The sequence below is a fragment of the Geobacillus sp. FSL W8-0026 genome, from assembly GCF_037966255.1.
Classification (GTDB): Bacteria; Bacillota; Bacilli; order Bacillales; family Anoxybacillaceae; genus Geobacillus; species Geobacillus icigianus.
Map to the genome: position 1 here is coordinate 3,353,882 of NZ_CP150194.1, position 57,671 is coordinate 3,411,552.

General features: G+C 48.8%; 43 protein-coding genes, 3 pseudogenes and 1 riboswitch (2 of these 47 running past the window's edge). Of the genes and pseudogenes, 12 read left to right on the forward strand and 34 right to left on the reverse strand.

All coding sequences use genetic code 11. The annotated features are described in order from the left end of the window. The 4 genes and pseudogenes from NST29_RS16825 to NST29_RS16840 form a co-directional block, all read right to left on the reverse strand. Positions 1–150 (reverse strand): annotated as a pseudogene (locus tag NST29_RS16825) (ArsR family transcriptional regulator); it reaches 152 nt to the left of the window's first position. A gap of 210 nt (positions 151–360) precedes the next feature. Beyond that, positions 361–744, reverse strand: coding sequence for a DUF1360 domain-containing protein (locus NST29_RS16830; protein ID WP_033023320.1), 384 nt, complete (start codon positions 742–744; stop codon positions 361–363). 302 nt (positions 745–1,046) lie between these two features. Then, positions 1,047–1,439, reverse strand: a complete 393-nt coding sequence (locus tag NST29_RS16835; RefSeq protein WP_235207660.1) for a DUF692 family multinuclear iron-containing protein — start codon at positions 1,437–1,439, stop codon at positions 1,047–1,049. After that, the gene (locus NST29_RS16840; RefSeq protein WP_339232474.1) at positions 1,436–2,251 is read right to left on the reverse strand and encodes a hypothetical protein; all 816 of its coding nucleotides are present in this window, start codon (positions 2,249–2,251) and stop codon (positions 1,436–1,438) included. Before NST29_RS16840 ends, NST29_RS16835 begins: the two co-directional genes overlap by 4 nt. A 183-nt stretch (positions 2,252–2,434) precedes the next feature. Between NST29_RS16840 and NST29_RS16845 the strand changes: the two genes are divergently transcribed. Further along, a complete protein-coding gene (locus tag NST29_RS16845; RefSeq protein ID WP_339232476.1) occupies positions 2,435–3,580 on the forward strand; it encodes an IS701 family transposase in 1,146 nt (381 codons plus the stop codon). A gap of 171 nt (positions 3,581–3,751) precedes the next feature. Here the strand turns inward: NST29_RS16845 and NST29_RS16850 are convergent, their stop codons facing one another. After that, positions 3,752–4,630 carry an IS982-like element ISGsp1 family transposase gene (locus tag NST29_RS16850; protein ID WP_011232378.1) on the reverse strand — a complete coding sequence of 293 codons (879 nt, stop codon included), beginning with the start codon at positions 4,628–4,630 and terminating at the stop codon, positions 3,752–3,754. Between the two features lie 1,523 nt (positions 4,631–6,153). After that, the gene (locus NST29_RS16855) at positions 6,154–6,372 is read right to left on the reverse strand and encodes a cytochrome P450 (protein ID WP_108209736.1); all 219 of its coding nucleotides are present in this window, start codon (positions 6,370–6,372) and stop codon (positions 6,154–6,156) included. Between the two features lie 181 nt (positions 6,373–6,553). On the opposite strand from NST29_RS16855, the gene NST29_RS16860 reads away from it, so the two are divergent. Beyond that, on the forward strand, positions 6,554–7,021 hold the full coding sequence (locus tag NST29_RS16860) for a MarR family transcriptional regulator (protein ID WP_033842937.1): 468 nt from the start codon (positions 6,554–6,556) through the stop codon (positions 7,019–7,021). A 12-nt stretch (positions 7,022–7,033) separates the two neighbouring features. Then, the gene (locus tag NST29_RS16865; protein WP_033842936.1) at positions 7,034–8,206 is read left to right on the forward strand and encodes an MFS transporter; all 1,173 of its coding nucleotides are present in this window, start codon (positions 7,034–7,036) and stop codon (positions 8,204–8,206) included. A gap of 86 nt (positions 8,207–8,292) precedes the next feature. On the opposite strand, the gene NST29_RS16870 is transcribed toward NST29_RS16865, so the two are convergent. Then, positions 8,293–8,706: a PAS domain-containing protein gene (locus NST29_RS16870; protein ID WP_033022489.1), complete on the reverse strand. Its 414-nt coding sequence runs from the start codon at positions 8,704–8,706 to the stop codon at positions 8,293–8,295. Positions 8,707–8,857: 151 nt separating this feature from the next. Then, positions 8,858–9,442, reverse strand: a complete 585-nt coding sequence (locus tag NST29_RS16875; protein WP_033022492.1) for a TetR/AcrR family transcriptional regulator — start codon at positions 9,440–9,442, stop codon at positions 8,858–8,860. A 214-nt stretch (positions 9,443–9,656) separates the two neighbouring features. On the opposite strand from NST29_RS16875, the gene kynU reads away from it, so the two are divergent. The 4 genes from kynU to kynB are packed head-to-tail and all read left to right on the forward strand — an operon-like array spanning position 9,657 to position 13,937. Beyond that, on the forward strand, positions 9,657–10,943 hold the full coding sequence (gene kynU, locus NST29_RS16880; RefSeq protein WP_339232479.1) for a kynureninase: 1,287 nt from the start codon (positions 9,657–9,659) through the stop codon (positions 10,941–10,943). A 20-nt stretch (positions 10,944–10,963) separates the two neighbouring features. Next, positions 10,964–12,403 (forward strand): amino acid permease, encoded by a 1,440-nt coding sequence (locus NST29_RS16885; protein WP_033021795.1) that lies wholly within the window; start codon positions 10,964–10,966, stop codon positions 12,401–12,403. Between the two features lie 40 nt (positions 12,404–12,443). Beyond that, positions 12,444–13,286, forward strand: a complete 843-nt coding sequence (gene kynA / locus NST29_RS16890) for a tryptophan 2,3-dioxygenase (protein WP_033021792.1) — start codon at positions 12,444–12,446, stop codon at positions 13,284–13,286. Between the two features lie 24 nt (positions 13,287–13,310). After that, positions 13,311–13,937, forward strand: coding sequence for an arylformamidase (gene kynB, locus NST29_RS16895; RefSeq protein ID WP_033021791.1), 627 nt, complete (start codon positions 13,311–13,313; stop codon positions 13,935–13,937). A 417-nt stretch (positions 13,938–14,354) separates the two neighbouring features. On the opposite strand, the pseudogene NST29_RS16900 reads toward kynB, so the two are convergent. Both NST29_RS16900 and NST29_RS16905 read right to left on the reverse strand, forming a co-directional pair. Beyond that, a pseudogene (locus NST29_RS16900) lies at positions 14,355–14,939 on the reverse strand (hypothetical protein); the annotation flags it as partial. A 129-nt stretch (positions 14,940–15,068) separates the two neighbouring features. Beyond that, on the reverse strand, positions 15,069–16,736 hold the full coding sequence (locus NST29_RS16905; RefSeq protein ID WP_172418722.1) for an IS1634 family transposase: 1,668 nt from the start codon (positions 16,734–16,736) through the stop codon (positions 15,069–15,071). A gap of 816 nt (positions 16,737–17,552) precedes the next feature. Between NST29_RS16905 and NST29_RS16910 the strand changes: the two genes are divergently transcribed. Then, positions 17,553–19,196 (forward strand): APC family permease, encoded by a 1,644-nt coding sequence (locus NST29_RS16910; protein WP_051962787.1) that lies wholly within the window; start codon positions 17,553–17,555, stop codon positions 19,194–19,196. Between the two features lie 261 nt (positions 19,197–19,457). Then, positions 19,458–19,727 (forward strand): hypothetical protein, encoded by a 270-nt coding sequence (locus tag NST29_RS16915; protein WP_033021788.1) that lies wholly within the window; start codon positions 19,458–19,460, stop codon positions 19,725–19,727. 176 nt (positions 19,728–19,903) lie between these two features. Here the strand turns inward: NST29_RS16915 and rbsB are convergent, their stop codons facing one another. The 19 genes from rbsB to NST29_RS17010 all read right to left on the reverse strand — a co-directional run bounded on the left by rbsB (position 19,904) and on the right by NST29_RS17010 (position 45,330). Next, positions 19,904–20,839 (reverse strand): ribose ABC transporter substrate-binding protein RbsB, encoded by a 936-nt coding sequence (gene rbsB, locus NST29_RS16920; RefSeq protein WP_033021787.1) that lies wholly within the window; start codon positions 20,837–20,839, stop codon positions 19,904–19,906. A gap of 32 nt (positions 20,840–20,871) precedes the next feature. Further along, on the reverse strand, positions 20,872–21,816 hold the full coding sequence (gene rbsC, locus NST29_RS16925; protein WP_033021786.1) for a ribose ABC transporter permease: 945 nt from the start codon (positions 21,814–21,816) through the stop codon (positions 20,872–20,874). Beyond that, on the reverse strand, positions 21,813–23,306 hold the full coding sequence (locus tag NST29_RS16930) for a sugar ABC transporter ATP-binding protein (protein WP_033021784.1): 1,494 nt from the start codon (positions 23,304–23,306) through the stop codon (positions 21,813–21,815). The genes rbsC and NST29_RS16930 overlap by 4 nt, the downstream gene beginning before the upstream one ends. Positions 23,307–23,339: 33 nt before the next feature. Then, positions 23,340–23,738 (reverse strand): D-ribose pyranase, encoded by a 399-nt coding sequence (gene rbsD, locus NST29_RS16935; RefSeq protein WP_033021781.1) that lies wholly within the window; start codon positions 23,736–23,738, stop codon positions 23,340–23,342. Further along, entirely contained in the window at positions 23,735–24,631 is an 897-nt protein-coding gene (gene rbsK / locus NST29_RS16940; RefSeq protein ID WP_033021779.1) for a ribokinase, read from the reverse strand. Before rbsK ends, rbsD begins: the two co-directional genes overlap by 4 nt. Next, entirely contained in the window at positions 24,628–25,617 is a 990-nt protein-coding gene (locus tag NST29_RS16945; protein ID WP_033021776.1) for a LacI family DNA-binding transcriptional regulator, read from the reverse strand. Before NST29_RS16945 ends, rbsK begins: the two co-directional genes overlap by 4 nt. Before the next feature lie 524 nt (positions 25,618–26,141). Then, positions 26,142–27,266: a KdpD-like non-kinase potassium sensor gene (gene kdpDN, locus NST29_RS16950; protein WP_033021774.1), complete on the reverse strand. Its 1,125-nt coding sequence runs from the start codon at positions 27,264–27,266 to the stop codon at positions 26,142–26,144. Beyond that, positions 27,256–27,834 (reverse strand): potassium-transporting ATPase subunit KdpC, encoded by a 579-nt coding sequence (kdpC, locus tag NST29_RS16955; RefSeq protein WP_033021772.1) that lies wholly within the window; start codon positions 27,832–27,834, stop codon positions 27,256–27,258. Before kdpC ends, kdpDN begins: the two co-directional genes overlap by 11 nt. A gap of 21 nt (positions 27,835–27,855) precedes the next feature. Then, a complete protein-coding gene (gene kdpB, locus NST29_RS16960; RefSeq protein WP_339232485.1) occupies positions 27,856–29,889 on the reverse strand; it encodes a potassium-transporting ATPase subunit KdpB in 2,034 nt (677 codons plus the stop codon). A gap of 15 nt (positions 29,890–29,904) precedes the next feature. After that, on the reverse strand, positions 29,905–31,587 hold the full coding sequence (gene kdpA, locus NST29_RS16965; protein ID WP_051962588.1) for a potassium-transporting ATPase subunit KdpA: 1,683 nt from the start codon (positions 31,585–31,587) through the stop codon (positions 29,905–29,907). A gap of 522 nt (positions 31,588–32,109) precedes the next feature. After that, a riboswitch (cyclic di-AMP (ydaO/yuaA leader) is annotated at positions 32,110–32,276 on the reverse strand. Positions 32,277–32,585: 309 nt separating this feature from the next. Then, on the reverse strand, positions 32,586–34,058 hold the full coding sequence (locus NST29_RS16970; RefSeq protein ID WP_033021766.1) for a sodium:solute symporter: 1,473 nt from the start codon (positions 34,056–34,058) through the stop codon (positions 32,586–32,588). Next, on the reverse strand, positions 34,055–34,255 hold the full coding sequence (locus tag NST29_RS16975) for a DUF3311 domain-containing protein (protein WP_033021764.1): 201 nt from the start codon (positions 34,253–34,255) through the stop codon (positions 34,055–34,057). Before NST29_RS16975 ends, NST29_RS16970 begins: the two co-directional genes overlap by 4 nt. Before the next feature lie 34 nt (positions 34,256–34,289). Further along, positions 34,290–35,474, reverse strand: a complete 1,185-nt coding sequence (locus tag NST29_RS16980; protein WP_033021762.1) for a M20 family metallopeptidase — start codon at positions 35,472–35,474, stop codon at positions 34,290–34,292. Positions 35,475–35,622: 148 nt separating this feature from the next. Further along, complete coding sequence (locus tag NST29_RS16985) at positions 35,623–36,852, reverse strand: hydantoinase/carbamoylase family amidase (protein ID WP_061912542.1); 1,230 nt, start codon at positions 36,850–36,852, stop codon at positions 35,623–35,625. Between the two features lie 259 nt (positions 36,853–37,111). After that, positions 37,112–38,419 carry a hypothetical protein gene (locus tag NST29_RS16990; protein WP_033018188.1) on the reverse strand — a complete coding sequence of 436 codons (1,308 nt, stop codon included), beginning with the start codon at positions 38,417–38,419 and terminating at the stop codon, positions 37,112–37,114. A gap of 480 nt (positions 38,420–38,899) precedes the next feature. Beyond that, a complete protein-coding gene (locus NST29_RS16995; protein ID WP_033018189.1) occupies positions 38,900–40,261 on the reverse strand; it encodes a UDP-glucose/GDP-mannose dehydrogenase family protein in 1,362 nt (453 codons plus the stop codon). A gap of 144 nt (positions 40,262–40,405) precedes the next feature. Further along, the gene (gene brnQ, locus NST29_RS17000) at positions 40,406–41,716 is read right to left on the reverse strand and encodes a branched-chain amino acid transport system II carrier protein (protein WP_033018190.1); all 1,311 of its coding nucleotides are present in this window, start codon (positions 41,714–41,716) and stop codon (positions 40,406–40,408) included. 567 nt (positions 41,717–42,283) lie between these two features. Beyond that, a complete protein-coding gene (locus NST29_RS17005; RefSeq protein WP_033018192.1) occupies positions 42,284–43,627 on the reverse strand; it encodes an N-acetylmuramoyl-L-alanine amidase in 1,344 nt (447 codons plus the stop codon). A 407-nt stretch (positions 43,628–44,034) separates the two neighbouring features. Continuing rightward, positions 44,035–45,330 (reverse strand): SEC-C domain-containing protein, encoded by a 1,296-nt coding sequence (locus NST29_RS17010; RefSeq protein WP_033018193.1) that lies wholly within the window; start codon positions 45,328–45,330, stop codon positions 44,035–44,037. A gap of 562 nt (positions 45,331–45,892) precedes the next feature. On the opposite strand from NST29_RS17010, the gene NST29_RS17015 reads away from it, so the two are divergent. Then, complete coding sequence (locus tag NST29_RS17015) at positions 45,893–46,609, forward strand: plasmid pRiA4b ORF-3 family protein (protein ID WP_033018194.1); 717 nt, start codon at positions 45,893–45,895, stop codon at positions 46,607–46,609. Positions 46,610–46,714: 105 nt separating this feature from the next. Here NST29_RS17015 and NST29_RS17020 read toward each other — a convergent pair whose 3' ends face one another. Then, positions 46,715–47,260, reverse strand: coding sequence for a hypothetical protein (locus NST29_RS17020; RefSeq protein WP_033018195.1), 546 nt, complete (start codon positions 47,258–47,260; stop codon positions 46,715–46,717). Positions 47,261–47,610: 350 nt separating this feature from the next. Between NST29_RS17020 and NST29_RS17025 the strand changes: the two genes are divergently transcribed. Together NST29_RS17025 and NST29_RS17030 are read left to right on the forward strand one after the other, a co-directional pair. Further along, positions 47,611–49,254, forward strand: a complete 1,644-nt coding sequence (locus tag NST29_RS17025; RefSeq protein WP_033018196.1) for a hypothetical protein — start codon at positions 47,611–47,613, stop codon at positions 49,252–49,254. Further along, positions 49,251–52,013: a DEAD/DEAH box helicase gene (locus tag NST29_RS17030; protein WP_339232495.1), complete on the forward strand. Its 2,763-nt coding sequence runs from the start codon at positions 49,251–49,253 to the stop codon at positions 52,011–52,013. The genes NST29_RS17025 and NST29_RS17030 overlap by 4 nt, the downstream gene beginning before the upstream one ends. A gap of 285 nt (positions 52,014–52,298) precedes the next feature. Here NST29_RS17030 and NST29_RS17035 read toward each other — a convergent pair whose 3' ends face one another. The 4 genes and pseudogenes from NST29_RS17035 to NST29_RS17050 form a co-directional block, all read right to left on the reverse strand. Then, positions 52,299–52,862, reverse strand: a complete 564-nt coding sequence (locus NST29_RS17035; protein ID WP_033842915.1) for a Uma2 family endonuclease — start codon at positions 52,860–52,862, stop codon at positions 52,299–52,301. 76 nt (positions 52,863–52,938) lie between these two features. Further along, positions 52,939–54,826: pseudogene (locus NST29_RS17040) on the reverse strand (PTS fructose transporter subunit IIABC). A gap of 136 nt (positions 54,827–54,962) precedes the next feature. After that, positions 54,963–56,906 (reverse strand): BglG family transcription antiterminator, encoded by a 1,944-nt coding sequence (locus NST29_RS17045; protein WP_033842912.1) that lies wholly within the window; start codon positions 56,904–56,906, stop codon positions 54,963–54,965. A 220-nt stretch (positions 56,907–57,126) separates the two neighbouring features. Then, positions 57,127–57,671, reverse strand: partial view of a DUF1861 family protein gene (locus tag NST29_RS17050; protein WP_033018263.1) — the 3' portion only. It continues 427 nt past the right edge of the window; only the last 545 of its 972 coding nucleotides appear in the window; its start codon lies beyond the right edge, outside the window — the gene reads right to left on this strand; its stop codon occupies positions 57,127–57,129.

Sequence of the window (57,671 nt, forward strand, 5' to 3'; positions counted from 1 at the left end):
AGCAGCCAACTTACGCGAATGCCAGCTAGTCGAAAATACCACCAGCCGCTCGTACACACAGCACTCCCGCTTATGCAAAATCGCCAAAATCGTCAGTCGTGTCGGGTCGCCGAGCAGCTTCAATACCCGGGCTGTCGCTTCCATCTCCATCGCGAGTTGCGATGTATAAACGATTGACTTATTGAAAAACGAACATCCCTCATTGAAACGGTCACGCCAACCAACGATTGCTTCTGTCAATGAACATATAATTACGTGCTTATATAAGTCAATAGCGATATACCGACAAAAGCAAGAAAAGCGGGCGTGCCGCTCCCAGCATGCCCGCAAATGTTCCCCGCCCTCTGCCGCCAACACACCTTAGTCCATCCGCTTTTTCGCCGCCGACAGAAGGTCGATCGCCTTCGTTCCGACTCCGACAAACGTCTCCAAAATCGCCTGTGCCCCGGCAATCGAAAAAATGAAAATCAGCGGCATAGCGATAGCCGGAATGAAAAAATAGCCAAGCGCGATCAATATCGCGCTCCACACCCCCGCGCACCAATAACAATTCAACAAGTAGCCAAATTTGGAGGTCGGCACTTTCTTGATTTCCGTATGCCCGTCCTCACTTTTGACTTTTTCTTTCTTCATAAACGGATTGCGCAGAAACTCGGTAATTTTGTCAAACACAATCAAATGGGTAAACCGATAGCTGGCCAAAATGATCATGATGTACGTCATCCAGTCGAGTTCACGAAGCATGGCGAGTCCCTTTCTTTTGCGAGCTTTTCCTTTAGTATGAACCAAGAAGCGCTTCGTTATGAACCTATATATAGATGCAACGAAGAAGTCTAACACATCCTTGACGGAAAAGCGGTTTGTCCATTTTCGACTGTCGAAGGCAAGCCACAGGCTTGCTTCCGTCACACCAAGGCGTGACGGAAGACCGAACAACCGCCTGTTTCACAGACCTATATATGGGTCTGGAAGCGGCGTTGTTCGATCGCCCGACAGTCGATCAAATACTCGGTAAAAGCTGCAAATGGTAAAGCTTCAAATTGCATCTATATAGAAAAAAAGCTTGATGTAATTTCCAGATTCCTTCTCATTATCTGTACATTTTCCACAGTATACTCTATCGGAAAAACCTTCGATAAATAAATGCCATGTATATGGGAATAGGCGACATGATCTGAATAATATTTTGCATTTACATAATCACTGTAGAAAGCATACTGTTCAATTGCCGGTCTGTATATTCCTTCTTTTGAACCCAAGGAGGATCGTAAACAATGTATACCTATATCAACATTATTTTCCTCACATAGTTTCAATAACCTTTTAGTCTCCTTATATCCAGTTATATCGGGCATGAGTTCGAGAAAATCTACGTATTTAATTAATTCATCAATAAATTGCTCGTGAATAGAATCTCTGTAACATAATCCTATTTTCATTCATCTTCTCCCCTTATTCGCGCAAAAAATACAAAAATAAACAAACTTAACGTAGCGTTTATTAATAACATCAGATGAACAGTAAGGGAAATGTACATGGCGAAAAAACTAAATAATAAAGTAGAGACGGATGTAACAACATTAATTAATTGCATTAGCTCCCTCTTGTCCCTTGTTTTATTTTTCTGAAGAAAAATCGTATTTATATAAACATTTATGCTCACACCTAGAGTGATAATAGTACTCAGTACTATAACTTGAAAAATAAGGGAGACATCAACATAATATATCACCATGAAAAACACAGTTAATATAAAGTAAAAGAGAGGAATATACTTACTCCAAATCCTATCCTTCAGATATCTCAGAAATAAAATGTTCATTGTTCCTGGTAATACAAATGGAATAAAAGATAACTTGATCATGCCTGCCTCATTAAATCTTTCTACTAAAGATGGTATCCATAGAATGGGAATGGATGATATAAGCCCAACAAATAGTAACAAAAATAAACTATTTACTTTCTTTTTACCGGCAATAGAAGTCTTGCTATATGAAAAACCGTGTTCAACATTTACACTTGCCATGACTAAAAACAAAATGAATGATAAGAAAATGTATATACTTAAAGGAATACTGAAAATGATAGCCCCTACTCCAAAGCCTATAAGTTTCGCTAAATTCCCAACTATACTAATTTTCACCATACCACCAAATAAGCGTTTCTCCTCTTCGAATATTTTTCTTTCCAAACTTCTTCCGACATACGAAGAAGAGAAAACTGAAATGGCGTATACAGCTAATAAGATCATTCCTTGATCTTTTAGAATAAATGACTGTAGATGAGCAAATTTGCTAACATAAATTGACAGCTAAACAAAAAAGGAGACATGAACCCAGCTCCTTGAGTAAAATAGATGTGCTCAAACTACCCGCAAGGAGGTTCATGTCTCATGAATCGATGAGCACATCATCAAGGAATCCACAAGTTTTTCATGACGCTGGGATTGGCGCTTGATTTCTCGAAACCGGTCATCAAGCATCTCGTTCATATTGTGGATGCCTTGACTACCAAGGGATTTTCGGGAACATTGACCGATGTCCATCACTGGAGTTTTCATCCCAATCATCGAACCACGCTCAGCCATTTTTTCACGAAAAGCCCTTGGGATGAAGAGACGTTGCTTCGCAAACTCCAGCAATGGATCCTTCATCGCATCCAGCGAATCGCCAAACAGGAGAATCAACCCCTTTTTGTTTCGATTGATGATACGATTTGCCAAAAAACGAAGCCTTCGTCACGGGCTGCCCGCGCCATTCAAGGGTGTGATTGGCACTACTCGCACAAAGATCATCAATCCGTTTGGGGGCATTCGCTCGTTTGGCGGATGGTGCATACTTTCTCGCAAGCGTTCCCGTTCGCCTTTCGTCTGTATGACAAGACGGCGGGAAGAAGCAAGATCGACCTAGCGATCGAGATGCTTTCCTCGCTCAAGGGGAAACGGGCTCAGCCGGTGTATGTGCTCATGGATTCGTGGTATCCGTCCCAAGCGCTCATCGAAGCCTGCCTGAAACAAGGATTCCATGTCATCGCCATGCTCAAGACGAACCGGATTCTCTATCCGAAAGGTATCGCCATCCAAGCGAAGAAGTTCGCCCGCTATATCGAGCCCAACGACACCCGCCTCGTCACGGTGGGGAAGGAGCGTTACCGCGTGTATCGCTACGAGGGAGCGATCCATGGCCTCGATGACGCGGTGGTGCTGCTGGCTTGGAAGGCGGATGAACCGATGACGCCAGATCATCTCCATGTCGTCTTGAGCACCGACCGGGAGCTAGGCGATGAAGAGATCTTGCGTTATTATGCCCAGCGCTGGACGATCGAATGCTTTTTCCGGCAGGCCAAAGACCAGCTGAAGCTCGATGGGTACCGTGTTCGTCACATTCGGGCGGTGAAACGGTATTGGGCCGTGGTGCTCTTAGCCTGCGTATACAGCATCGCCGAATCTCAGCAAGACCTCTCTTCCGGCCTGGAGCTTCTTCGGTCTCGGAAAGGGCACAGCGTCGTCGAGTTCATCTACGATGCCGCGAAGCAAGATATTCCCATTGATGTGATCAAAAAACAGCTCCATGTCGCCTAAGGGGTCCCCTGTTTGTCTCTTAGGGCATGGAAATTATTGTAATGAAAAATGCTCATCTACAGTAAATGACAAAAAAAATAGTATCAATAAAAGAAAGCTTGTCACTGCACTAATAAGCCGAGAATGTAAAGTTGAAATTTTCTTTATATAACCCGTGGTGCTAGTTGAGCGTCAGCGCTCAACCAGCCCTAGTGTGACCAAGGAATAAGCCAACAAGATGCCATCGAGTGCCACTTCAAACCCGGCAATGGAATTCGCTCGAATGTCGGTGATCCGGTATTGGTCTACGAGAATCGAAAACACCGTCTCGATGACTTTGCGTTTTTTCCTGATCCATTCTTCCCATGCCTTGGATGGGCCGTGCTTTTGATTGTGTCGAGACGGTGTCCAGAACGCGGCTTGGTGTTCTTCGTACAGCTTTTCTCGAAGAGCGTGGCTGATGTACCCTTTGTCCCCAAAGTTGTAGGGATGAGGGATTTGAGTCATCACCGTTTCAGCGGCTTTGACGTCGTGGCAGGACGCTTCCGTCACGACATAGCCCATGGCCAGCCCTTGATTGGTCACTTGAAGATGCAGCTTGAAACCGTAGTACCATTGCTTTTTGGAAGCACAATACCCCATATCCGCGATCCCTCGAAATCGCTTGACGCGCTGCATTCTCACGGGATGGCACAACGGAAGAGGCAAGCTGTCGACGACCGCATAAGCATGGTGTTGGCCACGTTTCGCCAGCTCATGACGGATCCATTTGATGGCGAAACCAAGCGCTCGGCAGCGGCGGTTGTATCGGGAGCGTTCAAGAAACGAGCCGTTTGTGAACAAATTTCCCGTGACAAAACGATGCCAGGCTCGTTCGGAAGAAAAGCCCAGCAGCTTCCCCAAAAGGTGAACCGCCATGACCACTTCGTCTTCTTGCTTGACCAAGTGACGGTTGCGGCGATGAAGATACATTTGAATCAACGACAGTTGGGCAGAAACAAAACAGAAAATAGCGGCATATTGTTTTTGAAGTTTGGCTGGATCTGTAGTAAAATGAAAGTGCTCTTGCATGGGGGATCTCTCCTTTCGAATGTTGGGTGACACTTTCATTCTACTGGAGATCCGCCAGCAAGGGCTATTTTTATGCTTGTCTGAGTTTTATCTAGCACCACGGGTTTTATATAAGAAAAGTCAATAAAAATGAACATGCTAATAATTGAGTTTGTAATTATAACCCAAAAAGGGGGGATATGGGAAATAGATACAATTCTAGTTATCGTGTAGGAATAAAGAATACCAGATAACAAAATTAAAAATAAGTATAGTAAAGCAATAAATTGAATTTCCTTAACATATCTCATAATACACTCTTTCCACTTCTTGTGTTTTTTTGAATTCTTCGTACTCTAGTATGTGACTGAAAAAAAGACAGATGCGTCCTCCCCATCTTCCGAAACATATAGCTCATAACCATCCTTGAATTTTACTAATATTCCATAATTAAAATCTCTAAAGTAACTAACCATTGTTTCTAAAGTAGCCATGGAGGTTTAACTTACCAGTCATAACAAGTTGCTTTAGCTGGTTTTTTCCTAGACTTCTTGATCACTTTTACTCGCATGTCCCCCCCTTTTCTACTAAAAATCGTATACATTACCAATTATATATATATATATTATATATTGTCAATATAAAATTTTTTTAAAAATAATACTATACATACAACACATCCTGCACACCGTAGGCGTTGCGGCACTTCCGGCAAAGATCCTGTGGGCTCAATCTGCAAGCCGAGCTATGGGAGAAAAATTAGCTGCGGAAGGCTTCACGTGAAAAGAATCAACCCTATGCACAGCCCCTGAACACGCTCATGAAATGGCTTTTTTCATGGCTAGAGCCAAATCGCCCACAACATAGTACATGCGAATGTTTCTCTATTGTAAATTAGCACATTATTTCAGAATCCCTTTTTCAAATTATTTCAGGCGGATTCGGAAATAATGTGCAAAATTTTTGCGGATTGTTCCGGATTTTGCACATTCTTTCGGAACGTTTGCACGCTCTTTCAGATGAAGATTTCCAGCGCGCCTGGTGGACCGATGGAAAAGAGAAAGCACAAAAGAGGCCGATTCGGCCCCTTTCGTGCTAATACCCCCATAGCCATCAAGTGAAGCCTTGGAGCGAGTAGCTCCAAGGCTTCACTCTATATCTTTGGAGGCTGTGACCGTGGGAATATGAAAAGATAGGCATGCCAAATACACCTTCCCTATAGAAGGTTTTTTTCATGGTATGAGACGGGAATTCCTTACGACAACGGCATGATGACCAAACTCTCGATCATGTCTAAAGCGCTCTTTTTTGTATAACGCCTTGATTTTTTTCCGTGTTGAGCGATTATGTTACAGAGTTTAGAAGAATCTTAGCTCGATCTGCAGGAAAATGAAAGTGCTCTTGCACGGGGATTCTCCTTTCGAATGGTAGGTTGCACTTTCATTCTACAGGAGATCCGCCAGGCAAGGGCTATTTTTTGCTTGATCAAGTTCATCTAGCACCACGGGTTGATATATTTAAATCTCAGAAAAGTCTCGAGTTCACTATGTAGTAAACTTTAAAACTAAAGAAACTGGACCTCTAGTATATAATCCTTTTTCTCCATACGAAAAAGACTCGTCCAGCTCAATGTTTTTAAAACTGTCTAAAATAATATTTGCTACAAGTTCTAATTGCATAAGCGCTAAGGAAGCCCCTACACAAGTATGTGTTCCATACCCAAATGCTAGATTTTGTGAGTGACTAGTGAAAGCTTTCCTCAATTATAATTAACTAGTTAATATTAACAGATTAATATTAACTGGTTAACGATAATATAGCACACCCAAAAAATATTGTCAAACATTATCGAATTGAACAAATTATTATTCGCTCCCCTTGACAACACATAAAAATTCCCTTACCATTATTGTTAACCGGTTAACTATAGTGAGGAGGATGAGAATGGAAATCACTAAAAAGAAAGTTCTAAAAGCATTACAAGAATTCATCACAACTAGGGAATCGCTCAGAAGAACCGAATCGAGCAATAATAAGAACGTATTGTTCGGTGTTTCATGGACATTGACACAATTTCACATTGTTGCGCTTCTGAAAGAAAATGAATTAATGAATAATACGACTTTAGCTAAAGAACTTAACATATCGAAACCAGCGGTAACGAAAGCAACCAAAAAGTTACTGGAGAAAGGGATTATTCGAGAAAAACAAAATGAAGGAAATAAAAAAGAAATTTTCTATGTTTTAACTGAAAAAGGGGAAACAATGGCCGCAATTCATGAGAAGCTGCATAAGGAGGCTGAAGAAAAATATTTATCACTTTTAGATAACTTCAATAAGGAACAACTTGAAACAATCATATTATTTTTAAATACGCTTACTAATCATTTGAAAAATGAAAATATGAAGTAGGAGGGAAAATCTTTGGATAAAGCCTTTCAACAAAAAAGCAAAGTTCTGGTTCTTCTCTTAAGTATTTCAGCTTTTTTTGCGTCATTAAATCAAAATATTTATTCCCCTTTGATTCCTCTTATTCGAGATACTTTTGACACAACAATTTTTTGGGTGGATTTAACAGTTAGTGGTTTTATCTTTATTATTTCTATCATGCAAGTAATATTAGGAACATTTATTGATTCTGCGAATCAAAAAAAGTTAATGATCACTAGTCTTTTCATTACAAGTATCTCAACTTTATTTTGTGCATTTACAACAAATTTTATGGTATTTTTTGTTGCACGAATGTTTCAAGCCATTGGTACAGGAATGATTCCGTTGATTGCGGTGAATGTCATTGCATATTTATTTGAAGGGGCAGAACGGGGCGATGCAATGGGAACATATCAAATCTTATTGACATTAGCCCCCGCACTTGCGCCGATCTTGGGAGGATTCATTGGACAATACTACAATTATTCAGGTGTATTTTTATTTCTATTTGTCATTTCAATGACATTGTTGATTTTTTTAGGATACAAACTTCCGACATTAAATAGTAAACAATTATCAGATAATAAAAATAAATATAAAACACTTCATAAATATCAAATTTTATGGGCAGATAAAAAAGGCATGAGTGTTATCGGAATTGGTTTTTTCGTCTTCCTAGTATATTTTTCAATATTGACATACTTACCTGTTTTATTGCACGATCACTATCAAATATCTTTACAGATTATCGGATTATTATATTTGCCTTTGACAATTAGTATGATTATAGGTAGTACTTTATTTAAAAAGTTACAAAGAAGATTTGATTTAGAAAAGTTATACCGTACAATTTTATACTTAATGCCGTTTTTCATTATATTATTTGGTTTAATGATGGAAAAGAACATGATCATATTAAGTATTATTTTATTCATTTATGGTGTTTTACTAGGATTTTCTCCACCATTATTTTCAACAATCATTAGTAGTCAATATACAAATGAAAAAGGATTGGCATTAGGAATATTTAATTTTGTACGATATTGTGGAATGGCAATAGGAGCAGGAATTGTCGGAATTAGCTTTCTGAGTTCCTCTTCCTTATTTCTTATTCTAGGAATCGTGTTTTTAGTGGTTTCGTTCATGATTAATCAAATTTTAAAATAAAAAGTGGATTTGCCACCCTTTATTTTCAATAAACACCAAAGGCGGATTAATCCGCCTTTTTCTTGTAGAAAAGAATCAGAGGATGTCTAAGATTCACTCAGATTCACTCTTCGTTTATATACATTTCGTAAAACCGGCTTGGTAAAAAACAAAATAGCTCCTTCCACATGTTTATCTACGAGCAACGGATGCAATCGGCACGAAAACTCCACACAGTCCCCTTTCACATTCCTCATGCAGACAGCCAGACTAGCTACAGGCCTTCCCTGCTTAATATGCTGAGAAAGTGATGTAGATTGGACAAATTCTGTGATGTGTTTACCGATCACAACGATTTGGGGACGTTCCAGTATTTGCTCTGCGGCAGAATTTGTATGAGCGATATATCCTTGTGCATCGACAACGAAGACCGGGTCCCTGATAAATGACAAAAGTCCCTCAACCTCCCTAAGCAGTTTCAAGCGTTCTTTTCTTGCTTCCTCCCAAACCCTCCCGTCCATGTTGATTCCTTCCCTCCTAATCAAGTTTTACGATACCCTATTACAGGCTTGTTATAGTTGACGGTAAATCATGAATATATTCAAACTGTCATGTTTTTATGGAAGAGAGTGTAACGTTATTTGTTCCTAGCATAAAAAAGCCAACAAGCATTCATCGGTAAAGTCCCTCCATATACACCACCGTGATCGTCCAAGCAATTTCCTCTATTGAACATTTACGATGATGACCACGCACAATGTCCCATAAGTACATTTCATTCGTAAAAAACCAACCACGCGCCACTACCTCAGGATTTAATTCTGTCCTAGCGAGTCCTTTACGTTGGGAATAAGAAATATCTTGAGAAATTCGTTGGATAAATCGCTCGCGGATTTCTGCCCATTTCGAAGACGCGGCTTGGGAAACACCGATCGCTTGCTCGAATACCTGTAACATGTCGCGTTCCGCTTCCGCCATTTTTAAGAAGGAATACGCTTGACTTTGAATCATTCGTTGTGCTTCCTCCTTTGATGTAGGAAAAAAGGAAAGCTCAGCGATTTGATAAAATTGCCCCATCACATCTTCCATCAGCGTGATCAGAATATCATCTTTCCCTTTAAAGTAAACATAGGCTGTACCATACCCTACACCCGCTTTCTTGATAATTTGGGTAACAGTAGTATCATGGAACCCTTCACGGATAAACACTTCCCGTGCTGCTTGCAATATTTTTTGGCGCGTGGCCACAGAACGCATATGGCGGCGATCGATCGTTTTTTTGCGATCCACTGTATCCCTCCTTAACGATACTCCCTTGCTTCTTAGCATAAGGGGTATAAGACCAAAATAAAAGAAGATGACAAAGCTGAAACATAAAAAAAAATATTTAGAACATTTAGTAATTGACATCATGTCAAATTCTTTTGTAAAATCTTTTTAGCATGCATCGAATGAAATAGGAGGTAGATTCATGAACGTCACAAACTTGGAACCTACATTAGAATTTGCCCAAAAGCTTGATCAAGAAGACCCATTACGTCATTTCCGCGATGAATTTTACTTACCGCCAAATTCCATTTATATGGATGGCAACTCACTAGGACTTCTTTCCAAAAGAGCGGAAAAAACACTGTTCACCGTATTACAAGATTGGAGAATATTAGGAATAGACGGTTGGACAAAAGGAACTCATCCATGGTTTGACCTATCAGAGAAGGTGGGCGCCATGTTGGCGCCATTAGTCGGCGCTTCACCGGAAGAAGTGATTGCTACAGGCTCTACCACTGTTAATTTGCATCAGTTAGTTTCTACCTTTTATCATCCAGAAGGAAAGAGGACAAAGATCTTAGCTGATGAATTAACCTTTCCATCAGACATTTATGCGTTGCAGAGTCAGCTTCGTATTCACGGTTATGACCCCAGCACCCATCTGATTCGAGTAAAAAGTCGTGATGGGCGTTTTTTGGAAGAAGAAGATATTATTTCAGCCATGTCTGAAGACGTTGCCTTAGTTATTTTGCCTACTGTTTTGTATCGCAGTGGTCAAATTTTGGACATCAAGCTGCTGACTCATGAAGCACATAAACGTGGCATCTTGATCGGATTCGATGCTTGCCACTCCATTGGAGCCATTCCGCACTCATTTAGTGAGTGGGGGGTTGATTTCGCTTTTTGGTGCAACTACAAGTATATAAACGGAGGGCCTGGCTGTGTCGCAGGACTCTATGTCCATCGTAAACATTTCGGTTCCGCACCTAGCCTAGCTGGATGGTTTGGATCGAAAAAAGACAAACAATTTGATATGGAACATACATTCAGTCCTTCTTTGACAGCTGGAGCTTATCAAATTGGAACACCGCATCTTTTGAGTCTAGCTCCTTTGATTGGATCCTTAGAAATCTTCATGGAAGCAGGAATCGAACGGATTCGTCAAAAGTCTTTGCAACTGACGAGTTACTTGATGTACTTAATTGAACATGAACTTTCTTCTTTCGGCTTTATCATCGGCAATCCAAAGGACAATGCACGCCGTGGGGGACATATTAGCTTAGAACACGAGGAAGCGGCCCGCATTTGCAAATCATTAAAAGAAAATGGCGTCATTCCAGACTTCCGAGCACCAAATATTATTCGCTTAGCCCCGATTGCTTTGTACACATCTTATGAAGAGGTATGGAACGTTGTACAAATTCTTAAGAAAATCATGCAAGAGAAACAGTATAAGAAGTTTTCAAACGAGCGTGAAGTAGTCGCCTAAATAGTAAGGAGGGAGTCACAATGACCAAGCCAAATCACTATACGCATGAATCGCAAGAAAAAGACACTGGATTACATCGTAAATTAAAAACGAACCAATTAACTATGATCGCTATGGGATGTGCCATTGGCACCGGGTTGTTTCTCGGAAGTGGCCTTGCCATTCAAACAGCCGGGCCTAGTGTTTTGCTTAGTTATGCCATTGGTGCTTTTATCGTATTGTTGTTGATGGGTTGTTTAGCTGAAATGACTGTCGCTCATCCAACATCAGGTTCTTTTGGAACCATTGCTGATCGGTACATCCACCCCTATGCAGGTTTTATCGTCCGCTATTCGTATTGGATCGCTAATGTCCTCGCTGTAGGGGTGGAAGTGAGTGCCATTGCCGTTTATATGAGATACTGGTTCCCTCATACACCAGGGATCCTATGGATTCTACTATTTGGAGGCATTCTTATTTACGTTAATGCCACTAACGTTCATACGTTTGCTACTTTTGAGTACTGGTTCTCGATGATCAAAGTGAGTGCAGTAGTCCTTTTTATTCTCCTTGGAACCTATGTTATATTCGGGGGATCGGAACAATCTGGAATTGGACCCTCCAATTTCGTTAATGATGGCGGATTTCTCCCATTTGGCTGGTGGGGGATGTGGGTGGCTATCTTTATTTCTCTGTTTAGCTTCTTAGGAACAGAAATGATAGCGGTTACATCAGGTGAAGCAAAAGAACCCGAAATTGCCGTTCCCAAAGCATTAAAAGCAACCGTTTTTCGTTTATCGACTTTTTATGTACTCACGATCGCCATCATGTTGATGATCGTCCCATGGAAAGCAGCGGGAATTGACAAAAGTCCTTTTGTGAAAGTAATGGAAATCCTAAACATCCCTAGTGCTTCCGGGATGGTGAACTTCATTGTTCTCACTGCGGCACTATCGGCGATGAATAGCCAATTATATGCGTCAACGAGAATGATGTTTGCATTGGCACAAGAAAGATATGCTCCCTCTTTCTTTGCTGGGGTGAGCAAAAAAGGGGTTCCGATCAAGTCATTACTCGTTTCTACCGCCGGAATTGCCATTTCAGCCATCGTTTCAGCCCTTCTTCCTGAGACATCGTATACGGTCATGATGGGCATTTCCATGTTTGGAGCCATTTTTACTTGGTTGATGATTTTTGTTTCTCATCTTTTTTTCCGAAACAAGTGGAATCAAACGAATGGTCGCCCATTGACGATCAAAATGATTGGATTTCCTTACTTAACCATCCTAGGCGGCGTACTATTACTCTGTTTAATGATTACAACTTGGTTTACACCATTTAAACCGATGTTACAGTTTGGGATTCCTTGGCTATTATTGCTAACCATTGCGTATGTTCTTTGGAAAAAGCGCAATGCCACATACCATAACGCAACTTCTTCTACATCATCCGATGAAACGGTCGCGAGCACAAATCAATAATCGTATCCAGCCGATCATTCTACGAAAAGGGTGGGAACATATGCAAAAGAAACAAAATTCATTCGAACTGGAGAAAGGCATTCATACAGATTTCCAAGAAGAGATGTCGTACACAAGCTATCTTCAGCTTGATAAAATTTTATCGAGTCAACGGCGGTTATCTAACCATCATGATGAGATGCTATTTATCATTATTCACCAAACAAGTGAACTTTGGATGAAACTCATTTTACATGAAATGGAATCTGCTATTCAATGTATTTTAGATGACGATTTAGAACCATCCTTTAAAATGTTTGCCCGCATCTCAAGAATCCAACAACAACTCATTCAATCATGGGGTGTTCTTTCAACACTGACTCCATCAGAGTACATGGAATTTCGTGAATGTTTAGGCCATGCTTCCGGATTCCAGTCTTATCAAAACCGTTTAATTGAATTTGCCCTTGGACAAAAAAATATACACGTTTTGCCTGTCTTCCAACACGATCAGCATATTTACGAACAGTTGGTGAGGGCACTACACGCTCCAAGTGTCTATGACGCAGCGATCAAAGCATTGGCCGTTCGCGGGTTATCTATTGATCAGGAGGTCCTTCAGCGCGATTACTCGCAAAACTACCAGCCAAATGCTAGCGTGGAGAAAGCATGGTTGACGGTATATCGAAATGTCGATCGATATTGGGATTTATATGAGCTCGCGGAAAAGCTAGTAGATATAGGTAGCCAACAGCAAATATGGCGTTATATGCACATGACTACGGTTGAACGAATTATTGGCTACAAAAAAGGAACCGGAGGATCATCAGGTGTCTCCTACTTGAAAAAAGCACTCGATCGGCCGTTCTTTCCTGAACTATGGACATTAAGAACCAAATTATAAAAGACAACAGCAGGAGGCGGAACGATGAGTGCATGGATCGACATCTCCCAACGACTTGATGAACATACTCCGGTATGGCCGGGCGATACTCCTTTTTCCTATCGCATTCGCTGGCACAAAGAGGACAGTGGGTCAGTAAATGTCGGCCAAATCACCATGAGCACACATACAGGCACACACATTGATGCTCCCTTTCACTTTGATAACAAAGGAAAAAAAGTCATCGATCTTGATGTAAATATCTATATCGGACCGGCCCGGGTTATCCATCTTTCAAATCCAAAAAAAATTGGAATCGACGAATTACAACAGATTGACTTAAACGGAGTGACACGCTTATTAATCTACACGGGGGCATGGACAAATCGGAATACATTTCCGGAAACCATCCCCTATATTGATCCGCCATTGGCGCCATACTTAAGAAAATACGGAATTCGTTTGATCGGGGTGGATTTGCCTTCCGTTGACCCGTTGACAAGCAAACGATTGCCTGCCCATCACGAATTGCACCGCTGTGGAATTCATATTTTGGAGGGGCTCGTATTAGACCATGTTCCTCCTGGGGACTATGAGCTAGCAGCCCTTCCTCTTCCCTTAGTAAATGGCGATGGGAGCCCTGTACGGGCGGTATTACGGAAAATGAAATAAAACCATTCAGAGGCATTGGTTTCGTTTGCTTTGGCGGCAATCAAACATCAATGAGGCTTGTTCACCCAAAAACCATCTGTCTTCAAAAATGGCAGGGCGTACTCAATGTTCAAAACAGAGAGATCACATCAAAGGCTGCTATCCTCTAGGAGGCCGGTGAAAAACCGCTGATCCCCTTCATCAATGGGAGAATGATTGAAAAACAGGCCCGATAAAACAAGGTTTTTCTAATTGAGAAATAACATTGTAAATCCGTATCCACGAGTAAATCACCAGTGTTCTAGAAGACTGGTGAAAAACAACAAACGGGCTCGATTGGGGAGAAGTCACAAGGAATGAAATGATGACGTTGCAACGTTTTTTGGTTTGGGAACACTGTCGGAGAGCAGTGTTTCTCCTTAAATCACCGGCCTCCTAGGTTGGAATTTCTTCCATCTCCTTGCGGCGCAGCGACACGAGCGGCGTGATGCCTTGAACGAAGAGCGCTTTCGAGAGCGCTTTCAAATCCTCCGTGGTGCCATGCGCTTTGTCTGCGGGCAAGGTTCGAATCGTGATCGACGGGTAGCGAAACCGAATGGAAGCTCGCTGCTCCCAACTCGTCTCCCGCTCCGCCGTTCCAGTGGCAAGGCTGGCCCGTCTGGACAAAATCACGCGCGACTGGACGTCGATGACGTCGTGCACCAGATACCGAGGATACGCTTCCTGTCCTTTGCCTTTCTTGTACAACTAGGCATCCGGATCCGTCACGCCCCGCTCGGAGTGATCAAACAAATACGATAGCAACATCAGGCGAAGCAGCCGTTCCGGATCCGCCGCTGGACGACCCGTTTTTTCCGTGTACAGGGGAGCCACCCCATCGTGAATGACGGAAACGTCAACCGCTTCATTGATTTGGCGTAGGAGATGATGTGGGGGAACCCGTTCCTCCATGTCGATGACTGGAAACAGACGAGGCTGAGTCGAAGGATGATTGGAGGCTTTCATGATCCGCTCACGCTCCATTTAAAGATTCTTCTTCCGTTTTCAACATACCCCCCTACCCGAGTTCGACAGTGACTAGGCAAACAAAATGCCTCTCATCCCTTGATACCAAAGGGACGAGAGGCATTTGGGCATACGTTGGGCGTGTATCTAGGTGCGAGGATGGATGCCTAGAATCTTCGGAGGAGGCTCCAGCCCTAGAGCCGCAAAGAATTGAGCCTGTTTGGCCGTCAGTTCGGTTCGTTGATCAAGGTCACCGTTTTTTGAAGAAAAATGTCCAAGCATGAGACGTTCGCATTCGTCCCTTACGTTCGGCCACGATTCATGGGTTCGGATCTCGACGATCCGAACTAACAAGAGAGCAAGCCAACTGAGCAGCACATGCGCCCGAATGCGGTCTTCCAAGCGATGATACATAGGCCGCAATTCCAATGTGGACTTCAATGTTCGGAAGGCCTGCTCAATATCCACCAGCTGCTTATACCCGATGGCGACATCTTCGGCAGACAAGGTGTCATCGGATGTCCGGATGAGATATTTGCCGTCGTACTTTTCCGCGTCACGAACCGCTTGCTTGTCGATGCGAAGGGTTCCGTCCTTCAACTGGCGCAAGTATTTTCCGTAGGACGGATGGGAACGCAACCGGCAGGTCGCCTTATGATGGGCTTCGTTTGGGAGTTGGCGAAGCCCTTCTAACTCCTCTTTCAGCGATTCGAGCAGCGTTTCTCGCTCCTTGCGTTGGCGTTCGGCTTCGCTGGGATTGTACACGAGAACATAGCGCTGACGCGCTTCTCCGTCGCCGACGATGATTTCTTTGATGTGCAAATTCTCGTCCACTTCATGATAACGTCCGCGACGGCTTAAGGCCTCTTCGACGGCGGCTTTGCCGGATCGCATTTTTTCGCCGACAATGTAGTGTCCGCCGGCCTGTTGCAAGATTCGCAAATTCTCTTCAGAGGAAAAGCCGCGGTCCATGACGCTGATCACACGTCCAAGCTTCCAGCCAATCAAGTCTTGTTTCACCTGTTTGATGACCGTCATGTCCATCGTATTGCCAGGCCATACCCAAGCGCGAATCGGGATTCCTTCCCGGGTGACAGCCAGCCCAATGACGATTTGAACCAAGTCTGGGCGTTTGTCTTTCGAGAATCCTTGTTTTCGAAGCGATTCTCCTTCCGGTGTTTCAGAGGGATCCACTTCGAAGTACGACGAAGTCGTATCGAAGTAAATCAAGTCGACTTCCAAATTCAATAAATCGGCCACAGCATGGAACACTTGACGTTCCAATTCCGGCTGCACGGCCAGCAGTTCATCCATCGCCCGGTACAACTGGTGGCTGGCGGCTTGAGGAAGGTGAGGGATATACACATCTTTCTCCACCCACTCCTCCATCGCCAACTTGCTTGACGGATGAAGGGCGCGATTCGCCACCATGGCAAAAATCAGCCGTTCCAGCGAAATCTGGTGATGTCGGGAGGTAAACAAGGAGTGGAGAATCTCTCCCAACCCCAGTTGTCTCCAGAGCTGATCCAAGAGCCAGACGCCGCCGAGGTGTTTGCATGACTGGAATTGAAAGTCATCGGAAGCTTCTCCTGTCAACGTTTCGACTTCCCAAGCCTGCTCAGGAGAAAGGAATCGCGAAATGCTTTTGGCCAGACGTTCCAAGACGGCGCGATCCACTTCATCTTCGCGCCCGAATGAATAAATCACCTTCGCTTTCGCATATTTGGCCTTTGGATCCCATTCATTGTGAGCAAGCTGGAGATAAGCAACGGTTGTTCCATCCTTATTTTTGCGTGTGACTCGTCGTATGTACATGCCTATATTATAACGTATAAACCTTATTTTTAAAAGGAAAAATTAATAAATCGTGTGCCTATGAAATTCGGCGTTTTTTCCTAGGATCCGCATTACGAAACCCTTGATATAACAGCATTTTGGTCATTTCCATTTGCCTAAAATGACCTCAAAACTGTCGAACTCGGGCCCTACATTCCTGCCTTGGTGTGTACTTTTTCACCGGCCTCTTATATATTGAGAGAGGGTGTCCCAGTCCTGTTGCGATCCCTGATTCCCTTGCAATCCCCTTTCCAGCTCCAAAACAAGAAATGGAAGCAGATGACTTTTGAATTCTTTTGCATCTGTAGTAAAATAAAAATGCTCTAGCCTTGGATTCCCCCTTGCGCGCGATCGTTTCTAGAGGGGCGGTGAAAAACCTCTGTCGCACACGAATCGGCGGCATTTTCATTCAGAAAAGAAAGCTGATTCTGCTAGGTTTCTCTAATTGAGAAACAGATGGAATCAACAGTATTTTACATTAAATCACCAGCCCTCTAGGTCTTTGAATGCTGCCGAGCGCCTGATCGCCAAACAGTGGTTCAGAGATTGGGAGCAAAGCGCATCTGTACACATGAAAAAGCTCGATTCAAGAGAGGACAAGCTTTTGATCAATGGCCCTCAAAGCGAGGATAGACCGACACAAGGGCTCAAAACATGGCCATCTTGAATTCAGAAGAAAAAGCGCCGCTTCAAACGATCAATATGAAAAGACGTCTCAACGGGGAAGAATCATTGTTGGCACCGATTGCTTGTTTCGCTCGCCGGCCATCTCAAAATCTTGAAGGAGTTGATGATATGCAACGGAAGATGGGAACATTTTCGTTAATGATGACTGGTTTAGGATCGATTATCGGATCGGGTTGGTTATTTGGGGCTTGGAAGGCAGCGCAAATCGCTGGTCCTGCTGCTGTTTTCTCATGGCTGATCGGCATGCTCGTGATTTTAACCATTGCATTGTCTTACAGCGAGCTTGGCACAATGTTTCCCGAAGCTGGCGGAATGGTCAAGTATACTCAATACTCTCATGGCTCTTTTGCTGGATTCCTTGCCGGCTGGGCGAACTGGATTGCCATCGTTTCAGTGATTCCCGTCGAGGCGATCGCCTCAGTTCAATACATGAGTTCTTGGCCTTGGAAGTGGGCTTCTTGGACTCATGATCTTGTCCATGAAGGACAGTTGACCGGAGAAGGGTTATTTTTTGCCTCGCTGTTGATTTTGGTTTATTTTTTTCTCAATTACTGGACCGTCAGTTTATTCGCCAAAGCCAATTCTATGATTACGGTATTTAAATTTATTGTTCCGACCGCCACCATTGTTGCGCTTTTAGCTTTTGGGTTTCAAAGTGGAAATTTTACCGATCATCCTTCGTTTACGCCCTACGGTTGGTCAAGCGTGCTAACGGCTGTCGCCACATCAGGAATTGTATTCGCTTTCAATGGTTTCCAAAGCCCTATTAATATGGCTGGGGAAGCAAAAAAACCCAACTTTTCTATTCCGATTTCTGTCGTCGGTTCAGTGTTGATCGCCACCATGTTGTACGTTTGCTTGCAGATTGCCTTTGTTGGAGCGATCGATCCCGCACTCGTTCAGCATGGGTGGCATCAACTGAGTTTTAATTCCCCATTTGCTGATTTAGCGATTGCTCTCGGGGTGAATTGGCTCGTTATTTTGCTTTATGTAGATGCGTTCGTCTCCCCATCCGGTACGGGAACAACCTATACGGCGACGACAGCGCGCATGATTTATGGGATGCAGAAAAACGGCTATTTTCCTTCCGTGTTTGGGACATTGCATCCTATTTATGGAGTTCCGCGAGCAGCGATGTTCTTTAACTTAGCAGTATCGTTCGCATTTCTCTTTTTATTCCGTGGATGGGGATCGTTAGCTGAAATTATTTCCGTCGCTACACTGATTTCTTACATTACCGGACCCGTCACAGCGGCTGTATTGCGCCGAACTGGCGCCCATTTGTATCGCCCGTTTCGCCTTAAAGGACTGCCGATCATCGCTCCTTGCGGTTTTGTGTTTGCTTCTTTAACTTTCTATTGGGCTCGTTGGCCGTTGACAGGACAGGTGTTGTTTATCATTTTCATCGGCTTGCCTATTTATTTTTATTATCAAAGCCGAAACGGCTGGCGCCAATTCGCTCAAGAGCTGAAAGCAGGAATCTGGATGTTGGTATATTTGCTTAGCATGGCATTGGTGTCGTGCTTAGGAAGCAAACAATTTGGAGGAAGGGACATCATTCCCTACGGATGGGATATGGGCCTCGTTGCCCTCCTCGCTCTCGCCTTCTATTTCTGGGGCGTGCGCAGTGGAGTGGTCACGAAACATTTGCAGGAAGCCGAGCAACTGAACAATGAATTGAAACGTCGCACCCAGATGGTGGAGGAAGCCGCTCTTCCGTCCGCCCGAACGATCTCTAGTCAGTCAAAATAAATCATGGTGTGTGGCTATTACGTGGCTCGGGCCCACTACCTAGAGACGTTCTTTTTCATATCTAAATAAATCGTGGTGTGTGCTATACTAGCTCCTTCCCACCTACTCCGCGCCGTTTCTGCAAACGGCGCGCTTGTTTTAATAGGCTTGAACGACGCCTGGCTGACGATCGGTTACAGAACCTTCTCCTTTATTCATTGGCGCTCAGCATAAACATAAGCAAGCGGATCTGTCGCCCCGATCAAAGCAAATCGCATACTTATGGCAGCGATCGAATCACCTATGAACACCGCGGGCAAACGATTGTTGTTGCTAAGGGACGTGCAACGCGACCGCCTGTTCATGCTAAAGGTACACTCCGTGAGCATAGATGCTTTCCGTAAAAATGCCGCACGGACGCAAGATTTTCATCCCCGGGTGGAGGGCAAATCACGCTGCCCATGGATCTTTTCCGTGAAAGGAAGAAGATCTTTCTGCTTCATAGAGAAAGAGAAGCTGTTTCTCATCTCAATGGGAGAATCCAACCAATAAAGCAGCATGAGCCTTCTTGCATCTTCTGCCTTTAAGTCTTACTGCTGATTGCATGGAAGACAGCGTCTCGGTAATGGTTTTTGCTTTTTCATTCAACAGCTCCATCAAGAACAAAAACAAGCAGCGGTGCTAGCCGAGCCTTGATGCTCAACCAACACCGCAGATCCAATGGCATGTTATTGCCGGTGAACTAATTCAAGCGGAACCGGGATGAATGGTTCCACTTTCTCCCCTTTGTGAACGCGAATGGCGGCTTCCACAGCTTTTTCGCCAATTAATGCCGGTTTTTGCGCGACCGTGGCTGCCATTTTGCCTTCTTTCACCGCTTTGACCGCATCATCCGTGGCGTCGAATCCAACCACCATCACGTTGTTCATTCCATGGGCTTGCAACGCTTCCAATGCCCCTAAGGCCATCTCGTCATTATGGGCAAAGACCGCTTGAATGTCTTTATGGCTTTGCAAAATGTTTTCCATGACCGACAGTCCTTTCGCCCGGTCAAAATCTGCCGCCTGTTTGGCGACGACCTTCATATTGGCCGCTTTGTCGATGACTTGGTGAAATCCTTCTCCACGTTCACGAGCCGCCGAAGAACCAGGAATCCCTTCTAATTCCACTATGTTTCCACCGTTTTTCAAGTGATCGACAAGAAATTGGGCTGCCATTTTCCCTCCAGCCACATTGTCGGAGGCGATATGGGTGACCACTTTCCCGCCATCCGCGCTGCGGTCAACGGTAATCACTGGAATGTTGGCGCTGTTCGCCGATTCAATCGCCGAAACCACGGCGCTAGCGTCCGTCGAGTTGACCAAAAGCACATCGACCTTCTGCTGGATCAAGTCTTCAATATCGTTGATTTGTTTCGCCGAATCATTTTGGGCATCAACCACAATCAGTTCTGCCCCTTTGTCCTTGGCGGCTTTTTCAGCCCCTTCTTTTAATGTGACAAAGAACGGGTTGTTCAAGGTGGAAATGGACAAACCGATTTTGACTTCTCCGTCCTGTTTCGTTTTCCCTTGGCCGCTCGATGCGTTGTTCTGTTCGAGCGAACATCCACCCAACACGCCTCCCGCAAGCAACAATGCTGCCAATAACCCCACTGCTTTTCTCATTTTGATTCCCCCTTGTTTTTTGATCAAATCTATCATGCTTCTTTGCGGCGATCGAGCAAGACCGCAAGAAGAATGACCGCTCCTTTAATGACCTGTTGATAAAAGGAAGATACATTGAGTAAATTTAAACCATTGTTTAACACACCGATCATGAGTGCTCCCACCAATGTGCCAAAAATCCATCCTTTTCCTCCCGATAAGCTGGTACCGCCTAAGACAACCGCGGCAATGGCATCCAACTCGTACGCTGTTCCTGCCGTCGGCTGCGCTGAATTCAAACGGGAAGTTAAAATGAGCCCCGCCAAAGCAGATAACGCCCCTGTTAGCGCATACACATACATTTTCAGCCGGTCCACGCGAAGTCCTGATAGACGGCTCGCTTCTTCGTTCCCGCCAATCGCGTACGTATGGCGGCCAAACGTTGTCTTTTTCAATGCGATATACAAAACGAGATAGACGACGAGCATCAAGATGATCGGCACGGGGATGCCGAAGAAATAACCGCGGCCCATCATCTGAAACAGGATGTCACTAGATGCAAACCCTGTAACGGGACGTCCGTCCGTGTAAACGAGAGTCAAGCCGCGAAACGCCGTCATGGTCGCCAACGTAGCGATAAACGGAGCGACCTTACCTTTGGTGATCAGCACTCCATTCAAGACGCCCATGGCCGTGCCAGCTAACAAGCCGACGAATATGGCGACAAATCCATTGATCCCTTGCGCCATCATTCCCGCTGTTATGGCGCTTGATAGCGCTAACACAGAACCCACCGATAAATCGATGCCTCCCGTTAAAATGACAAACGTCATGCCAAAGGCAATGAGCGCGTTAATCGATACTTGCCGCAACAGATTGAGCCAGTTGTCCATCGTCAAAAAGTCATCACTCAATACGGAAAGCACCATGCATAGCAGAACCAATCCGATCAAAGGCCCTAGTTTTTTCACATCCCATTTCCGCTTTGCTTCCATCATCGATTCCCCCCTGTCGCCGCCCGCATGATCGTTTCTTGATCCAGCCCATCGTTCTCCAAGACCGCCTGAACGTTTCCTTCATGAATCACCATAACACGGTCACTCATGCCTAATACTTCTGGCAATTCGGAAGAGACCATCACGATCGCGACACCTTGAGCAGCCAGTTCATTGATGATTTCGTAAATCTCTTTCTTTGCCCCCACATCCACGCCGCGAGTAGGTTCATCCAAAATGAGGATGCGGGGGTTCATCGCCAGCCACTTTCCGAAAACAACTTTTTGTTGATTTCCACCGCTCAATGCTTTTACCGCTAAATCAGGCGAAGAAGTTTTAATATTCAGCAGATGGATGAATGACAACACCACGTCCCGTTCTTTCGATGACTGGATGAATCCTGCTGTCGCCAATTGTTCCAATTTCGGCAACGTCAAATTCTCATGAACACTCATCTCGAGAACGAGCCCTTTTTGCTTTCGGTCTTCGGTAATCATGGCGATGCCATGTTCTACAGCTTGACGCGGAGAGCGGATGCGCACAGGGCGTCCGTCGATATAAATGTCTCCTTCATCGAATGGTCTGGCGCCGAAAATGGCTTCCATGATCTCTGTTCGCCCTGATCCCATCAATCCTGCAACACCAAGCACTTCACCAGCCCGCACGGAAAACGATACGTTTTCAAACACTCCGATTTTCGTGAGTCGTTCCACACGCAATCGCTCTTCTCCGATGGTGACACGCCGCTTTGGAAAGCGCTCCCCGATTTGCCGGCCGACCATCATTTGCACAATTTCATCAACGTTCGTTTCCTTGACTCGTTTTGTGCCGATGAACTGGCCATCACGCAAAACGGAAATCCGATCGCAAATCGTAAAAATTTCTTCCATCCGATGAGAAATGTACACAATCGCGATCCCTTGCTCCTTCAAGGTTTGAATGACGGAAAACAAGGCCTGAATTTCCCGTTCCGTGAGCGCCGCTGTCGGTTCATCCATAATGAGGCACTTGGCGTTCGTCGAAATCGCCCTAGCAATCTCGATCATCTGCTGTTTCCCGACCGATAACCGGCCGGCGAGCTCTCTCGGGTTCAGGTCCATTCCTAATCTCCGTAAATGGGCAGCGGCCTGTTGTTCCATTTCTTTATAACGAATGACACCCGTTCGCCCGATTTTCGGCTCGCGCCCAAGGAAAATATTTTCCGCCACCGTCAACGTTGGAATGATGTTCAACTCTTGATGAATCACGACAATCCCGTCGCGTTCCGCCTCTTTCGGATGGCGGTAATGCACGTCCCGCCCGTTGACAACAATCGTTCCCCCATCCCGATCATAAATGCCGGTCAGCACTTTAATCAGCGTCGATTTCCCCGCACCATTTTCCCCCATCAACGCATGCACTTCTCCAGGGAGCACTTCAAAATCAACGCCATTCAAAACGATATTGGTGCCAAACGACTTTTGGATCGATCGCATGTCAATTAAGGGCCTCATAGTTTCTGCCCTCCTTTTCTTTCAGACATTTTCCTATGAAAAGTTCACACCAGAACGAAGAATGATATTGGCATAAGGAGTGGCTTCCCCTGTACGAATGACTGCCTTCGCTTCCTTCGTCATGACCTTGAATTCTTCATGAGGGACAAATTGAATCGGCACCTCTCTCATTCTAGCTTTAATGCTTTCGTACATGTCTGGATTTTGGGTTTTGATTTCCTCCGCTAATACGATTCTTTCCACGACCAACTCATCGATGACCGCATCCAAGACGGACAAAAAAGGTGGAACCCCTTTGACAACAGCTAAGTCAATGCGCGCCTCTTCGTTTGGAATCGGCAGCCCGCAATCAGCAATCACGATCGTATCGGTGTGTCCTAGCGAGGCAAGCAATGTGCTCAGCTGTTTATTTAAAATCCCTTGTTTTTTCATGACTGACTCCCTTCCTGTTTGGCCAACAATGATTCGACATCCTCCCGTGTCGGCATCCCGGCCTGCGCACCGAGCTTGGTGACCGATAGCGCTGCGGCCGCATTGGCAAACCGGCACGCTTCCGCGAGCGGCTTTCCTTCCGCCAGCGCAACGGCGAGCGCGCCGTTAAACGTATCGCCTGCCCCAGTCGTATCGACAACCGGCACGCGGAAACCCGGGATGAGCTGTTCCTGCCCATCTTGCCAAATGCGCACTCCTTTCGCCCCTTCAGTGACGATCAGTTTATTGACCAACGTGCGCTCGTCCATGCCGGCAAACAACCATGTGCGCTCATGTTCGTTTGGCGTTAGGAAATCGACCTGCTCAAGCACGGACGGCGGCAGCGGCTGCGCCGGAGCGGGGTTGACAATGACCCGCACACCACGGCGATGGGCGAGCGAAACCGCCCGCTCGATGACCGGAATCGGGATTTCCAGCTGCAACAGGCAAACATCGCTTTGCGCAATGACCGATTCGTACTTGTCGAGGTCCTCTGGAGGTAAGGCGTGATTCGCTCCGGGCACAACGATAATGCGGTTATCTTGTTCGGAAATGGTAATCGACGCAATGCCGGTATGTTGATGTGTAACCGGTTTCACACCGTCGACAGAAATCCCTTCGCTTTGCAGGGAGCGAAGGAGCTCCCTGCCGAATGCGTCCTCACCAACCGCACCAATCATTCGCACGTCGGCGCCAAGACGGGCGGCCGCCACCGCCTGGTTCGCTCCCTTGCCTCCGGGAGTGGTGAGAAACCGCTCGCCCAAGATGGTCTCCCCTTGGTTTGGAAACCGTGTCGCCACGGTGACTAAGTCCATGTTGATACTACCAATCACAGTAATGACAGGCTTGTTCACGTTTGTTCCCTCCTTGACGTCGATTGCCGCACCATTAATTGAACCGGAAGCTGATAATGAATTTTTTCCAGTGGCTTTCCTTCGATTTGTTTGATTAAAATTCTGGCCGCGATGGCCCCCATTTCATAAATGGGCTGAGACACCGTCGACAGCTCAGGGGTGGTCATTTCCGTCAACGGGATGCCGTCGTAACCGATAATCGCAATATCATCAGGGACTGTCAATCCGCACTGCTGAACCGCTTTCAACGCACCGACCGCCATCGCGTCATTGCCGGCAAAAATGCCATCGATCTCATGATCGGTCAAAGCAGCCATCACCGCTTCTTTGGCCTGCTTGAGCTGGTAGTTCCCCTGAATCACTAACCGCTGCTCCCAAATCCCCAGTTCCATCATTTCATCTTGGTAACCACGAAAGCGCTCAACCGCGTTGACCACATGCATCGGACCTTGAATATGAGCGATGCGCCGACATCCCATTTCATACAAATGTCTAGTCGCCAACCGCGCACCCCCATAGTTATCAGCGACCACAGACGGATACCGCTCATGGAACGGACGGTCCAGCACAACAATCGGAACATCCCATTCATCCACTTCATCCGGCGTCAATTGGTTCGTTGTCAAAATGACACCGTCCACATATTTTTGTTTTAACACTTCGATGTATTCTCGTTCTTTTTCGGCTTTTTCATCGGAATTGCATAGAATAACCGTATAGTCATAAATATTCATCACATCTTCCACCGCGCGCACGAGTTCCGGAAAGAATGGGTTGGTAATATCGGGGACAATCAAGCCAACCGTTTTCGATGTTTTTTTAAACAGGGCCCTCGCCACTTCACTCGGCTTGTAATTCAGCTCCTTCATCGCCTGTCTGACGCGCTTCTCCGTTTCTTCATTCACGTATCCGTTTTGATTCAACACCCGCGACACGGTGGCGACGGAGACACCTGCACGCTTTGCGACATCACGAATCGTTGCCATTGTCGATTCCTTCTCTTTCGTTGATGTAACCGGTTACAGATAGTATACATGATTTCGGAGAAGCCATCAAGCTTCTCCTATCGTTTTTTTTTGCTCCTAGAAGGCTGGTAAAAAACAACGGATTCGTTGGATTGGTGAGAAATCACAAGGAATGGAATGATGAATTTCCCAGTTTTTTTGAGAAACACGGTTGGAGAGCAGTATTCCCCCTTCAATCACCAGCCTCCTAGAAGGCCGGTGATTGAATAAGAAAGGCCGCACCAAACCATTCTTTCCGTACTTCAGAAATCTAGCAAAATCCCTGTTTATAAAAGGCTGGTGATTTAAGGGAACAGGCCGCTTACCAGCCTTGTTTCTCAAATAGAAAAGCCTTGTCACATCGGTATCGCATTTCACACGTTCCCCCATCGATCAAGAGAGACAACCGTTTTTCACCAGCCTTCTAAGCGAGGACAAAGCTGGGCGAAGCGGATTTTATTGCCCAAAACTGCTTTTGTTCTGCCGTTTCAAATGTCTCCATCCCTTCATCTGTCCGATACGACAAGCACATCGACATGTTTGAGCTGCTTCATAATGACATGAATGAGCGATCCTTTCCAAATTTCTTCCCATCTCGTCCGCGCCGACATCCCCATGACAATTTGTGTAATCTTATATTCTCGACATACATGCACGATTTGATGAGCGACATGCCGCGGGCCGGCTTCCCGAACAAGGAACATGGCACCAAACTGTTTCGCCATCTTTTCCCATTCGGCGATTGCCTTTTCCGGTGACTGCCCTTTTTGCTTAATATGTAAAATGTACAGCTCCGCATTTAATCGTTGAGCAATTCGCCAGCCACGGCGGATCAATTTTTCGGCATTGGGCCGGTAGTTGACGCATACAAGAATTTTTTCATGAATGCCTGTCGGTTCTTCAATCCCTTGCTGTTCCCGTTCTTTCTCCAAACGCATCTCGATGTCGTCGGCGACTTCTCTTAACGTCAGCTCCCGCAAAGCGACAAGATTGCCTTTCCGAAAAAAATGATTGAGGGCCTGCTCAATTTTTTCTTTTCCATATACTTTTCCTTCTTTTATACGCTCACGCAACGCTTCCGGTGTAATGTCGATCACTTCAATCTCATCGGCTTCCCTAAGCATAAAATCGGGGACACGTTCGTTCACCCGAACGTCGGTCACTTGCTCTACAATGTCATGAACGCTTTCCAAATGTTGAATATTCATGGCCGTCCATACATGAATCCCGGCGCGCAAAATGTCCTGCACATCTTGATAACGCTTTTTGTTCTTGCTGCCGGGGGCGTTGGTATGGGCCAACTCATCGACAATCACTACATCCGGATTGCGGCGAATCACCGCGTCAACATCCAATTCCGTCAATTCTTTTCCTTTGTAATGGACTCTCTTGCGAGGAATGATTTCCAAGTCTTTAATTTCCGCTTCGGTCTCAGCCCTCCCATGCGTTTCCACGATTCCGATGACAATATCGACGCCCTTTTCTTTTACATCATGGGCATCCCGCAACATATGAAACGTTTTGCCCACCCCGGGGGCCGCCCCAATATAAATTTTGAGGCGGCCTTTTTTCATTTTCTCAATGTTCTGTAAGATTTCTTCCGGGGTCATTCGTCTATATTTATGATTCATTCCGCTGAGAACGCTCCTCCACTAATTTTTGCACAGCCATATTTAAGCGCACAACGTTCACCCGCGGTTCACCAAATACCCCCAAGGCTCTCCCTTCTATATGCTCTTTGACCAACCGGGTCAACCGCTGTTCGGACAATCCTGTCGCCTTTGCGACCATCGGCACTTGAAACAAGGCGGCTGCCGGGCTAATATGCGGGTCAAGTCCAGAGCCTGAATTGGTAATTAAATCGATGGGAATCTCGTTTTTCTCTTTGCCCGGAACCTTGTTTAACCACTGTTCTGCGTCTTTCTTCATCCGTTCGGCCAGTTCTTTATTGGAAGGCCCGTAATTGGGAGAACCGGACGCGCTAGCATCATACTGAATCGATGACGGGCGGCCGTGAAAATAACCGTCCCGCTGAAACGGCTGGCCAATCAGTTCGGAAGCGACGGGCTTTCCGTTTTCATAAATGATGCTTCCATTCGCTTGATGAGGAAATATCAACTGGGCTAGACCTGTCATGGCCGCAGGGTACCCAAGTCCAAACAAAACTATCATCAACAAAGCAAAACGAATGGCTCTCATGTCCATCTCTCCTCTCTTTGTTTACATAAACAAGCCTAGGACTAAATCAATGACCTTGATGCCAATAAACGGGGCAATCACCCCACCGCCTCCATATATCAACATATTTCTACGCAACAGCTTTTCCGATGACATCGGTCGATAACGAACCCCTTTCATCGCCAACGGAATCAACAGTGGAATGATCAAAGCGTTGAAAATTAACGCCGATAAAATCGCGCTCGCTGGCGAATGCAAATGCAAAATATCGATCGCTTTCATCTGCGGAATGGTGGCGACAAATACCGCTGGCAAAATAGCGAAATATTTGGCGATGTCGTTGGCAATGCTGAAAGTCGTCAACGCGCCTCTGGTCATCAACAACTGTTTTCCGATGGAAATCACTTCGATAATTTTCGTCGGATCCGAGTCAAGATCAATCATATTTGCCGCTTCTTTAGCCGCCATCGTCCCGCTGTTCATAGCTAATCCGACATCGGCCTGCGCCAAGGCGGGGGCATCATTCGTGCCATCCCCTGTCATGGCCACTAAGTTCCCTTTGGCTTGTTCTTCCCGGATCACTCGTATTTTGTCTTCCGGTTTGCTTTCAGCAATAAACTCGTCCACTCCCGCTTCTTTCGCGATCGTCGCGGCGGTCAACGGATTATCTCCTGTGCACATCACCGTTTTGATCCCCATTTTTCTCAATTCTTCAAACCGTTGCCGCATTCCTGGTTTGACCGTATCTTTCAAGTAGATGATCCCTACGATATTTGCTCCGACCGAAACAGCCAAGGGCGTGCCGCCTTGTCTGGCAATTTGTTCGCTTTTTTCCTTCAAATCGCTCGGGATGCGGCCCCCTAGCTGTTTGACGTGATGGGAAATCGCATCAACGGCTCCCTTGCGATACGGAACCCCTTGAATGTTCATGCCGCTCATTCTTGTATCAGCCGAGAACGGAACAAACTCTTCGTGATCATATTTCGCCATCTCCCCCTGCCAGCCCTGTTGCTTCGCTAATTCCAACACCGAGCGCCCTTCCGGCGTTTCGTCCTTTACCGAGGACAACACCGCTGCTTCCCGCACCTGTTCCTCGGTTGCGCCACCGACGGGAATGAACTGAGCGGCCATGCGGTTCCCAAATGTTATCGTTCCTGTCTTATCCAGCACGATCGTTGTCACATCCCCCGCCGCTTCCACAGCTTTTCCGGACATAGCCAGTACATTGAATTGGGTCAGACGATTCATTCCAGCAATGCCGATGGCGGACAATAAGCCGCCGATGGTAGTTGGAATCAAGCAAACGAGCAAAATAATCAACGTAGTCGTCGACAGCTGAATGCCGACATAGCGAGCAATGGGCACCAATGTGACGACGACAATCAAAAAGATGAGCGTAAGAGTCACCAGCAATATGTTCAACGCTAGCTCATTCGGTGTTTTTTGCCTTGACGCTCCTTCAACGAGCGCGATCATTTTATCCAAAAACGACTCGCCCGGATCGGCCGTGATTTTCACTTTGATCCAATCGCTGACGACCTTTGTGCCGCCGGTTACCGAGCTGAAATCCCCTCCGGCTTCTTTGATCACAGGAGCAGATTCCCCAGTGATGGCCGATTCATCGATAGATGCCAGCCCTTCGATAATCTCCCCGTCACCAGGAATAAGATCCCCGGCTTCGACAAGAACGACGTCTCCTTTCCGCAGTTGTGTGGATGGCACCCGTTCTATTTCCCCTTTGGCCCCAATCCGTTTGGCGATCGTGTCGGCCTTCGTTTTCTTGAGCGATTCAGCCTGCGCTTTTCCTCGCCCTTCCGCCAACGCCTCGGCGAAATTGGCGAACAAGATGGTAAACAAAAGAATGAAAAAGACAGCCAATTCGTAGGTCCAGTCCTCTACGCGAAAAAAGCGCGGGAACAACAGCATCAGCAACACCATCAATGTTCCGACTTCGACGACAAACATGACCGGGTTGCGCATCATTACGAAAGGATTGAGCTTTTTGATGCTTTCGATGGCCGCTTCCCGCACAAGCTCAGGATGAAGCAGTGATTGACGCGGATTCTTTTCTCTCATCTTGACATATCCCCCTTAGCGAATGGTTAAATATTCCGCCACCGGCCCTAAGATTAGCACAGGGAAAAACGTAAGCGCGCCAATGATAAATACAGTGGCAAATAAAATCACGCCAAATGTAGCAGTATCTGTACGAAAGGTCCCTGCGGTTTCAGGCACAGGTTGTTTTTTCACCAATGAGCCGGCCACAGCAAGCATCGCTATAATGGAAAGATATCTCCCTAAAAGCATGACCATTCCGGTCGAGATGTTCCAAAAAGGAGTATTGTCCTTCAATCCTTCAAACCCCGATCCATTGTTGGCTGCTGAAGATGTAAATTCATACACGACTTGCGAAATGCCGTGAAAACCGGGGTTGCTAATGGCTTCTGTTCCCATGTGTGTCATGAGCGCAAACGCCGATGGCGCTAAGATGATCAGAGGATGCACTAATAAGGCGACGACGATCAATTTCATCTCCTTCGGTTCGATTTTGCGCCCTAAAAATTCTGGAGTGCGGCCTACCATCAATCCGGATAAAAACACGGCAATCATCGCATACATTAAGATGTTTACAAACCCAACTCCATCGCCGCCAAACACGTTGTTCAACATCATCAGCGCCAGCGGAACAAGCCCGCCGATAGGCGTTAAACTGTCATGCATGTTGTTGACCGAACCGGTCGTGGCTGATGTAGTAATGGCAGTAAACAAACTAGAGAGCGGAATGCCAAATCGCACTTCCTTCCCTTCCATATTTCCCCCATCAGTCGTCAACCCCCATTTGCCAAAAAGAGGATTTCCGGCTTGTTCGGCTTTGTAGACCACTCCTAGCATCAGAATGAACAAAACGAACATCGTCGCAAACAAGACCCACCCTTGTTTGCGCTTTTTCACCGCATAACCGTACGTAAAAGGCAGAGCGGCCGGAATGCACCACATCGATAACATTTCAATGACGTTCGTAAGCGGATGGGGATTTTCGAACGGATGAGATGAGTTCGCGCCGAAAAACCCACCCCCGTTTGTCCCAAGATGCTTGATCGCTTCAAGTGAAGCGACAGGCCCTAACGCCAACGTTTGTACGCCCCCCTCTAGGGTCGAGACAGTCATGCGCGCCGAAAACGTTTGCGGCACCCCAAAAGCCACCAATAAAATCGTGACGACAATCGAGAGCGGAAGCAGTACACGCACATTGGCGCGCACAAAATCTTGATAAAAGTTCCCTATCGTTTTTCCTTTTTGTGATAAAGCGCGAATCAACGCGATGGCGACCGCCAACCCTGTAGCAGCTGATGTAAACATCATCATGGTGATCACAGCCATTTGTGATAAAATGGACAGCCCCGATTCTCCGCTATAATGTTGCAAATTCGTATTCGTCATAAAACTAATTACTGTATTGAACGTAAGAGTGGGCTCCATGTTTTCTGCCTTGCCGCCATTCAGCGGCAAAACATGTTGAACGCGCAATAGACCGTAAGATAGGCCCAATAATATGACATTGACCACCAGCAATGCTGCACCGTACGATTTCCAAGACATTTCTTCTTGCGAACGAAAGCCCGACAATTTGTAAATGACCCTTTCCACCGGTGAAAAAAAGCGATCGATCGCCCCTTTTCTAAAAAACGCCCCATACATATAAGCGCCTAACGGCATCGCAATCACCATTAACAACAAGAAAATGAAGATATATTGCCAAAAGGCGTTCCACATACTTTTTCCTCCTCACACGCAATCACTCATATCCCGAAACTTGATGACGACTTAAAATTTTTCCGGATAAATCAAGGCATAGGTCAAATAAACAAATATTCCGAGTGTCACCACACCTACGATCCAGATCATTGTTCTTCTCCTCCGCTCACGACAGAATCGCACCAACTAGAAAATTCGTAAAAGAGAAGAAAACTGACGACAAGCAGAGCAACCATCATCACATCCCACACAGCCATCCCTCCGCACTGTTCATTATTTCTATCAGTTGCGTGCATTCGCTGATCGATGGGCAAAATATCCTCGATCTTACTGAAACAAGTTAATTCCTTCTCGCCACCCGTCTTTCGCCAAGCAAAAATCCGCTTTGTCGTTCATCAATCGTATGAACGGACTTGATAACCGATTGCTCGCGACGGCCCAACCAAAAACATAAAACAACAAAAATGTAATATTTTTATTGAAAATGAACAAAAAAGCAGTCAGGGGATGCCTGACTGCTTATAGAAAGCCATAGGAAATCCCCCCTCTCTCAACACGCTTACGAGGTTAGCTGACGGATTCGGGTGATGAGAGTCACCCTACCAGTTCAGAGAAAAACGCCCCGAACTGGATTCACCCCATGTGACACACTTGCCACGATTGGTTCCCCCGCTCCGATATAAAATCGGACTCAGCGATCCATATAGGGAATAAATGGTGAATGATTCAATTTGAGGCTCATTATACTCCTGCCATTCAAAGTTGTCAAAACGCCAAAAACCGTTCTTTTTTAGCAAATAGAAGCAAAAACACATACAGAAAGCGATTACATATTCGTTTTTTGCATCCTTTCCTATAATTTTCTCCGTTTTGCTCTTATTTTCATTTTTTCTCAACGCGCTAATCTCTCTAGGAGGCCGGTGATTTAAGGGGTATTCAAACCAAAAGGAAGGCAACGGAATCCGAGGCCTTCCTTCGTCTCTTACACATATCATCCCTATTCAAGCGATAACGCTTTACATCACTTGTTTTCTTTCGTTCGTACTCACCGTATGAAACGGAATCCAACTAACAACAACGGTAACAACCATATTAATGATCAACGCGACAATGCCAACGTTTAAGTCTTGCACCGCTTGCGGCAGCGATGGGAACAACGTGCCGACGCTGCTGCCGGATAACGTAATGTACGCAACCGTCGCGACGCCAGCCAAAATGCCCGCAAACGCTCCTTGCTTCGTGACAAAGTTTTGCTTCCACAAGCTGAACAAAAACGATGGGAACAATTGCGTCACGAGACTGTATCCCATAAGTAGCAGCGCCACGATCGTATCGCCGCCTCGAAACGTAACGTACAACGAAACAAGGGCGATGACCGGAACGAGATATTTCGCCAACTTGGCGACTTGCTCGTCCGTTGCGGACGGCGCAAACACTTGATACACATTTTTCACAAGCAACGTCGATGCAGTCATCAAAATCATCGACCCCGGCACCATGGCGGTGAGCAGCCCGGCAGCACCGATCAATCCCACCACCCATGGATCAAATGTTTTCACTGATAATTTCAACAAAGCCAAATCCGCATCTGAACCTTCGAGACCCGGCACTTGCAAAATAGCCGTAAAACCGACGAAAAACACAAATAGTAAGATTAACTGATAAATCGGCAGAACAATGGCATTTTTCCGAAAAACGTTGGCGCTTTTTGCCGAATAAATCGAGCCGAACGTATGAGGCCACATATAAAAACCAAGCGCCGTCAACAACACGGTTGAGATGAACCATGAGACGCTCATCCCTTTGTCTGGCAATGCTAAAAATCCAGGTTTCGCCTGCTCGACCGCCTCAAACATCGGCTGAATGCCACCGTAATAGTGGAACGGAAGATAGATCCCTAAAAAGACGGCCACGACCAAAATCATGATATCTTTCACAACCGCCGTCCATGCCGAACCGTGAATGCCTGAAATCATTACGTAGATCGTTACCGCCAGCACACCGATCCAGATCGCAGCAGTCGGGGAAATCGTGCCGTAAGAAGCTTGGGACACGATAATACCGAGTCCTTTCAATTGCAGCACCAAGTACGGAATGAGCGCCACAACCCCCACAAGCGCCACGAGAACGCCGAGCATCGGGCTATCATACTTACGAGCGAAGAAATCGGATTGGGACATCAATCGATGTTCTTTCGCATACTTCCATACGTTCGGCATCATCCAATACGATAGTACATAGGCTAGGCAGCCGTAAGCGATGATGTAGAACGTCGGACCGCCCTTGCCGTAGGCCCAACCGCTCCCGCCAAGGAAGGTAAACGTTGTGTAAATCTCGCCGGCCATCAAGAGAAACACAAACATCGTACCAAACCCGCGGCCGCCGACGGTCCATTGTTCCAAATTCATATCTTTCCCTTTGCGCGCCTGTAGACCTAAATAAAGGGAAAGCAACAAGAACGCAAAAATAATGACTAACGCTGCATTCATGTTTGCTCATCCTCCTTCACCGCGGGATCAAAGCGATACACAATCGCCATAATGACCGACGTAGCGATCACCCAGGCAACTAGCCAAAAGAGAAGTAACGGCATTCCGAACACGTAAGGTTCGACCTTGTTCACAAATGGGATGCCGCCAAGCATGCCAACAAACGGCAGCACCATCAGCCAACGGATAGACTTCATTCTCTCTCCCCTTTCTTGAGATGAGCGGAAGCGCCTATTCCGCTTCCGCCAACAATTTCAACGTTGCGCCGACAAACAGCCGCACGCCGATCTCGAGCGCGTCTTCGTCGATCGTAAAGCGCGGGTGATGGTGCGGGTACACGATGCCTTTTTCCTCGTTTCGGGCGCCGACGTAAAAGAAGCTGCCCGGCGCTTTTTGCAAGAAGGCAGAGAAATCTTCGCCGCCCATGTTCGGTTTCAAGCGGGCGACGGCTTCGTCGCCCAACAGTTCGCGCGCTGTTTCCTCAATGACGCGGGTCACTTCGTCATGGTTGATCACCGGGCGATAGCCGTAGTCAAATTGGAACTCGTACGAGGCGCCGTGCGCTTCGGTAATGCCTTTGACAATGCGCTCCATCCATTGCGGCACCGTGCGCCGCAACGTGTCGTCAAACGTGCGCACCGTCCCTTGGATTTCGACCTCTCCGGGCAGGACGTTATGCGCCGTGCCGGCGACAAATTGCGTCACGGACACAACGAGCGGCTCGATTGGGTCGACGTAGCGCGAGACGATGTGCTGCAAGTTCGTCACGACTTGCGCCCCGATGGCGATGGCATCGATCGTTTGATGCGGCATGGCCCCGTGGCCGCCTTTGCCGATAATGCGAATGAAAAAGCGGTCCGGTGCCGCCATCATCGGCCCGTACACGATGCCGACTTTTCCGCGCTCCAGCGGCGACCAAAGGTGTGTGCCGATGACGACATCGACCCCGTCCATGACGCCCGCTTGCACCATCTCTTCCGCCCCGCCTGGGAACAGTTCTTCCGCATGTTGGAACAAAAAGCGAATCTCGCCGCGGATGGCATCGCGCAGCTGGGAAAAAATTTTCGCCGTTCCAAGCAGCATCGCCGTATGGCCGTCATGGCCGCACGCATGCATGACGCCGGGGTTTTTCGAGGCAAATTCAAACGAGTTTTCCTCTTGAATCGGCAGCGCGTCCATATCGGCGCGAATGGCGACGACCCGCCCGGGCTGCTTGCCGACAAGCCGCGCCATCACGCTCGTTTTCGTCGGCCGTGAAAGCTCAAGGTGGCCGAACGATTGCAGCGTCTCGAAAACAAACTGCGCCGTTTTCTCCTCTTGGAATGACAATTCAGGATGGGCGTGCAGATGGCGGCGCCAAGCGATGACGTCCGCTTTCACTTCATCAACGAGTCGTTTGATTTCTTCCCTTGTCATCTGAGTTCTCCTCCTGTTCTTTGTTCTTCCCTTTGGTCAGGCGTCGATCAAAGACGAATTCGGCTCTGGAAATGCCCCATGATCCTCAATCAGACAGGTCGCGTGAATTTTTTCCAACATTCGCCACAACCTTTGTTCATCTTTTTCGTTATTCCGCTTGCGCCAGCTGCCATACGGTATGATAAAGGACCGCCGCTCCCGCTGCACAATCCTCTTTCGTGCTCCATTCCGCCGGGTTATGGCTCACCCCGTCTTGGGAGCGGACAAAGATCATTCCGATCGGGCAAAGAGGAGCCAACTGCACCCCGTCATGGGCCGCACCGCTCGGCAGCCAAAACGGTGGATACCCGAGCTGCTTGCACGCCCTTTCCGCGGCCTGTTTTACCACCTCAGAACATAGCACCGGCGGCATGTCTTGCAGCCGCTCCATCATGAGACGAACGTTCCGACTAGCGGCGATCTTCTCTGCCTGCGTAGCGATCATGTTCCAGACTCGGTCGCGCACCTCTGCGTTCAAATCACGCAAATCTAGCACAAATTCGACTCGTTCGGGAATGATATTAATGCCGCCTGGAAACACATGAAGCTGTCCGACCGTTCCGACCGTTGTCCCGGTCCGACGCGCCTCCTCTTCTATCACGGCCATGATGTGGGCAGCTGCCACCAACGGATCACGGCGCAATGACATCGGCGTCGCTCCGGCGTGTTCCGCCTTTCCTTCGATCGTAAATTTCACCCAAATCAGCCCAGCGATGCCGGTGACAATGCCAACAGGAAGCCCTGCTTCCTCAAGCACCCGCCCTTGTTCGATGTGCAATTCGACATAGGCTTTCACCGTTCCGCGTTTTCGCGCCGCCTCGTGCAAGCGGTTCGGATCACCCCCCGCCCGCCTCATCGCTTCGGCAACAGAAATTCCGTTCGCATCGCGGTAGTCGAGCGCTTCCAGCGGCAGCGTCCCAGCCATGGCACGGCTGCCGATCATACCGAAACGAAAGCGCGCTCCTTCCTCGTCCGTAAACGCTACGACTTCGATCGGGTAATGTGTCTTCACTCCTTGCTCGTTCATCGATTGAACGACTTCGATGCCCGCCAGCACTCCAAGCGGACCGTCAAAGCGCCCACCGTTGTAAACCGAATCCAAATGCGATCCGATGAGAACAACAGAGGCTTCTCGATTCGTCCCTTCTTTCCGTCCGATTACGTTGCCTGCCGCATCTTCATGCACAGCCAGCCCTGCTTCACGCATGTAAGAAACGACCAAGTCTTTCGCCCGCCGTTCCTCAGCCGTGAACGAGAGCCTCGTCACCCCGCCACTCGGCTGTTTCCCTATCTCCCCCAACTCCATCAGCCGTCGCCAAAGACGTTCCCCTTGAACCAACCCACTTCCCCTCTTTCCGGCGATTTACGGATGAATTTCGGTTATGTCCTTAATTATAACAAATTATTCTAAATTTTTAAATAGTAAATAACTGAATAATTTGAATATTTCTCTTCCAAACGTTCTCGTTTTGCCAACCCAGCCAAGCAGGGGTTTTCCTGTTTCTCCAAGGCGATGCTCCCCGCCTTTGTTTTTCGTTTACACATGGTTTTTTTTCAACTAAAAATCGGCTTCGACAAACGACCGAAGCCGATTCACTTTATAAAAAAAGGCGATACACTTTCCGCGGCCGACCGCGGGGATAGGGGTTCGTCTCCCCAATGGCTTCCGCGAGACCAGCAGCTTCCAGTTCTTTTAAAATCCGACGAGCACTGCGCGGCAAAATTTGCATATACGCCGCCAGCTCATGGGCTTCAATTTCATTGTTGCCGCGCTTGCGCAAAACCGCTTGCAGTTTGCCGATCGTTGCGACGCTTAACCTTGTGCGTTCTGCCAGCTCCCGCAGCTCCTCGCCGCCGAGCGAATAGCGGATTTGTTCTCTTGCCCCCAACGGACCGGCGATCGTCCCATCATCAAAAGCCGCCATCCAGGCGCCCCTTCCGTGCTGTTTCGCATGCAAAAACGCTTTTCCCGCCTGAATTTCCGCCTCGTACGCTGTTCGCCCGATGCCGATGCCACACGCTGCGATTTCCTCATAAAGATGGGCCATCTCTTCGGCCGGTGGAATCGTTTTATAGCCAGCGGTCATCTCTTTCAATGCGCCTCTCGTTGTAAAAATGACGTAGCGGCCTGGCCCTGCGCTCTTCAGTGATCCTTGAACTTTTCTTGCATACCGCAACAATTTTTCCGTTGTTTTCATCTCTAGACGATACATGTCATCCGTCGAAAAGGTCTCGGGGGAGACGGCCTGCATCGCATCGACTTCAATCATTTGCACAGCGATTTGCGCATCTTGCGCCTGCAGCATCTGTCCCGTGCGAATGATGGTTTGGATGACCGCTTCCACCGCTGAGCGGGCGGGCAATACACGGTACACCGGCATCCCGAGTTTCTCCAGTTCGAGATGAGCGGTCCGCAAACAGGTGACCGCCGCTTCCGTTTTCCCTTGTTTCCAAAGGAGGTAATGATAGTCGGACAGTTCCTGAGCCGAAATTCCTCCCTCGTAATGCTTGACGTATGGAATCGATTCCTCGATGCCCGCTTCTTCCAGCAGCCGTTCGATTTCGCGGCGTTGGTACGTGTCAAAACTAAGCCGGCTGACCGGAATCCGTTTCGTATAGTGCACCTGTAGCAGCGTCCGATACAAACTGGCACCAATATGCGGCACATAAAACAGCGGCGCCTCGATCTCTCCGGACTGCTTGACGATCGAATACGGCACTTGTCCGGAAAACAACCACATATCCGCTTCTGAAGCAAGCGGTCGAATTAAATCGAGAATTTCGCTTTCATACCAATAAACAACGGGAAGACAAACGAATTCCTTATACGCCTCTACCACTGCTTGAATGATCGGCAATGAATCGTCTGCCCCGAATATCCCTAATCGAAGGCGAATGGCACACACCTCCCTCCTCTGCTCCCTTCTCGAGGGCGAACAACGCCGCGCCTGATTCGCTTGTTCCTTGATATTTCTTGCCGGTCCCAAGGAGAGTCTGGAGGCTGGTGATTTAACCATTTATACGGCTTTACCATGTCATTTCTCAATTAGAAAAACATTGTTGCATCGGTCCTGATTTTCACGCGTTCCCCCATTGATGAACGGAATCAGTGGTTTTTCATCGGCCTTCTAGGAGACCGATGATTTAAGGGGACAAGTCGCTTATCAAGCCCGTTTCTCAAATAGATAAACCTTGTCGCATCAGGATCGCCTTTCAAGTGTTCCCCCATTGCTCAAGAGAAACAACCGTTTTTCACCAGCCTTCTAGGAGGCCGGTGATTGACTCGCGCAACCGCTTGCCGGAACTGTTTTTCAAGTCGAAAAAGCTTGTTGCATCAGCCTCTATGTTTGCGCGTTCCATCATCGATCAAGGCAAGCAGCGATTTTTCACCGGCCTCCTTCTGTTTCTCCTTGAGTTGTGACCGGAGCGTGCAACGAAACGCCTAGTGCCCCACCCGCCAGCGGCCGTCCGATCGACTCATAGATCAAGCCGGCGGCCGCTGCTTGTTTGACGTCATAGCAATTGCGTCCGTCCACCACCAGCGGCGTGTTCATGAGCGCCTTGTAGCGGCCAAGGTCAAACTGCAGGACGGCCGGCCATTCGGTGAAAATCAAGCAAACGTCCGCGTTGCGGATGGCGTCCTCGATCGTCTGGCAACAGACGACCGCATCGCCGAACCGGCGGGCGACATGCCCTAGGGCAGCCGGATCCCAGACGCGCACGTTTGCCCCTTCGGCAATGAGCCATTCGATGTTCGCCAAGGCGGGCGACTCGCGCACATCATCGGTGCCAGGCTTGAACGCCGCGCCGAGCACCGCCACCGTTTGGTTGCGAAAGTCGCCGATATACGAACGCGCCTTATCGATCAGCTTCCACTTTTGCTTTTCGTTGACATCGATCGCCGCCCAAACCGTTTTGAGCGAATAGCCGTAGGAAGCAGCTAGGGCATACAAGGCGTTCGCATCTTTCGGCAGGCAAGAGCCGCCGTAGCCAACGCCAGCGCGCAAAAAGCGGCGGCCGATGCGCGGATCCATGCCGATTCCTTCCGCCACCGCCTCAATGTCGGCACCGGTTAGTTCGCACACGTTCGCGATTTCGTTGATATAAGAAATTTTCAACGCTAAAAACACATTGGCGGCGTATTTGATCATCTCCGCGCTTTTCCGGTCGGTGACCACATACGGAAGCGCAAACGGGGCGTACAGCTCCTTCATCGCCCGTTCAGCGCGGTCCGAATCCACTCCCAATACGATGCGCGGCGCCTGCAGCGTATCGCGCACCGCCGTCCCTTGTGAGAGAAACTCCGGGTTGGAAACGACGTCAAACCGCACGCGATGGCGCGCATGCTCGGCCAAAAAGCGGGCGGCTTCATCTCCGGTGCCGACCGGCACGGTTGATTTGATGGCGACCAAGCAGTCGCGCTCCGCCGTCAACGCAATGCGGCGCAACACCTCCCAGACGTCGTTGAGCCGCACCGATCCGTCCGGCAATGGGGGCGTGCCGACGGCGATCATGATCACTTCCGCCTCTCGATACGCTTCCTTGTCATCAGTTGCAAAGCGAAGGCGGGCGCGGTTCCGCTCAATGAGCGGCTCCAGCCCCGGTTCGTAAATCGGGATGGCGCCGTCGTTTAACAAGCGGATTTTTTCCGCATTCACGTCCACACATGTGACGCTATGCCCTTTATCCGCCAAACAAGCGGCGGTCACGAGCCCCACATATCCTGTTCCTGCGATCGCGATGTTCATCGTTTTCCACACCTTTATTGATCCTTTGCGGCCGTAGTCGCTTGTACTCATTATAGCGAATCGCTTGTCGATTTTCACGATTTCCGTCCGACCGCCAACATGTGCCAAAAAAAAAAAAAAAACCGAGGTGCAGTGCAGCCCCGGTTATGCGGCGTGTTTTCGGTTCATAACGGTCGGCCAATCGATGAGAAAACCAAGCACAGCACCGATCAGCGCGGGCACCACCCAACCAAGCCCAACGGAAAACAGCGGCGCCCAAGACAGAAGCGGCTCAAGCCACGCCGTTTCCACCCCCATTGCCTTGAACCCGTCGTACAGACTGAACACGCCGGTAAACAGCAGCGCCATACCGTACACTTTCGCCGAGCCGCGGAAAAAGCGGTGGAAAAACGACAAGACGACGAGCACAATCGCCAACGGATACAACATCGTCAACACCGGAACGGATACAGCGATCAGCGCGTTTAACCCGAGATTGGACATGACAAAGCTAAAGAGGGTCAGCGCGGTGACATAAGCCCGATACGATACAGCCGGAGTCAGCTCGTGAAAATATTGCGCACAAGCGGCCACCAAGCCAATCGCGGTCGTCAGGCAAGCCAGCGCGACAATCACCCCGAGCAGCACCTTTCCGCCGCTACCAAACAGAAGCGAGGACACATGCGAAAGCAGCTCAGCCCCGTTCGCAAACGAACCGGCCCCAGCCATTCTCGCGCCCACGCCGGCAATGCCGGCATACACAAGCGCAAGCCCCGCTGCCGCGATCACGCCCGATTGAATCGTCGCTTTCGCCTGCAGCGCCGGCCGATCGATTCCACGGTCGCGAAGCGCTTGAATGACGACGATGCCAAAGGCAAGAGCCGCGATCGTATCCATCGTTAAATACCCTTCGAGCATCCCTTTGGCCAACGGAGCCGAAGCATATTTTTCCACCGGCTCGGCCTGCGGGTCATCCAACCGGACCAAGCCGGTGAGGCAAAGCACAGCAATCGACAGCAACAACATCGGCGTCAGCCATTGACCGATCCGATCAACCAACTTGGACGGGTTTAAACTGAGCCAATAGACAAGAGCGAAAAAGACGCCGGTAAACAGCCACATCACAAGCGATCCGCTCGCAGGGAAAAACGGCTTCGCCCCGATTTCGTAAGCGACGCTCGCCGCCCGCGGAATACCAAAAAACGGGCCGATCGCCAAATACACAGCCAACGAAAAACAGAAACGAAACAGCGGATGGACACCTTGACCGAGCGAACGGATGCCGTCTTGGACGAACGCCACCGCCGCGACCGACAGCAACGGCAGCCCCACGCCCGTGATGATGAAGCCGGCGATCGCCGGCCACACCGCCGTCCCAGCTTCCATTCCTAAATACGGGGGGAAAATTAAGTTTCCAGCCCCGAAAAAGAGCGAAAAGAGCATCAATCCCGTCAATACCACATCCCGTGCCTTCATAATCTCCCTCATTTCCATTTTCGAGAAAATAAATTGAGTATTCTGATATATATCATTTCAGTGATTTAAACGGTTATCATCTTTAAAAATCCATTATACCGTTGATTTTCATCCCTAGGTGGAGGGCAGATCGCACTGGCTAAGAGCTTTTCCATGAAAAACATTATACTTTTTTAACTATTTTGTCAACCACTTCACTTTTCGGGGGCATCCCGCGCCAGCTGGGGATGTTTCGCTAGCTGACCATGAACCTTTTCCAACATCACTATCAGCCAATGATGGCGCTCATTTCACCTAGAAGGTTGGTGATTGAAGAAAACAGACTGCTTTTCTCGACTTCTTGTTGCGCAAGGAGACCCCAACGGGAACAAGTGTGCACCATGAGCCGGAGAACTATCTGCGGCCAAAAGAAAACCGGGAGAATCCCCGGTTGCGCAGCGTGTTTCCGTTCGCTTGATGACAGCCGATCGATCATAAGCAACGAACAGACCGCCAAGCCTCGATGTCTTTCATGTATACCGCACCCTCGTACTCTACAAGCCCACGAACTCGGATGTCCGTCGTTGTTTATTCAAAATACTGCTTTACCGCAGCCGCAATCGCCGTTGTCACCGCTTCCTGATAGCCGTCGGTCGCCGCTGTCGCCGCATCCGAGCGGTTGCTTAAATAGCCGAGCTCAAGCAGCACGGACGGCTGTTCATTTTCCCGCAGCACGTAATAGTCGCCAAACGCAACGCCCCGGAACGGCAACGCGGCAAGCTGCGAGAACGGGCCTTGAAACGACTGCGCTAAACCGTAGTCGGCAAATCGGTCATAATAGTAGACAGTGATGCCAGAGGCCGCCGGATCCTCTGCACTGTCGTAATGCAAGCTGATAAAGGCATCGGCTTGATACAGGCGGGCCGCGGCGACGCGCGCCGACAGCGGCACGTAATCATCCCCCGTGCGCGTCAACACGACTCGGGCGCCGAGCTTTTCCAGTTTTTGTTTGAGCCGCTCCGCCGTTTTGATCGTCAGCGCTTTTTCCATGATGCCATCCGCGCTCTGCGCCCCGCCGTCCTTGCCACCGTGGCCGGCGTCAAGGACGATCGTTTTTCCGGCAAGCACTTGAATCGGTGCGCGCGTCCATGAATACATATACGAGCCCGGCGCCTGTTTGGACAAAGAAGCGAAGCGAGCCTCCACAGCCATGGCGGAGGCGGCGTCTTCGTTGTCAGCGCCCGGCGCTTGCTTGCCATCCGTTTTGATATACTCCGCCACCGCCCAACCTTCCAGCCCCGAACGCGTTTTGATTTGATACCAGCCTCGCTTCGCCGCGACAATCTCGACGCCATCTCCCTGACCGAGCCGGCCGATCCGCTCCGCCTCCAATGTCGGCGCCGTTCGCACGTTCAATGAATCTACGGTCACAACGCCCGTTTGCGCCGCACCCGCTGCTTCAACAGCGGTCAAATACGACGCCGCCACCCAGCCAACGGCATCGTCACTAACTACTTTTTTCCATTTACCCTCTTCTTGAATGACAGCCACTTGGTCTCCCTGCCACAAATAGCCGATGACGCGCCCGTCAAAACGCGGTTGTTGGCGAAGACGAAGCTTGTCCACTGTCACTTTCTCCATTCGTTCGACGGGAGCGGCGTACGTGGCTGCGAGCCAACCGATTTGTCCTGATTTCCAACGGATTTTCATCCAACCGCCTTCCTCCGCGACCGATGCATACGTCTCACCGCGGTGAACGATCGCCACGGAGCGGTACGGCACGCCCGGCCCTTGGCGAACGTTGACCTCATCCGTGGTCACGACGACAAACCGTTCTGTTTTTTCCTTCTCCCCTTCCGCTCCTGTCGGCCAAGCCAAAGCCGCAATCCAACATAAACAAAACCATGCGGCGAGCCATCCTCCCCGCTTCATCTACCTTCCCTCCCGGCTGTCTCTCATTCTACTATATGGTTCGTGCACCGAAGCGGATTTCCTGTCTGTCAGCGAGAAAAACCGCTCGACAGAACAAGCGCCCACGCAGGCGTTCCTCCGACAACGGGCGCCCCATTTCCGCACAATGCCCGTCAGTGCGACAGCCGTCAACAAAAAAAAAAAAAAAAAAAAAAACGCGAGCGCTGTTATATAGCGGGGAACACTTTCTTGTTTTTCTTACATAATCTACCAGGAAGCCGGTGATTGACTCCCACAACCGCCTTAGAAGGTTGGTGAAAAACGGTGATTTCCTTCTGGTTGATGAATAAAAGTGTGCATTGTTGCAAGTTTTTTCTATTTGAGAAGCGATTCTAGGAAGCCATATCCACGATTCCATCACCTGCCTCTTAGAAAAACCCGCGCTCAGCAAACATTTCAAAGACGCAGTGCTCGAGTTCTTCACGCAACTCCTCTTCATCCACCCCTTGAAGCAATCCGTCCTTTTTCCACTTGTTGATCGCCTCGTCGATCAGCCGGTTCACTTGATCCGCATCCCAACCGTCGCGGCGAAGCAATTGTTCCATCTTGTCCAGCCATTCGTCGATGGCTACATCCAGCCAATCGGCGTCATCGTCCCACCAGATGTCATCAGACCATTCCTCATCCTCATCGTCCTCCTCGTCGAACGTTTCAAGGCTGAACAAAAGAAACTCCATCGCAGTCGATTCGATGTCCTCGACCGACACCCCATACCGTCTGGCGACCTCTTCCTCGCTGATGCGATTTTCTTCGATCATCTGTCCGGCAAAAAAGCGGAGCGCCGCCGCATACACGGCAGGATTCTCGATATCGACCGCTTCGCGCGCGCAATACATGTGCCAAAACATCGTCGCCTGGCTAAGAAGCAACGCAGGTGCATCCGCTTCGTGCCGTTTCAGCTCAAGAATGACCGCCTCTTCATCCGGGTCGTCCCACTCCATCTGATCGAGCAGCTGCCATAAAAACTCGCTGATCGCCGCATCCAACGCGAGCGGGAAAGAGTGGCGCAAAAACTCTTCCCCCGTTTTCCCGCTTCGCTCCTGCTCAACTTGCAGCGCCCGAACGAGCCGCTCCTTGCTTTGTTTCAATAACGGAAACACTGCGGAAAAATATGTAAACGCCTCGTTGTACGGCACAAGACATCCGAGCAGCACATCGCCTTCTTCCATTTCTGGCCATTCCTGCGCCGCCAACAGGTAGACGCGCTTTTCTTTCCCGCTTAACAGATCGCGGACAAGCAACTGTCGCCGTTCCTCATCGAAATGAATGATCTCATCAAATGACGGCACCGTCCCTGCCCATCGTGCCACATGCGCCTGTACAGCCGGCCGCCAGCGGGCATAACGCCGATCTCGCATATAAGCGGAAAAAATGGTCGTTCCTTTTTCATCGACCGGACGACAGAAAATGACCCAATTGGTCACAAATAAACTCACTGCCGAATCGAGCACTTCCGGTCGATCTTCCAACGGGCGTTCGGCAATCACTTCGACAATCTCATCCTCATACCGTTCTGACGCAAACAACAGCACATCGTGCATGCATTCGACTAACTCCCGCTCAATCAACGAATCGATCGACACCACTTCATCCTTTCCGCAGCAACGCTTGTACTTTTTCCCGCTTCCGCACGGGCAAAGGGCGTTCCTCGACACTGCCGCCATATCGTCACCTACTTTTTTTAAATTCGGCCTCACCGTTGTCTATATTGTACCATAGTTAGCACAAAAAAGAAAAAAGTCCTTGTTCCTAGGGGGCCGGTGATTGACTCACGCAACCGCTTCTCAGAATCGTTTCTCAAATAGAAAAACTGGTTGCATCATCTTCTTCACGCGTTCCATCATCAATCAAGGCAAACAGCGGTTTTTCCCCAACCTTCTAGAAGGCTGGGGATTTAAGGAAGCAGACTGCTTACCAACCTTGTTTCTCAAATAGAAAAGCCTTGTCGCATCGGTATCGCATTTCACACGTTCCCCCATCGATCAAGAGAAACAACCGTTTTTCACCAGCCTCCTAGAGTCAGTCAAGAGAGCTGCTTTTTTCTACCGCGCTTCGCTTAGTGGCTCCGACGAGGGTTGCGAACAAAGGCGCGCAATCCTTGTCACTTCCTGAACGTCACCCACAACTCTTTTACTCACATCACGATCGCCTTACTGATTTTGATTTTTGAAAAAATAGTTTAAACTATAAGTATACAAAAACAAGCCGACAAGGAGATCGATATTCATGGAAGAAAAAAAACTCATGGATTTGATTGACGAACTGATGACGAAGCTCCGTTCAACAGAATCTGCCCGCCCGCGCGGTCGTTGGGTGGAAGCGCCAAAAAGCAAAAGCTCACCGCCGAAGAAACCGCGCCGCTCCAAAACCGCCTACCAGCTGAAAATTTCATTAAGCGGCTTCCGTCCGCCCATCTGGCGCCGTGTCCTTGTGCCTGGGCACGCCACGTTTGACCAGCTTCATTTGGTCATCCAAGAAGCGATGGGATGGGAGCAAGCACATTTATATGAATTCCAATTCGGCGAGATCGTCATCGGCATTCCCGACGATTGGGGCTTGCACGGGTTCGCGAAAACGCTCGAGGACGCTCGCCGCACCACGCTTGAGCAATGGTTGACGGAAGAAAAACAAAAATTTGTGTACATTTACGATTTTGGTGATTACTGGCGCCACAACATCACCGTCGAAAAGATTGAAACGCTCTCCAAACCGCTAGAACGCGCCACTTGCCTGAAAGGAAAACGGGCGTGTCCTCCCGAGGATTGCGGTGGCGTCTATGGTTATCTCGAGCTGCTCGAATCAGCAGCAAACAAAGACTCCCTTACCGACCCAGAACTGATTGAACGGCTCGAGTGGCTGTCTGATATGAAAGGCGACGATTTCGACCCGGACGCCTTTGACGTCGAGGAGGCTAACAAACGGCTCGCCTACATCCAATTTTGATCCTCCACGCCGCTGAAACCGTAGGATGAGAGACGATGGCAACACTCGAAAGCGACCCTTGACCGCTTACGAGACAGGGGTCGCTTTCGCATTGACCGGGAATGTCTACGGCCGGCGGCTTAAACGATCCACCGATGCGCGCACACGCTCTTGAGACACGGGCACTTCTTTTTTCACCCTGTCCAACCACTCTTTCAACTTTTGAAGCCACGGTTCCAAGTACGGAGAGAAAGCCGGCGGGTAAACGAGAACTGGATCTCCCATCTCATCATGGCAACCTGCCGTGGCTATGATATACATCCCGGGCAAAAGATGCGGCTGTGCCCGTTCCGGAACATCCCATGTCACCGTACGATTATGGCCGATCCAATCAACCACCGCTTTCCCTTGTTCTATACCCTTAACACAGTACATAGAAAAATGAGCGGAGGAAGGAGTGGGGAAACCAAACAACCCGACGAGTTGCCAAACCAACCGTTTTTCCTTCTCTTCTTTTCTCTCCGTTCCCCATTCATCCAACAACGCGAAACAATGCTCTAATTCGCTTCTAACCTCTTCCAAAATGGCACAAACAGCCTTTTGGTGTTTCGTTCCATAACGGCTGTCGAGCCAGCCGGCCAACTCAGGAAGCATATCAAGCGCTTGACTCACAGTTTGCTTCGGAAGCGAACTCCATCTTGTTGGAATTTGCTCAACGGGGAATTGTTTCCAATCCCTTTCTCCTACGTCTTCCCACGATGAAATCGACCGGCTCGCTAGAAGGCCAGTGAAAAACCGTTGTTGCCCTTCATCAATGGGAGAACGCGCGAAAAGCAGGACCGATGCAACAAGGTTTCTCTAGTTGAGAAATGAGATGGTAAAGTCGTATCTAGGATTCAATCACCAACCCTCGTAGCCCCCCATCAAAACGCCAGTTGCTTCCACCGTGAATCGCATAGCACTCTTCATCTCGACATGCTATAATTGAGTGATAGGGAAATGAACGGAAAGGACGAACCGACATGCTGCAAACCACCGTTTCCAAACCGCTCTTGCAACAGGCGGCGAGCGAATTGATGAAGGAATTCCCATTTTCCATCTTCCATCATCTGATTCAAAAAGGGCGCGATCTAGCCAGAAGCGGCCTTGTTTATAATGTCATGATCGTCAACAGCCATGAAGTGGAAGGGGTCGTTTCCGATATCACCCCTCATGAAGTTATGCTTGATTTGACCAATGCCGCCCGCCGCCATCGCTGCCCTTGTCCGACGGAAGGGTTATGTCCGCATATTTTAGCGTTATTTTTCTATGTCTACGGCAATGTCTTTGACAACGGAGAACTGTTTCGCCTTTGGAAAAAAGGGCAAATCAGCGCCGCGCCGAAAGAACCGGCCGCCCATGAACCAAACACGCCGGCGGCGAAACGAACAGGGAAAACGACAAGCCTTCCGGTCGTTGCCCATGAAACCGTTGAAGACTGGTGGGACCAATTTGAGCGACAGTACGAAGACTTTTTCGCGCGCCAGCAAAGTGGAGCCAACTGGCCGTATCGCTTGGCTTTCCAGCTCCTCCCGAAGCTAGGCAAAAACAACGGAAGGCAAGCCGGCGCCCGTCCGTTGCGGGAGCTGCACGCCGCTCTGTTTTTGCTGGAAAAACTTCGCGAGTACGGAGAGGCGCAAGGGTGGAGCGACGGCGGATTCGGTTCTTACCGGCAATTTTCGTGGCATCAGGACGTCAACTATGTCGCTGGCCGCGCCTTGGCCGCCTTGGAAGCATTCTCCACCCAGTCGCCGCCGCGGTCGCTCAACGCCTTGGTTGAACAGACGATTTTATACGTTCGCGATGGGCTGTTTTGGGAAGGGGAGCTGGCATCGTTCGGTTATGACCTTTACACCACCGCCTGGGAAACGCTGTTTACCAAGCCGGCCTGGCGCCAAGAAGAACGGGCCGAACTCCTTCAGCTCGCCAAAAGCCAAGACAACATCCGCGCCGCCATGGCGGCTGCTCATCTTTCCTTCCTGCTTGGCGAAGACGACGAAGCGATCGCGCTTTACCGCGCGTTCCCCGATCAGGCAGGCGTGTTTTTGGCGGAATGGTTCGGACGATTCATCCAAAACGGCCTCCTAAAGCGGTTTGAAGCCGTCTGGGAAAAAATAAAGCCCGACTGGCCGCTTTATCTTTCGCATATCCCGGCTTTCGTCCGAAGCAGTTTTTTAGAGGAAACCGCGCACTGGTTCGAAATGTACGCCCGCCACCGAAACCGCCCGGGCGCATGGGAAGAGTTTTTGCAGCGCAGCCTCCCATACAGCGTCAACGAGTACACTCATTTTTTGTATAAACAAAGACGCGATCAGGAACTGGTGGATCTATTCTTATGGGCGAACATCACCGCCGATAAGCTGCCTCCGCCGATGCTCAAAACATTGCAAGCGCGCGGGACAGAGCTCGTCATGCCGTTATATCATCGCACAGTGGTGAAGCTGCTCAACGAGAAAAACCGCTCGAGCTACCAAAAGGCTGTCCGTTATTTGAAAACGTTGCGCGCTCAATACCGCTCCACCAAGCGGCTCGATCAATGGGAGGCCTATCTCGAACAATTGCTCGCCCAGACGGCGCGCCTGCGCGCGTTTCAGGAAGAATTGAAGAAAGGAAAATTGCTTCCATGAAAGCATTGGAGACGATTCAAATTTCCTGCCGGTGGAATGAAGAGCTTCGATGCTTCGAGCTCTCCGGTTCCACCCATCCCTTTTCATGGGTTTCACCGTTATTGGCCTGGCATGAAGAAACGTTTTACGGCACGATGATCGAAATCGAAAACGACATCGTGCGGTTATCGCCTTGGCAAGCGCTCACTTGGTTCGCGTTGCGTCCGCATTCACGCTTTTCAGCCGTTGAATGGGCAGACGAATTCACCGCCCGCTTGGAAGCGTGGGCGAAGCACATCTGGAACGATGTGCGCGAGCGCCGCTTCCTTCCTGATGCTTCCTTATGGAAAAACACAGGCGGCGCATGGAACGAGGCGGGACGCACCCGTTGGCGCGGCGCGGACGATGACCCCGATCCGTTCGTCGCCACATGGCGGTCGCTGGCGATCGCCGACTGGCTCTCCCGCGGCCCGGAACTCCGCCGCCTCTGGGGCGAAATCGTTCGGGCGTATCCATTGATCGCCGCTCAGAGCGACCAATGGACCGGAACAGAGGAGGACTGGCTCGAACAAATCGGCTGGCTCGGCGACCGACCGCCGTTTACCGTCGGCCTGCGCCTTACCGAACCTGAGAAGGACGGGGAATTATGGACGCTCGAGCCGGTAGCCCTCGCCCTCGATGACAGCGTCATCGCTCCCCTTGATCGTCTGCCGCGCGCTTGGCGTCCATATGAATCATCGGTCGCTAGGGCCATTCACCGCATTCAGACGATCGTGCCGTGGCTTGGCGATGAAAACGAGTCTTTGCTTCGTGAATTGTCCGATGACCAAGCGTGGCGCTTTTTATCGGAAGAAAGCGTAAAGCTGACGGAAGCGGGGGTGAGGCTGCTGCTCCCTGACTGGTGGCATGACATCCGCCAGGCGCAGCTGTCGATTAAAGCGAAGCTGTCCCCTTCCGTCCGCACGGAATCGCTCTTTGGACTCGAACGGCTCTCCGAGTTTGACTGGCGAGTGGCCACCAACGGCATCGAATGGACGGAAGAAGAGTTTGCCGCGCTAGCCGAACAACAACGGCGCCTCATCCGTCTGCGCGGCCAATGGCTCATTCTCGATCCCGCCTTAGTCCGTCGCGCCCAAGCGCTCATGGAGAAGGCGAAAAAAGAAGGGGTGCCGATTCATGACGTCGTCGCGCAAACGTTATTGGCGGAAGCCAACGAACGCGAGGAGGCAATGGATGAAGAGATCCCCATCGAGATCGACGTTCATGACCAATTCCGGGCGCTGATCCGCCAGCTGCAAACGATCGATGAGCTCCCTCGCGCGAACGTGCCGCCATCGTTTCGCGGCGTGCTCCGTCCGTACCAGCAGCGCGGCGTCGACTGGCTCGTCTTTTTGCGGCGATTTGGCTTCGGCGCCTGCTTGGCCGATGACATGGGGCTCGGCAAAACGGTGCAGCTGCTCGCCTATTTGGCTTACGTCAACGACACCGAGCGCCCGAACGCGCCAGCGCTTCTCATTTGCCCGACAAGTGTCATCGGCAACTGGCAGAAGGAATGCGCCCGCTTCGTCCCCACTTTGCGCGTCTACGTGCATCATGGGCCGAACCGGGCGAGAAACGATGCCTTTTTGCAGGCGGCAAGGGAGGCTGATCTCGTCATTACGTCCTACCCCCTTGCCCATTTGGATCATGACGATATAAAACAGATCCATTGGCATGCCATTTGCCTTGATGAAGCGCAAAACATCAAAAACGCCCAGACGAAGCAGGCGCGCGCCATCCGTCGCTTGAACGGCAACCATAAAATCGCCCTATCCGGCACGCCGGTGGAAAACCGTTTGAGCGAGCTTTGGAGCATTTTCCACTTCTTAAATCCGGGCTACCTCGGCAGCGCCGCCGAATTCGAACGCCGGTTTGCCGGTCCGATTGAAAAAGAGGGGGATGCCCATAAAAAAGCGGCGCTCCAAGCGCTCATCCGTCCGTTTCTGTTGCGGCGGACGAAAACCGATGAAGCGGTCGCCCTCAATTTGCCGGATAAAATCGAGCAAAAAGAATACTGTCCGCTCACCGCGGAGCAGGCGGCTTTGTACGAGCAGCTCGTCAACGACACGCTCGAACGGGCGAAAGCGGCGAGCCCGTTTGCGCGGCGCGGGTTGATTTTGCAGATGGTAAACGGCGTCAAGCAAATTTGTGACCACCCAGCGCTCTATTTAAAAGAACGCCAACCGCGCCAACTGGTCGAACGATCGCACAAGCTGGAAAAACTCGTTGAACTCGTCGAGCAAATTCGGGCGAACAACGAGTCTTGCCTGATTTTCACCCAATATGTCCGGATGGGGGAAATGATTCAAGAGCTGCTGTCCGACCTGTTGGATGAGCGGGTGCTGTTTTTGCACGGCGGCGTCCCGAAACCAACGCGCGACCGAATGGTGGAGGAGTTTCAAGCCCAACACGCGTCGATTTTCCTGCTGTCGCTCAAGGCGGGCGGCACCGGGCTCAACTTGACCGCCGCCAACCACGTCATCCATTTCGACCGCTGGTGGAACCCGGCCGTCGAAAACCAAGCGACCGACCGCGCCTACCGCATCGGGCAGACGAAATTCGTCCACGTCCATAAGCTGATCACAACCGGGACGATTGAAGAAAAAATTGACGAGATGCTGGAACAAAAACAAGCGCTCGCCGATGTGATCACCGAAGGCGAAGCGTGGATCACCGAGCTGTCCGACGATGAACTGCGCGACTTGCTCGCCTTATCCGCCGCAGCGAAAGGAGGCGCCTGATCATGACGGAAGAAAAGCCAAAGCGCAAGAAAAAAACAGTGGAAAACCCGTGGGAGAAATTGCTAAAGCGGATGGAAGAAAAAGTGAAAGAGCGGGAAAAGCGGCAAAAGCAGCCATAAAGGGACATCACGCGGGCGATGAACGCCGCCTCAATCCATTCCATAGGCAATGGGGTGCTCTTCACCCAAGCATGAAAACCATGGATCGTCGGTGTGGAATTTTCATAGAAACAGCGTGGGATTGCTCCCACGCTGTTCGCTTTCAAGCCATCCTCTCGGCATCTTATCAATGAAACAACTCGGCCATATCGATTGCGAACCCGGGGAAATACATAGAGCGAACCGTTCCTGTTTTCACTTGAACATCCGCCTGCTCATAGAGCCGTTCTTTATTGAGCACATACACCGTCACAGCCTGTTTCATCGGATTGACTATCCTATATTCATGGACACCGCACGCCATGTACAAATTGAACTTTGTGACAAGATCATGCGCCTGGTTCGACGGACTGAGAATCTCGACGATCAACGGCGGAACCCCGATATACTTCGCTCCATCCAGCCCTTTTTCGCCGTAAATGACCGTCAAGTCCGGAACCACCACATGTCGTGCCCCTGTTTGCTCATCGACCAGTTCCACATCAAGCGGCGCTGCCAACACATCGCACGGCTTTCCTCGAAAAAACAAACTGAACGGAAAATGAAGGCGGCTCGAGATGAGCTGATGCCGAACGCTTGGCGACGGGGTCATATACACGGCCCCATCAATATACTCTAAACGATCATCGCTTTGTTCACGCAGGACCCAATAGCGCTCATACGACACACCAGAAGCAAGCGGCAAAGACAACGAAGGCCCCTCCCCATTCCCCTTTTTTCTCAGTATACCTGATGGCTTCAGACGGGGCAATGGGAGGCCTTTTTACTTAACCGATTGTTTGCAAGAGGTTGTAGGCCTCTTCCTTCGTTTGCACGGTCAGTAGCTGTTCCCGGAACGTTTCATCCATCAGCTTGCGCGCCAGCATTTGTAAAATTTTAAGATGCTCATCGCCCGCGCTTTCTTCGGGAACAGCGATCATAAAGATAAGTTTAGCCGGTGTACCGTCCAAACCGTCCCAATCCACACCATTTTTCTGCAATCCGAAAGCAACAGCCGGCTTGATCACCGCTTTTGATTTTCCATGCGGAATCGCAATCGAAAAACCGATCGCTGTCGAACTTTCTTTTTCCCGCTTGATGATCGCTTTTTTGAATTTCCGAGCGGATTCAATTACTCCTGCGCGATCTAACTTTCCGATTAGTTCATCAATCACTTGCTCTTTTGTGATTCCTTGTAGCTCAATGTCAATCAACTCTAGGCTTGTTAAATCGGATAATGTCATCGTAACCAATCCCCTTTCCTTCTGCACTACTTGTCTACCGCTATTGAACATCTTTTTTCAACATGTTCACCATCAAGGCAGTGACCATCACACCGATAACAATAGAAATGAAAAACATGATCCAGTTGTCCACCGCTCCTAACACAGCCACGACAGGACCTCCATGCGGCACATGATCACCAACCTTACTTACCATAGCAATGGCCGCTCCAACCATCGAACCAACCATAATGGACGGGATCACCCGCAGCGGATCTTTCGCCGCAAATGGAATTGCACCTTCAGTGATACCGACAAGTCCCATCGCCAAAGCTGCTTTCCCTGCTTCTTGCTCTTCTTTCTCATATTTTTTCTTGTTTAATAGCGTCGCCACTCCCATGCCCAGAGGCGGAATGCAAATGGCAGCTGCAATGGCTCCCATAATATAGACGTTGCCTTCCCCAATCATCGTCGCGCCAAAAAGGAAAGCGACCTTATTCACCGGACCACCCATATCAAAGGCGATCATCGCGCCCAAAATCAGCGCCAAAGCGATGCTGCTGGTCCCTTGCATATTATTTAACAAGTGAGTAAGCCCGCCCATCATGCTTGAGATCGGTTGGCCAATCACATAGATAAACAGCGCTGCGACCACAAATGTTGACAAAATCGGGATCACTAAAATGGGCATAATTGGTTGAATCATTTTGGGTACACTCCACGATTTCAACCATTTCGCTACATATCCAGCAATAAATCCAGCAACAATTCCACCTAAAAATCCAGCCCCTGCCTCACTATGATAAAAACTGCCGTTAGCGGCGATATAACCGCCAATCATTCCAGGCGCCAATCCCGGACGATCCGCGATACTCATCGCGATAAATCCCGCTAAAATCGGAACCATGAAGGTAAATCCAACACTACCGACACTTAATACCGTATTCCAAAATTCACTTTTCACTTGCAAGCCTTCTCCTGTCGGATCACCGCCAATGGCTAACGACAAAGCAATCAGCAATCCGCCGACCACAACAAACGGAATCATGTACGATACTCCATTCATTAAATGACGATAAATAGGGTTTTGCTTCGACTTCATTTCTTTCTTATACTGTTCGACTGATTTCAGATTGGGCTTGTATACCGGTACAGTTCCGTCTATAAACTGCTGGATTAATTTTTCCGGATGGCGGATTCCTTCTTGAACACCGACTTCGATCAATCTTTTTCCGACAAAACGGGACTTGTCCACCGTCTTATCAGCGGCGATAATAATGCCGTCCGCCTCACGAATCTCTTGCTCCGTCAGCTCATTTTCCACACCGATGGAGCCTTGTGTCTCTACTTTCATTTCGACCCCGAGTTTCTGCGCCGCCTTTTGCAAATTTTCGGCGGCCATATACGTATGAGCAATGCCATTTGGGCACGAAGTGATGGCTAACACCTTCATGCGAATTCCCCTTTCTCTGCTTCAGTAACCGTTTTCATCTTTACTATACAAGGAAATTCGCTTGTAAAAAGGTCGAATTTTTACCGAAATATGCGGTAAAACGTTGTTTTTTGTCAAAATAACGACTTCTGTTCACTCAGTCCATGGCTTTCAAACACAAATGAAGCACCTTGAGCCATTGCTCACGGGTTGTCTCTTTCACTAGTTTTTGCACCATGTCCGGATGCTCGCTCAACCATGATAATTCCCGAAACAACTGTTTCGTCGACCCACGTTTTTCTTTTACAGCGAGCAAAAAGACGAGCTGAACGCTCTCTCCTCCCCAATCGAGCGGTTGTTTTAGCGTGGCGACAGCGATGGATGATTGCCGAATAAACCGCGGGTCGCCATGCGGAATGGCCATACCCGAACCGATGGTAGTAGCTGCTGTTTTTTCTCGAATGATCGCGCTATGAATATACTGCTCCTCTACGTAACCGAATTGATTCAGGGCGCTTGCCAATTCCTCAATCACCTCATATCGGTGTTCCTTTTCTAACTGAAGAACGATAACCCCTGACTGTAAAAAAGAAAAAAGCGCTAGTTGATCCGTCTTAGGGTCTTGATCGTAGCGGTATTTCAAAAAACGTTCAACCTTCTTAAGGTCGCTTTTCGGCAGGAGAGGAGAAATGACGATAACCGGCACACCACTGGTTGTTAAAGGTGCCGTAGATATAATAAGGTCAATACGCTGCTGCTGCACATAACGATCCACTTCCTCTTTCCTGACACTCCCAACAATATGCAAATCGCGAAAATGGCTCTCCAATTTCGTTTGAATCAGCTGCGACATGCCAATCCCGAGTTGGCAAACGATTAGGACATGTTGATGTTGTGCATTAACTTTTTTCAATCGTTCATAAGAAACCTGGAAGTGTAAAGCAAGATAAGCAGCCTCTTCTTCAGGAATCTTGTACGGAAGCTGGGAGTTCAGCTCAGTCACCGCAGCAATCACTCGATCAAACATATAAGGGTACGCTTTTTTAATCTCACTGACCATCGGATTCGAAATCGGCAACCCGTGAATCAAACGATGGAAAGCTGCCGCTGAATGGAGAAATAGTCCCTCTTTCAGTTCGTTGTCAAGCGCAAACTCAATTCCTGTTAAACGGGACATGCAATCAATCAAAGACTGGACAATAAAATGGATAGACTGCTCGTTCTCGAACAATATCCCCACTTCTTTGGACGGCGAGTATCGCAATTTAGCACTTAACAAGTGGATCGTTAACAAGGTAATTTCCTCTTCTGGAAAACGAAGAGCAAAATAGGGCTCTAATCGTTTTACAAACCCCACCATCCATGCATACTCATCTGTTTTTTGAATCCCGTCCTTGTTCGATACAGGGCCAATCGGCTTGTTCATTTTGATTCGTTTCAAGGCAATCAACGTATGAACTAACAGGCTTTCCCTCGTTTCATCTATCCATGTCATATGGTGCGGCACTTCGATCTCACTGAGCACGTTTTCAATCACCGATACTTCATGGGCAGGAAATTGCTTTTTCACAAAAGAGCGATTGGTGAAGGAACCGGCAAGTTCGCAAAGATTGGCGGCAGCGGCCCGTTTATTCCGTTCACTTCCATCGATGATCAGCCCCAATTTTTTCCTTAAAACGAGCCGCAACCCGTACTTTTCGAGCCATTGCTCCAGTTGATGCAGCTCTTTTTTTAGCACGCTCTTAGGCATGTAGTATCGATTGGCCAACGATTGCAAAGTGACATGACTCGTTCCAAGCAACAGCTCATAAGCCATTTCCATTAAACGATCTTCTTGGCTATCGATCAAGCGAGTTGTACTATATAACCGTTGGTATAATTTTTCCCGCTCCCCCTCATGAATGTGCAAGGTGACCCCAGTCCCAGGTTTTTTTTCTAAATACGCATTCGTATGCTGCAACAGATCAGACTCAATCACCTTCAAGTCATTCCGAATGGTTTTCTCCGAGCAGCCAATCACGTCAGCTAGGTGCTGGGTAGAAACATATTGGTTCGAATCCGATAATAAGATCCGTAAAATTTCTTTCTGGCGTTCGTTCATCGGATGTATTTCACCTCGTTGAGCTGTCGTAATGGTTGCTGAATAGATCACACCCGTTTCGGTCATTCCCATTCTACTATATTCCGAATCATTGGACGAATTACAGATTCAACAAATCGAAAAAGAAATCCGCCGGACAATATAGAAAAGGATCGGCTGGAAACAGCTCTCATGAAAGGTCTGCCCACTAATGCCGATCCTTTTTTTCTTCATCTTCCGTTTAGACAGAAGCATACATCCGATCAAGTTCTTGCGCCTCGTACTTGACAAACGGGTCGATCAAGGAAATTTTTTGTGCCTCGGCATCGCCGACACCGGCGTACAGCTCGGCGGTGCCGTCGCCTTTGCGGATCAAGCCGCCGCTGAAGACGACGTTCGTCAAATCCGGCCGCTTCGCCGGCCCATCCAAAAAGTGAGAGCGAAGCGCCAACAATTCCAGCTCGGAGCGCTCCATCGTCTCCGGATTCAATACGAACACCATCGGATAGTAATGGCGGTTGCCGTGCTCGTCAAAGCAGGCGATATGGCCGAGCGCCCCAACAAGCCCGTTGGCCAACAAATGCGCTTCATTCACACCGCCCCATTCCTCATCGGTGAATTGGGCGTCAAGCAGCGGAGCGGCTTCAATGACGTCCGGCGTCAAGTCATCGAGCGAAAAAATGCGGGTAAAGCCGATCTTTCCGCGTCCGCCCTTTTCCCCTTGCGGCCGGGTGAAAACGCCGATCGAGCCGTCTTTCAGCTCGACAAGCCGAATATCTTTCATCC

Bases quoted from the DNA above. Each gene is read 5' to 3' on its own strand.
- NST29_RS17010 (WP_033018193.1), bottom strand. From the start codon at position 45,330: ATGGCGGCAGTGTCGAGGAACGCCCTTTGCCCGTGCGGAAGCGGGAAA.
- NST29_RS16910 (WP_051962787.1), top strand. From the start codon at position 17,553: ATGCAACGGAAGATGGGAACATTTTCGTTAATGATGACTGGTTTAGGA.
- NST29_RS16975 (WP_033021764.1), bottom strand. From the start codon at position 34,255: ATGAAGTCTATCCGTTGGCTGATGGTGCTGCCGTTTGTTGGCATGCTT.
- NST29_RS16930 (WP_033021784.1), bottom strand. From the start codon at position 23,306: ATGAGGCCCTTAATTGACATGCGATCGATCCAAAAGTCGTTTGGCACC.
- kynU (WP_339232479.1), top strand. From the start codon at position 9,657: ATGAACGTCACAAACTTGGAACCTACATTAGAATTTGCCCAAAAGCTT.
- NST29_RS17015 (WP_033018194.1), top strand. From the start codon at position 45,893: ATGGAAGAAAAAAAACTCATGGATTTGATTGACGAACTGATGACGAAG.
- NST29_RS16980 (WP_033021762.1), bottom strand. From the start codon at position 35,474: ATGACAAGGGAAGAAATCAAACGACTCGTTGATGAAGTGAAAGCGGAC.
- kdpB (WP_339232485.1), bottom strand. From the start codon at position 29,889: ATGAGAGAAAAGAATCCGCGTCAATCACTGCTTCATCCTGAGCTTGTG.
- kynA (WP_033021792.1), top strand. From the start codon at position 12,444: ATGCAAAAGAAACAAAATTCATTCGAACTGGAGAAAGGCATTCATACA.
- kdpDN (WP_033021774.1), bottom strand. From the start codon at position 27,266: ATGAATCATAAATATAGACGAATGACCCCGGAAGAAATCTTACAGAAC.
- rbsB (WP_033021787.1), bottom strand. From the start codon at position 20,839: ATGAGAAAAGCAGTGGGGTTATTGGCAGCATTGTTGCTTGCGGGAGGC.
- NST29_RS16995 (WP_033018189.1), bottom strand. From the start codon at position 40,261: ATGAACATCGCGATCGCAGGAACAGGATATGTGGGGCTCGTGACCGCC.
- NST29_RS16970 (WP_033021766.1), bottom strand. From the start codon at position 34,058: ATGAATGCAGCGTTAGTCATTATTTTTGCGTTCTTGTTGCTTTCCCTT.
- NST29_RS16875 (WP_033022492.1), bottom strand. From the start codon at position 9,442: ATGCGTTCTGTGGCCACGCGCCAAAAAATATTGCAAGCAGCACGGGAA.
- rbsC (WP_033021786.1), bottom strand. From the start codon at position 21,816: ATGATGGAAGCAAAGCGGAAATGGGATGTGAAAAAACTAGGGCCTTTG.
- NST29_RS17005 (WP_033018192.1), bottom strand. From the start codon at position 43,627: ATGAAGCGGGGAGGATGGCTCGCCGCATGGTTTTGTTTATGTTGGATT.
- NST29_RS16860 (WP_033842937.1), top strand. From the start codon at position 6,554: ATGGAAATCACTAAAAAGAAAGTTCTAAAAGCATTACAAGAATTCATC.
- kdpA (WP_051962588.1), bottom strand. From the start codon at position 31,587: ATGTGGAACGCCTTTTGGCAATATATCTTCATTTTCTTGTTGTTAATG.
- NST29_RS17025 (WP_033018196.1), top strand. From the start codon at position 47,611: ATGCTGCAAACCACCGTTTCCAAACCGCTCTTGCAACAGGCGGCGAGC.
- NST29_RS16870 (WP_033022489.1), bottom strand. From the start codon at position 8,706: ATGGACGGGAGGGTTTGGGAGGAAGCAAGAAAAGAACGCTTGAAACTG.
- NST29_RS17030 (WP_339232495.1), top strand. From the start codon at position 49,251: ATGAAAGCATTGGAGACGATTCAAATTTCCTGCCGGTGGAATGAAGAG.
- kdpC (WP_033021772.1), bottom strand. From the start codon at position 27,834: ATGAGAGCCATTCGTTTTGCTTTGTTGATGATAGTTTTGTTTGGACTT.
- NST29_RS17045 (WP_033842912.1), bottom strand. From the start codon at position 56,906: ATGAACGAACGCCAGAAAGAAATTTTACGGATCTTATTATCGGATTCG.
- kynB (WP_033021791.1), top strand. From the start codon at position 13,311: ATGAGTGCATGGATCGACATCTCCCAACGACTTGATGAACATACTCCG.
- NST29_RS16945 (WP_033021776.1), bottom strand. From the start codon at position 25,617: ATGGCAACGATTCGTGATGTCGCAAAGCGTGCAGGTGTCTCCGTCGCC.
- rbsD (WP_033021781.1), bottom strand. From the start codon at position 23,738: ATGAAAAAACAAGGGATTTTAAATAAACAGCTGAGCACATTGCTTGCC.
- NST29_RS16885 (WP_033021795.1), top strand. From the start codon at position 10,964: ATGACCAAGCCAAATCACTATACGCATGAATCGCAAGAAAAAGACACT.
- NST29_RS16850 (WP_011232378.1), bottom strand. From the start codon at position 4,630: ATGCAAGAGCACTTTCATTTTACTACAGATCCAGCCAAACTTCAAAAA.
- NST29_RS16835 (WP_235207660.1), bottom strand. From the start codon at position 1,439: ATGAAAATAGGATTATGTTACAGAGATTCTATTCACGAGCAATTTATT.
- NST29_RS16915 (WP_033021788.1), top strand. From the start codon at position 19,458: ATGGCAGCGATCGAATCACCTATGAACACCGCGGGCAAACGATTGTTG.
- NST29_RS16845 (WP_339232476.1), top strand. From the start codon at position 2,435: ATGACGCTGGGATTGGCGCTTGATTTCTCGAAACCGGTCATCAAGCAT.
- brnQ (WP_033018190.1), bottom strand. From the start codon at position 41,716: ATGAAGGCACGGGATGTGGTATTGACGGGATTGATGCTCTTTTCGCTC.
- NST29_RS16840 (WP_339232474.1), bottom strand. From the start codon at position 2,251: ATGATCTTATTAGCTGTATACGCCATTTCAGTTTTCTCTTCTTCGTAT.
- NST29_RS16830 (WP_033023320.1), bottom strand. From the start codon at position 744: ATGCTTCGTGAACTCGACTGGATGACGTACATCATGATCATTTTGGCC.
- NST29_RS16905 (WP_172418722.1), bottom strand. From the start codon at position 16,736: ATGTACATACGACGAGTCACACGCAAAAATAAGGATGGAACAACCGTT.